The 55,928-nt window shown below is 67.8% G+C and carries 54 protein-coding genes (1 of these 54 running past the window's edge); 29 read left to right on the top strand and 25 right to left on the bottom strand.

The genetic code is table 11. From position 1 onward, the window contains the following. The 6 genes in view from pilB to H8R02_RS13855 are tightly spaced (at most 9 nt apart) and all read left to right on the top strand, a layout consistent with a single transcriptional unit that may run on beyond the window. Positions 1-850, top strand: partial view of a type IV-A pilus assembly ATPase PilB gene (gene pilB / locus H8R02_RS13880; RefSeq protein WP_187082012.1) — the end only. It extends 887 nt beyond the left edge of the window; only the last 850 of its 1,737 coding nucleotides appear in the window; its start codon lies off the left edge, out of view; the stop codon is at positions 848-850. Positions 851-859: 9 nt separating this feature from the next. Beyond that, positions 860-2,074, top strand: coding sequence for a type II secretion system F family protein (locus H8R02_RS13875; RefSeq protein WP_187082011.1), 1,215 nt, complete (start codon positions 860-862; stop codon positions 2,072-2,074). After that, positions 2,074-2,916, top strand: coding sequence for a prepilin peptidase (locus H8R02_RS13870; protein WP_187082010.1), 843 nt, complete (start codon positions 2,074-2,076; stop codon positions 2,914-2,916). Before H8R02_RS13875 ends, H8R02_RS13870 begins: the two co-directional genes overlap by 1 nt. A 5-nt stretch (positions 2,917-2,921) precedes the next feature. Further along, complete coding sequence (coaE, locus tag H8R02_RS13865; protein WP_187082009.1) at positions 2,922-3,539, top strand: dephospho-CoA kinase; 618 nt, start codon at positions 2,922-2,924, stop codon at positions 3,537-3,539. Then, complete coding sequence (gene zapD / locus H8R02_RS13860; RefSeq protein WP_187082008.1) at positions 3,536-4,288, top strand: cell division protein ZapD; 753 nt, start codon at positions 3,536-3,538, stop codon at positions 4,286-4,288. Before coaE ends, zapD begins: the two co-directional genes overlap by 4 nt. Then, a complete protein-coding gene (locus tag H8R02_RS13855; protein ID WP_187082007.1) occupies positions 4,285-4,482 on the top strand; it encodes a DNA gyrase inhibitor YacG in 198 nt (65 codons plus the stop codon). Before zapD ends, H8R02_RS13855 begins: the two co-directional genes overlap by 4 nt. Here H8R02_RS13855 and H8R02_RS13850 read toward each other — a convergent pair. The 5 genes from H8R02_RS13850 to H8R02_RS13830 all read right to left on the bottom strand — a co-directional run bounded on the left by H8R02_RS13850 (position 4,479) and on the right by H8R02_RS13830 (position 8,361). Then, positions 4,479-4,916 (bottom strand): NUDIX domain-containing protein, encoded by a 438-nt coding sequence (locus H8R02_RS13850; RefSeq protein ID WP_187082068.1) that lies wholly within the window; start codon positions 4,914-4,916, stop codon positions 4,479-4,481. The genes H8R02_RS13855 and H8R02_RS13850 overlap by 4 nt on opposite strands. A gap of 5 nt (positions 4,917-4,921) precedes the next feature. Beyond that, positions 4,922-5,791 carry an ATP-binding protein gene (locus H8R02_RS13845; RefSeq protein ID WP_187082006.1) on the bottom strand — a complete coding sequence of 290 codons (870 nt, stop codon included), beginning with the start codon at positions 5,789-5,791 and terminating at the stop codon, positions 4,922-4,924. Between the two features lie 4 nt (positions 5,792-5,795). Further along, entirely contained in the window at positions 5,796-7,022 is a 1,227-nt protein-coding gene (gene argJ / locus H8R02_RS13840) for a bifunctional glutamate N-acetyltransferase/amino-acid acetyltransferase ArgJ (protein ID WP_187082005.1), read from the bottom strand. Positions 7,023-7,031: 9 nt separating this feature from the next. Beyond that, positions 7,032-7,472: a rhodanese-like domain-containing protein gene (locus H8R02_RS13835; protein WP_187082004.1), complete on the bottom strand. Its 441-nt coding sequence runs from the start codon at positions 7,470-7,472 to the stop codon at positions 7,032-7,034. A gap of 103 nt (positions 7,473-7,575) precedes the next feature. Continuing rightward, entirely contained in the window at positions 7,576-8,361 is a 786-nt protein-coding gene (locus H8R02_RS13830) for a fumarylacetoacetate hydrolase family protein (protein WP_354004919.1), read from the bottom strand. 120 nt (positions 8,362-8,481) lie between these two features. Between H8R02_RS13830 and H8R02_RS13825 the strand changes: the two genes are divergently transcribed. From H8R02_RS13825 to H8R02_RS13785, 9 genes are all read left to right on the top strand, one after another. Next, on the top strand, positions 8,482-9,609 hold the full coding sequence (locus tag H8R02_RS13825; RefSeq protein ID WP_187082003.1) for a TRAP transporter substrate-binding protein: 1,128 nt from the start codon (positions 8,482-8,484) through the stop codon (positions 9,607-9,609). An 80-nt stretch (positions 9,610-9,689) separates the two neighbouring features. Further along, entirely contained in the window at positions 9,690-10,343 is a 654-nt protein-coding gene (locus tag H8R02_RS13820; RefSeq protein ID WP_187082002.1) for a TRAP transporter small permease subunit, read from the top strand. Between the two features lie 17 nt (positions 10,344-10,360). After that, positions 10,361-12,304 carry a TRAP transporter large permease subunit gene (locus tag H8R02_RS13815; RefSeq protein ID WP_187082001.1) on the top strand — a complete coding sequence of 648 codons (1,944 nt, stop codon included), beginning with the start codon at positions 10,361-10,363 and terminating at the stop codon, positions 12,302-12,304. Positions 12,305-12,359: 55 nt separating this feature from the next. Further along, positions 12,360-15,653, top strand: coding sequence for a fused isobutyryl-CoA mutase/GTPase IcmF (gene icmF / locus H8R02_RS13810; RefSeq protein WP_187082000.1), 3,294 nt, complete (start codon positions 12,360-12,362; stop codon positions 15,651-15,653). Positions 15,654-15,768: 115 nt separating this feature from the next. Then, on the top strand, positions 15,769-16,542 hold the full coding sequence (locus H8R02_RS13805; RefSeq protein WP_187081999.1) for an ABC transporter ATP-binding protein: 774 nt from the start codon (positions 15,769-15,771) through the stop codon (positions 16,540-16,542). After that, entirely contained in the window at positions 16,543-17,250 is a 708-nt protein-coding gene (locus H8R02_RS13800) for an ABC transporter ATP-binding protein (RefSeq protein ID WP_187081998.1), read from the top strand. Positions 17,251-17,281: 31 nt separating this feature from the next. Then, on the top strand, positions 17,282-18,493 hold the full coding sequence (locus H8R02_RS13795; RefSeq protein WP_187081997.1) for an ABC transporter substrate-binding protein: 1,212 nt from the start codon (positions 17,282-17,284) through the stop codon (positions 18,491-18,493). A 23-nt stretch (positions 18,494-18,516) separates the two neighbouring features. Beyond that, a complete protein-coding gene (locus H8R02_RS13790; RefSeq protein WP_187081996.1) occupies positions 18,517-19,404 on the top strand; it encodes a branched-chain amino acid ABC transporter permease in 888 nt (295 codons plus the stop codon). A gap of 56 nt (positions 19,405-19,460) precedes the next feature. After that, a complete protein-coding gene (locus H8R02_RS13785; RefSeq protein WP_222622487.1) occupies positions 19,461-20,387 on the top strand; it encodes a branched-chain amino acid ABC transporter permease in 927 nt (308 codons plus the stop codon). A 3-nt stretch (positions 20,388-20,390) separates the two neighbouring features. Here H8R02_RS13785 and H8R02_RS13780 read toward each other — a convergent pair whose 3' ends face one another. Beyond that, positions 20,391-22,064, bottom strand: a complete 1,674-nt coding sequence (locus H8R02_RS13780) for a hypothetical protein (RefSeq protein ID WP_255429327.1) — start codon at positions 22,062-22,064, stop codon at positions 20,391-20,393. A 10-nt stretch (positions 22,065-22,074) separates the two neighbouring features. After that, complete coding sequence (locus tag H8R02_RS13775; RefSeq protein WP_187081994.1) at positions 22,075-23,532, bottom strand: MBL fold metallo-hydrolase; 1,458 nt, start codon at positions 23,530-23,532, stop codon at positions 22,075-22,077. Between the two features lie 123 nt (positions 23,533-23,655). On the opposite strand from H8R02_RS13775, the gene H8R02_RS13770 reads away from it, so the two are divergent. Beyond that, a complete protein-coding gene (locus H8R02_RS13770; protein ID WP_187081993.1) occupies positions 23,656-24,429 on the top strand; it encodes an SDR family NAD(P)-dependent oxidoreductase in 774 nt (257 codons plus the stop codon). Here the strand turns inward: H8R02_RS13770 and H8R02_RS13765 are convergent. The 7 genes from H8R02_RS13765 to H8R02_RS13735 form a co-directional block, all read right to left on the bottom strand. After that, on the bottom strand, positions 24,426-25,307 hold the full coding sequence (locus tag H8R02_RS13765; protein WP_187081992.1) for a carbohydrate kinase family protein: 882 nt from the start codon (positions 25,305-25,307) through the stop codon (positions 24,426-24,428). The two genes, H8R02_RS13770 and H8R02_RS13765, sit on opposite strands and share 4 nt — an antisense overlap. Before the next feature lie 18 nt (positions 25,308-25,325). Continuing rightward, positions 25,326-26,294 (bottom strand): DUF3426 domain-containing protein, encoded by a 969-nt coding sequence (locus H8R02_RS13760; protein WP_187081991.1) that lies wholly within the window; start codon positions 26,292-26,294, stop codon positions 25,326-25,328. Continuing rightward, complete coding sequence (gene prmA / locus H8R02_RS13755) at positions 26,291-27,175, bottom strand: 50S ribosomal protein L11 methyltransferase (protein WP_187081990.1); 885 nt, start codon at positions 27,173-27,175, stop codon at positions 26,291-26,293. Before prmA ends, H8R02_RS13760 begins: the two co-directional genes overlap by 4 nt. An 88-nt stretch (positions 27,176-27,263) precedes the next feature. After that, positions 27,264-28,613 (bottom strand): acetyl-CoA carboxylase biotin carboxylase subunit, encoded by a 1,350-nt coding sequence (gene accC / locus H8R02_RS13750; protein ID WP_187081989.1) that lies wholly within the window; start codon positions 28,611-28,613, stop codon positions 27,264-27,266. 7 nt (positions 28,614-28,620) lie between these two features. Further along, positions 28,621-29,085, bottom strand: a complete 465-nt coding sequence (gene accB, locus H8R02_RS13745; RefSeq protein WP_187081988.1) for an acetyl-CoA carboxylase biotin carboxyl carrier protein — start codon at positions 29,083-29,085, stop codon at positions 28,621-28,623. Between the two features lie 77 nt (positions 29,086-29,162). Continuing rightward, positions 29,163-29,711, bottom strand: coding sequence for a TlpA family protein disulfide reductase (locus tag H8R02_RS13740; RefSeq protein ID WP_187081987.1), 549 nt, complete (start codon positions 29,709-29,711; stop codon positions 29,163-29,165). After that, a complete protein-coding gene (locus H8R02_RS13735) occupies positions 29,708-30,301 on the bottom strand; it encodes a hypothetical protein (protein WP_187081986.1) in 594 nt (197 codons plus the stop codon). Before H8R02_RS13735 ends, H8R02_RS13740 begins: the two co-directional genes overlap by 4 nt. A 54-nt stretch (positions 30,302-30,355) precedes the next feature. Between H8R02_RS13735 and H8R02_RS13730 the strand changes: the two genes are divergently transcribed. Beyond that, positions 30,356-31,984, top strand: coding sequence for a long-chain fatty acid--CoA ligase (locus tag H8R02_RS13730; RefSeq protein WP_187081985.1), 1,629 nt, complete (start codon positions 30,356-30,358; stop codon positions 31,982-31,984). A 32-nt stretch (positions 31,985-32,016) separates the two neighbouring features. After that, entirely contained in the window at positions 32,017-33,417 is a 1,401-nt protein-coding gene (gene mpl / locus H8R02_RS13725; protein WP_187081984.1) for a UDP-N-acetylmuramate:L-alanyl-gamma-D-glutamyl-meso-diaminopimelate ligase, read from the top strand. Here the strand turns inward: mpl and H8R02_RS13720 are convergent. The 7 genes from H8R02_RS13720 to rodA form a co-directional block, all read right to left on the bottom strand. Then, positions 33,389-34,387 carry a hypothetical protein gene (locus tag H8R02_RS13720; RefSeq protein ID WP_187081983.1) on the bottom strand — a complete coding sequence of 333 codons (999 nt, stop codon included), beginning with the start codon at positions 34,385-34,387 and terminating at the stop codon, positions 33,389-33,391. The genes mpl and H8R02_RS13720 overlap by 29 nt on opposite strands. 91 nt (positions 34,388-34,478) lie before the next feature. Continuing rightward, positions 34,479-35,600 (bottom strand): 3-deoxy-7-phosphoheptulonate synthase, encoded by a 1,122-nt coding sequence (locus H8R02_RS13715; RefSeq protein ID WP_187081982.1) that lies wholly within the window; start codon positions 35,598-35,600, stop codon positions 34,479-34,481. A gap of 177 nt (positions 35,601-35,777) precedes the next feature. Next, the gene (locus tag H8R02_RS13710; RefSeq protein ID WP_187081981.1) at positions 35,778-36,356 is read right to left on the bottom strand and encodes a hypothetical protein; all 579 of its coding nucleotides are present in this window, start codon (positions 36,354-36,356) and stop codon (positions 35,778-35,780) included. A 6-nt stretch (positions 36,357-36,362) separates the two neighbouring features. Continuing rightward, a complete protein-coding gene (gene tldD, locus H8R02_RS13705) occupies positions 36,363-37,823 on the bottom strand; it encodes a metalloprotease TldD (protein WP_187081980.1) in 1,461 nt (486 codons plus the stop codon). Between the two features lie 37 nt (positions 37,824-37,860). Next, on the bottom strand, positions 37,861-39,948 hold the full coding sequence (locus tag H8R02_RS13700) for a protein kinase domain-containing protein (protein ID WP_187081979.1): 2,088 nt from the start codon (positions 39,946-39,948) through the stop codon (positions 37,861-37,863). Between the two features lie 6 nt (positions 39,949-39,954). Continuing rightward, positions 39,955-40,833 carry an NAD(P)-dependent oxidoreductase gene (locus tag H8R02_RS30790; protein ID WP_354004918.1) on the bottom strand — a complete coding sequence of 293 codons (879 nt, stop codon included), beginning with the start codon at positions 40,831-40,833 and terminating at the stop codon, positions 39,955-39,957. Further along, a complete protein-coding gene (gene rodA / locus H8R02_RS13690; RefSeq protein WP_187081978.1) occupies positions 40,830-41,984 on the bottom strand; it encodes a rod shape-determining protein RodA in 1,155 nt (384 codons plus the stop codon). Before rodA ends, H8R02_RS30790 begins: the two co-directional genes overlap by 4 nt. A 31-nt stretch (positions 41,985-42,015) precedes the next feature. On the opposite strand from rodA, the gene H8R02_RS13685 reads away from it, so the two are divergent. From H8R02_RS13685 to H8R02_RS13650, 8 genes are read left to right on the top strand one after another with little or no spacing between them, the layout of a single operon-like run. Further along, positions 42,016-42,600, top strand: coding sequence for a YqiA/YcfP family alpha/beta fold hydrolase (locus tag H8R02_RS13685; protein ID WP_187081977.1), 585 nt, complete (start codon positions 42,016-42,018; stop codon positions 42,598-42,600). A gap of 23 nt (positions 42,601-42,623) precedes the next feature. Next, complete coding sequence (locus H8R02_RS13680) at positions 42,624-44,681, top strand: ribonuclease catalytic domain-containing protein (RefSeq protein ID WP_187081976.1); 2,058 nt, start codon at positions 42,624-42,626, stop codon at positions 44,679-44,681. Positions 44,682-44,683: 2 nt separating this feature from the next. Continuing rightward, a complete protein-coding gene (locus tag H8R02_RS13675) occupies positions 44,684-45,532 on the top strand; it encodes an energy transducer TonB (RefSeq protein WP_187082064.1) in 849 nt (282 codons plus the stop codon). Positions 45,533-45,544: 12 nt separating this feature from the next. Further along, positions 45,545-46,372: a shikimate dehydrogenase gene (gene aroE, locus H8R02_RS13670; protein ID WP_187081975.1), complete on the top strand. Its 828-nt coding sequence runs from the start codon at positions 45,545-45,547 to the stop codon at positions 46,370-46,372. An 8-nt stretch (positions 46,373-46,380) separates the two neighbouring features. Continuing rightward, a complete protein-coding gene (gene mtgA / locus H8R02_RS13665; RefSeq protein WP_187081974.1) occupies positions 46,381-47,115 on the top strand; it encodes a monofunctional biosynthetic peptidoglycan transglycosylase in 735 nt (244 codons plus the stop codon). A 10-nt stretch (positions 47,116-47,125) separates the two neighbouring features. Further along, positions 47,126-47,737 (top strand): lysophospholipid acyltransferase family protein, encoded by a 612-nt coding sequence (locus tag H8R02_RS13660; protein ID WP_187081973.1) that lies wholly within the window; start codon positions 47,126-47,128, stop codon positions 47,735-47,737. Between the two features lie 2 nt (positions 47,738-47,739). Continuing rightward, positions 47,740-48,735: a phosphatidate cytidylyltransferase gene (locus tag H8R02_RS13655; RefSeq protein WP_187082063.1), complete on the top strand. Its 996-nt coding sequence runs from the start codon at positions 47,740-47,742 to the stop codon at positions 48,733-48,735. Position 48,736: 1 nt separating this feature from the next. Beyond that, positions 48,737-49,705, top strand: a complete 969-nt coding sequence (locus tag H8R02_RS13650; RefSeq protein WP_187081972.1) for an MBL fold metallo-hydrolase — start codon at positions 48,737-48,739, stop codon at positions 49,703-49,705. Here the strand turns inward: H8R02_RS13650 and H8R02_RS13645 are convergent. The 3 genes from H8R02_RS13645 to H8R02_RS13635 all read right to left on the bottom strand — a co-directional run bounded on the left by H8R02_RS13645 (position 49,702) and on the right by H8R02_RS13635 (position 53,442). Further along, the gene (locus H8R02_RS13645; protein ID WP_187081971.1) at positions 49,702-50,304 is read right to left on the bottom strand and encodes a hypothetical protein; all 603 of its coding nucleotides are present in this window, start codon (positions 50,302-50,304) and stop codon (positions 49,702-49,704) included. The two genes, H8R02_RS13650 and H8R02_RS13645, sit on opposite strands and share 4 nt — an antisense overlap. After that, positions 50,301-50,735, bottom strand: a complete 435-nt coding sequence (locus H8R02_RS13640; protein ID WP_187081970.1) for a type III secretion system chaperone — start codon at positions 50,733-50,735, stop codon at positions 50,301-50,303. The genes H8R02_RS13645 and H8R02_RS13640 overlap by 4 nt, the downstream gene beginning before the upstream one ends. A gap of 88 nt (positions 50,736-50,823) precedes the next feature. After that, positions 50,824-53,442, bottom strand: coding sequence for a M1 family metallopeptidase (locus tag H8R02_RS13635; protein ID WP_187081969.1), 2,619 nt, complete (start codon positions 53,440-53,442; stop codon positions 50,824-50,826). Positions 53,443-53,515: 73 nt separating this feature from the next. On the opposite strand from H8R02_RS13635, the gene ruvC reads away from it, so the two are divergent. After that, positions 53,516-54,067 (top strand): crossover junction endodeoxyribonuclease RuvC, encoded by a 552-nt coding sequence (gene ruvC, locus H8R02_RS13630; RefSeq protein ID WP_187081968.1) that lies wholly within the window; start codon positions 53,516-53,518, stop codon positions 54,065-54,067. 8 nt (positions 54,068-54,075) lie between these two features. On the opposite strand, the gene lpxC is transcribed toward ruvC, so the two are convergent. Continuing rightward, positions 54,076-54,999, bottom strand: coding sequence for a UDP-3-O-acyl-N-acetylglucosamine deacetylase (gene lpxC / locus H8R02_RS13625; protein ID WP_187081967.1), 924 nt, complete (start codon positions 54,997-54,999; stop codon positions 54,076-54,078). Between the two features lie 142 nt (positions 55,000-55,141). Between lpxC and H8R02_RS13620 the strand changes: the two genes are divergently transcribed. Both H8R02_RS13620 and H8R02_RS13615 read left to right on the top strand, forming a co-directional pair. Beyond that, entirely contained in the window at positions 55,142-55,447 is a 306-nt protein-coding gene (locus H8R02_RS13620) for a FitA-like ribbon-helix-helix domain-containing protein (RefSeq protein ID WP_222622461.1), read from the top strand. Then, a complete protein-coding gene (locus tag H8R02_RS13615) occupies positions 55,444-55,839 on the top strand; it encodes a type II toxin-antitoxin system VapC family toxin (protein WP_187081966.1) in 396 nt (131 codons plus the stop codon). Before H8R02_RS13620 ends, H8R02_RS13615 begins: the two co-directional genes overlap by 4 nt. Positions 55,840-55,928 lie beyond the last annotated feature (89 nt).

Below are 55,928 nucleotides of genomic sequence, written 5' to 3'. Positions count from 1 at the left end.
GATCCGTATCCTGGACCCGTCCTCCGCCAAGCTGGGCATCGAGGCGCTGGGCTACGAGCCGGAGGAGAAGAAGCGCCTGCTCGCCGCCATCGAGCGGCCCTACGGCATGATCCTGGTGACCGGCCCCACGGGCTCGGGCAAGACGGTGTCGCTCTACACCTGCCTGAACCTGCTGAACAAGCCCGGCGTGAACATCTCCACCGCCGAAGACCCGTCGGAAATCAACCTGCCCGGCGTGAACCAGGTCAACGTGAACGAGAAGGCGGGCCTCACGTTCGCGGCGGCGCTCAAGTCCTTCCTGCGGCAGGACCCGGACGTGATCATGGTCGGCGAGATCCGCGACCTCGAGACCGCCGACATCGCGATCAAGGCCGCGCAGACCGGCCACCTGGTGCTGTCCACGCTGCACACCAACGACGCGCCCACCACGCTCACGCGGATGCGCAACATGGGCATCGCGCCCTTCAACATCGCCTCGTCGGTGATCCTCATCACCGCGCAGCGCCTCGCGCGGCGCCTGTGCGCCCAGTGCAAGCAGCCGATGGACATCCCGTACGAGACGCTGCTGGAGGCCGGCTACAAGGAAGAGGAGCTGGACGGCACCTGGACGCCGTACAAGCCCGTCGGCTGCTCGGCGTGCAACAACGGCTACAAGGGCCGCGTCGGCATCTACCAGGTGATGCCGATCTCGGAGGACATGCAGCGCCTCATCCTGGCGGACGGCAGCGCGATGGACATCGCCAAGCAGGCGGAGGTGGAGGGGGTGCGGTCGCTGCGCACCTCGGGCCTGCACAAGGTGAAGATCGGCGTCACTTCGCTCGAGGAAGTGCTGGCCTGCACCAACCTATAAGGACAAGCTATGGCAACGGCAGCAGCAGCAACCAAGGAAGTGGTCTTCGAGTGGGAAGGCCGGGACCGCAACGGCAAGACGGTGCGCGGCGAGACGCGCGCGGCGGGCGAGAACCAGGTGATGGCCGCCCTGCGCCGCCAGGGCGTCACGCCGAGCAAGATCAAGAAGCGCCGCATGCGCTCGGGCAAGAAGATCGCGCCCAAGGACATCGCCATCTTCACGCGCCAGCTGGCGACGATGATGAAGGCCGGCGTGCCGCTGCTGCAGGCTTTCGACATCGTGGGCCGCGGCAACGCCAACGCCAGCGTCACCAAGCTGCTCAACGACATCCGCACCGACGTGGAGACCGGCACGTCGCTGTCCGCCGCGTTCCGCAAGTACCCGTTGTACTTCGACAACCTGTACTGCAACCTGGTGGAAGCCGGTGAAGCCGCCGGTATCCTGGAAAACCTGCTGGACCGCCTGGCCACCTACATGGAGAAGACCGAGGCTATCAAGTCCAAGATCAAGTCGGCGCTGATGTACCCCATCTCGGTGGTGATCGTGGCCTTCATCGTCACCTCGGTGATCATGATCTTCGTGATCCCGGCGTTCAAGGAGGTGTTCACCTCGTTCGGCGCCGACCTGCCCGCGCCCACGCTGTTCGTGATGGGCGTGAGCGCCTATTTCGTGAAGTACTGGTACATCATCTTCGGCGGCGTCGGCGGCGGCCTCTACTTCTTCATGCAGGCCTGGAAGCGCAACGAGAAGGTGCAGCAGTTCATGGACCGCGTCATGCTGAAGATGCCCGTCTTCGGCGACCTGGTCTACAAGTCCGTCATCGCGCGCTGGACGCGCACGCTCGCGACGATGTTCGCGGCCGGCGTGCCGCTGGTGGAAGCGCTCGACTCGGTGGGCGGCGCCTCGGGCAACTCGGTGTACGTCAAGGCCACCGAGAAGATCCAGCAGGAAGTGTCCACCGGCACCAGCCTGACGGCGGCCATGACGAACGCCAACGTGTTCCCGTCGATGGTGCTGCAGATGTGCGCGATCGGCGAGGAGTCCGGCTCCATCGACCACATGCTGGGCAAGGCGGCGGACTTCTACGAAGCCGAAGTGGACGACATGGTGGCGGGCCTCTCGAGCCTGATGGAGCCGATCATCATCGTGTTCCTGGGCGGCCTCATCGGCGGCATCGTGGTGTCGATGTACCTGCCGATCTTCAAGCTGGGCGCCGTCGTCTGATGCTGGTGTCCCCCGTGATCGACGCCGGCCTGGCCGGCGTTTTCGGCCTGCTCGTCGGCAGCTTTCTCAACGTCGTCATCTACCGCATGCCGAAGATGCTGGAGGCGCAGTGGGCGGCCGAGTGCGCCGACCTGCAGGGCCAGCCGGTGAAGGAAACCGAGACCTTCAACCTCGTGAAGCCGCGTTCGCGCTGCCGCCAGTGCGGGCATGCGATCCGCTGGTACGAGAACATCCCGATCTTCAGCTACCTGGCGCTGCGGGGTAAGTGCTCGTCGTGCGCCACGCCGATCGGGCTGCGCTACCCCGTCGTGGAGCTCGTCACCGGCCTGATGTTCGCGTGGTGCGTGTGGAAGTTCGGCGTGACGCCGGCCGCCGGCGCGTGGGCGCTGTTCTGCGCCGCCTTGCTCGCGCTCGCGCTGATCGACTGGGACACGACGCTGCTGCCCGACGACATCACGCTGCCGCTCGTGTGGGCGGGGCTCATCGCCGCGGCGCTCGGCTGGTCGGGCCTGAAGCTGCCGCAGGCGCTGTGGGGCGCGATCGCGGGCTACATGTCGCTGTGGCTCGTCTACCAGGGCTTCAAGCTGCTCACCGGCAAGGAGGGCATGGGCTTCGGCGACTTCAAGCTGTTCGCGGCGCTCGGTGCGTGGTTCGGCTGGCAGGCGCTGGTGCCGATCATCCTCATGGCCTCGATCACGGGTGCCGTCGTCGGCATCGCGATGAAGATGGCCGCGGGCCTGCGCGAGGGCAAGTACGTGCCCTTCGGGCCCTTCCTCGCGGCGGGCGGCTTCTGCGCCTTGTTCTTCGGCTCGGACTCGATCCTGCGAGTCGTGGGTTTGTAAGGCCGATGCTGCGCATCGGGCTCACCGGCGGCATCGGCAGCGGCAAGAGCACCGTGCTGCACGAGCTGGTGGTGCTGGGCGCGACCGGCATCGACGCCGACGCCATCTCGCGCGCCACGACGGCGCCGGGCGGCGCGGCCATCCCCCTCATCGCGCAGCGCTTCGGGCCCGAGTTCATCGGCCCGGACGGCGCGCTGGACCGCGCGCGCATGCGCGAGCGCGTGTACACGGATCCCGGCGCGCGGCGCCAGCTGGAGGAGATCATCCACCCGCTCGTGGGGCAGGAAAGCGAGCGGCAGGTGGCCGAGGCTGCCGCGAAAGGCGTGCGCTGCGTGGTGTTCGACATCCCGCTGCTCGTGGAGTCGGGCCGCTGGCGCCAGCGCGTGGACCGTGTGCTCGTGGTGGATTGCTCCGAGGAGACGCAGGTCGCACGCGTCGTCGCTCGCAGCGGCCTGAAGCCCGAGGAAGTGCGCGGCATCATCGCGGCGCAGGCGCCTCGCGCGCTGCGCCTGGCCGCCGCCGACCTTGTCATTTGCAACGAAGCATTAACGCTGGGGGATTTGGCGGGGGAAACCGCGCAGGCCGCGCGCACCTTCGGGCTATCATCCTCCCCCAGCGCATGATCCTCTACGAATACCCGTTCAACGAACGCATCCGCACCTACCTGCGACTGGAGCATCTGTTCCAGCGCCTCGGCGAGCTGGTCCCGCGCACGCACCCCATCGACCACCACTACGCGCTCGCGACGATCTTCGAGGTGATGGACGTCGCCGCCCGCGCCGACCTGAAGTCCGACCTCATGAAGGACCTGGACCGGCAGAAGCAGGTGCTCAACGGCTATCGCGGCAACCCCGCCATCTCGGAGGCGGTGCTCGACGACGTCGTGGGCCAGGTGGAGGGCTGCTTCAACGCGCTGAACAAGCAGCCGGGCAAGGCCGGCAATGCGCTCACCGACAACGAGTGGCTGATGAGCATCCGCAGCCGCGTGGGCATCCCCGGCGGCACCTGCGAGTTCGACCTGCCTTCCTATTACGCCTGGCAGCACCGCGACGCGCACTCGCGCCAGCAGGACCTGCAGCGCTGGGCCTCGACGCTCGGCGCGTCGGCCGAGGCCATCCACCTGCTGCTCAAGCTGCTGCGCGACTCCGGCTCGCCGCAGAAGGTCATCGCCAACAGCGGCCAGTACCAGCAGAACCTGCCGCAGGGCCGCTCGTTCCAGCTGCTGCGCATGCGCATCGACCCCACGCTGGGCATCGTGCCGGAGATCAGCGGCAACCGGCTGATGGTCTCGGTGCGGTTGATGCGGCAGGAGGGCGAGCGCCAGGTCGCGAGCACCGAGAACACGGCTTTCGAGCTCACCCTCTGTTCATGAGCACGGCGCAGCGCATCGTGCGCTGCCCTACGTGCGGTGGGGACAGCGTCTACGCACCTTCGAACCCGTGGCGGCCGTTCTGCAGCGAGCGCTGCAAGCAGATCGACCTGGGCGCGTGGGGCAACGAGGACTTCAAGGTTCCGGACGAAACGCCGCCGGACGAGCTGCCTTTCGGCGACCCGAAAGAGAACTAGGCGCGTTCTTCCTCGAACCAGCCGATCACAGGGATCGTGCCGGGCAGCAAGGGCTTCACTTCCACCGGCAACTGCTGCCACGCGAACGCCTGGCCTTCGTGCATGTGCAGCTTGCCGGTCCACTCGTAGACCTTGCAGAAGTTCAGGCGCACGAGCGCATGCGGGTAGTCCACGAGCTGGATGCGCCAGGGGTGCGTGGCGCCGATGGTGACGCCGATCTCCTCCTGCAGTTCACGGCGCAGTGCCTGCTCCACCGTTTCCCCGGCCTCGACCTTGCCGCCCGGGAATTCCCAATAGCCTTCGTAGACCTTGCCCGGTGGACGCGACGTCAACAGGAAAGCGCCGTCGCCGCGAATCAATACACCGACCGCAACCTCGACCTGCTTGCGGTCCGGCCCGCCCTCGCGCGGCCGCTCGCCATGAGCGACCAGCACCTCGCTCACTCGTGCCGCCCCGCGTAGTCGCGCGCGAACTGGTAAGCCACACGCCCGCTGCGCGAGCCGCGCTCCAGCGCCCACACCAGCGCCTCGGGCCGCGCCGCCGTGATCGCATCCGTGGGCACCTTGAAGTGCGACAGCCATTGCGCGCAGATCGCGAGGTACTCGTCCTGGCTGAAGGGATAGAAGCTCACCCACAGCCCGAAGCGCTCGGACAGCGAGATCTTCTCCTCCACCACTTCGCCCGGGTGCACCTCGCCGTCCTCCGTGTGCGTGTAAGTGAGGTTCTCCTTCATGTACTCGGGCAGGAGGTGCCGGCGGTTGCTCGTGGCGTAGATCAGCACGTTGGGCGTGGCCGCGGCCACGGAGCCGTCCAGGATGGACTTCAGCGCCTTGTAGCCGGCCTCGCCCTCCTCGAAGCTCAGGTCGTCGCAGAACACGATGAACTTCTCGGCGCGCGGCGCGCACACGTCCACGATGTCGGGCAGGTCCACGAGATCGGCCTTGTCGACCTCGATCAAGCGCAGGCCCTGCGGCGCGTACTCGTTCAGGCACGCCTTGATCAGCGACGACTTGCCCGTGCCGCGCGCGCCGGTCAGCAGCACGTTGTTGGCCGGGTGGCCCTCGACGAACTGCCGCGTGTTGCGCTGGATCTTCTCCTTCTGCGGCTCGATTTCCTTGAGGTCGTCCAGGCGAATGACGGCGACGTGCTTCACCGGCTCCAGCGAGCCGTGGCCGCTGGACCGCTTGCGGTAGCGCCAGGCGATGGACGCGTTCCAGTCGGGCGCGCCGAGCGGCTGCGGCAGGATCGCCTCGATGCGGTCGACGAGTTGTGCCGCGCGCGCGATCAGGTGTTCGAACTTCTCGTTCATCGATTCAGGAGCGGTAGTCCGCGTTGATGCTCACGTAGTCGTGGCTGAAGTCGCAGGTCCACACCTGGTCGGCGGCTTTGCCGCGGCCGAGGCAGACGCGCACCGTGATCTCGCTTTGCTTCATCACGCGCTGGCCGTCTTCCTCGCGGTAGGTCGGGTTGCGCCCGCCGCCGGTTGCGACGTGCACGTCGTCGAGGTACAGGTCGATGCGAGTCTGGTCGAGGTCGTCGATGCCGGCGTAGCCGACTGCGGCGAGGATGCGCCCGAGGTTGGGGTCGCTCGCGAAGAACGCGGTCTTCACCAGCGGCGAATGCGCGATCGCATACGCGACCTTCAGGCATTCGTCCTGCGTGCGGCCGCCTTCGACGCGCACCGCGATGAACTTGGTGGCGCCCTCGCCGTCGCGCACGATCGCATGTGCGAGGTCGCGCGCCACGGCGAGCATGGCGTCTTTCAACGCCTGCCCCGCCGCGCTGTTCCACGACGTCACCTGCGCGTGCTGCGCCTTGTTCGTGGCGATGACCACGAACGAGTCGTTGGTGGATGTGTCGCCGTCGACCGTGACGCGGTTGAACGAGCCCTCGGCGAGGTCGAACGCGAGCTGGGACAACAGCGCCGGCGCGATGTTCGCGTCCGTCGCCATGAACCCGAGCATCGTCGCCATGTTCGGCCGGATCATGCCCGCGCCCTTGCTGATGCCGGTGATCGTGACCGTCGCGCCGTCCAGCTGCACCTGCCGGCTGAAGGCCTTCGGCACCGTGTCGGTGGTCATGATGCCCTCGGCGGCCTTGAGCCAGTGCCCGGGCTGCGCGTCGGCGATGGCGGCGGGCAGGCCCTTCTCGATGCGGTCCACCGGCAGCTGTTCCATGATCACGCCGGTGGAGAACGGCAGCACCTGTTCGGGCGCGATCTTCAGCTCGCGTGCGACGGCCGCACAGGTCGAACGCGCGCGGGCGAGCCCGTCTTCACCCGTGCCCGCGTTCGCGTTGCCGGTGTTGATGACGATGGCGCGGATGCCGCCCGTGACGAGGTGTTCGCGGCATACCTGAACCGGCGCCGCGCAGAAACGGTTCTTCGTGAAGACGCCGCCGACGGCCGTGCCCTCGTCGAGCAGCATCACGGTGAGGTCCTTGCGGTTGGCCTTGCGCACGCCGGCTTCGGTGACGCCGATGCGCACGCCGGCGACGGGGTGCAGTTGCGCCGCGTCGGGCGCGCTCAGATTTACCGGCATTTCCTTGTCCTAGTTTTGTTTCCACGGCAGGCCGCGGAAGCGCCACCCGCCATTGACGCCGCGGTGGCCGTCGGCGTCCTTGTCGCCCTCGAAGCCCTCGAGGATGTTGTACGCCTCCATGCCGAGCTCGGTCGCGCGGCGCGAGGACGCGATGGAGCGCGCGCCGCTACGGCAGAGCATCACCACCTTCTTGCCCTCGGGGACGGCGGCCTTCAGCTGCGCGTCGTAGTCCGGGTTGGGCACCATGCCGGGCCACTGTTTCCAGACGACGTGGACGGCCCCGGGTACGCGGCCGACCCATTCCAGCTCGGCGGTGCTGCGGATGTCGACCAGCACGGCCTCGCCCGACTGCACCCATTGCCAGGCGAGTTCGGGCGTGACGTCGCCCGCATAGCCCTCGGCGGGGCGCGGCTGCAGGCGGTCGGGGGAAAGTGTCGGGGGCGCGCTCATGCCCCCGATTTTGCCGGAACGAAATGAGCCCCCACGCTCCCCGCTTCGCGAGGTTCGCTGCCCCCCGAGGGGGCTTTCGCGCCTTGGGGCGGCCCGGCGGCGCTCAGACGATCCTGACGCTCAGGTTGGGCAGCTTGTCGATGTGGATCTCGATCACGTCGCCCCGCACCATCGGCCCCACGTTCTCGGGCGTGCCGGAATAGATGATGTCGCCGGGGAAGAGCTCGTTGGCCTCGGACAGCTTGGCGATCTGCTCGGCCACGGACCAGATCATCTGCTTCAGGTCGGCGTTCTGCTTCGTCTGCCCGTTGACCTTCAGCCAGATGGCGCCCGAGTTGAAGTGCCCCACCTGCGCCACCTTGTGCATCGGGCCGATCACGGCGGAGTGGTCGAAGCTCTTGCCGATCTCCCAGGGCTTCTTCTCCTCGCCCATCGCGCGCTGCAGGTCGCGGCGCGTCATGTCCAGGCCGAGCGTGTAGCCCCACACGTGGTCCAGCGCCTGCGCCACCGGGATGTTCTTGCCGCCCTTGCCCAGCGCGGCGACGAGTTCCACCTCGTAGTGGTAGTTCTTGGTGAGCGTGGGGTACGGGTGGTCCGCCACGGTGCCCGGCCGGACATTCTGGATGGCGTCGGTGGGCTTCTGGAAAAAGAACGGCGGCTCGCGGTCCGGGTTGCTGCCCATCTCGATGGCGTGCGCGCGGTAGTTGCGGCCGATGCAGTAGATGCGCCGCACCGGGTACATCTCGTCGCTGCCCACGACGGGGATCATGGCCTGCGGCACGGCGAAAGGCGTGCGCGCCGCACCCGCGCCCATACCGCTCGTCGCGCAGCCGGCGAGGCCGGTGGCGGCGGCTGCCGCGGTTCCCTGGAAGAAATGTCTCCGGTCCACTTTATTGACTCCTGTGGTTGCTGGTGGCACTAAGTATTGGGTGTAAACCCTCTGACGGCAACATGAAATGTTTTTCAAAGATAGCTTGCTAACACGATGTACGCAATCAAGGAGACACCTATGGCAGAAAGCAAGAATCCCCGTCGCCGCGGCCTGCTCAAAGGCGCCGCCGCAGCCGCCGCAGCCGCCACCGGGCCGGTGGTCTACGCGCAGGCCCCCGCGACCGCTTCGTTCCGTTTCCAGAGCACCTGGCCCGCGAAGGACATCTTCCACGAGTACGCGAACGATTTCGCGAAGAAGGTGAACGACATGGCGGGCGGCCGCCTGAAGATCGAGGTGCTGCCGGCGGGCGCCGTCGTTCCCGCGTTCCAGCTGCTCGAAGCCGTCAACAAGGGCACGCTCGACGGCGGCCACGGCGTGGTGGCGTACCACTACGGCAAGCAGGCGGCTCTCGCGCTGTGGGGTTCGGGCCCCGCCTTCGGCATGGACCCGAACATGGTCCTGTCGTGGCACTACTACGGCGGCGGCAAGGCGCTGCTGGAGGAGATCTACAAGTCCATCAACATGGACGTCGTCTCGTACCTGTACGGCCCGCAGTTCTGCCAGCCGCTCGGCTGGTTCAAGAAGCCGATCTCCAACGTCGCGCAGTTCAAGGGCCTGAAGTACCGCACCGTGGGCCTCTCGGTCGACATCTTCACGGAGCTGGGCGCCGCGGTGAACCCGCTGCCCGGTGGCGAGATCGTCGCCGCGCTGGACCGCGGGCTGATCGACGCGGCCGAATTCAACAATGCGACCTCCGACAAGATCCTGGGCTTCCCCGACGTCTCCAAGGTGTGCATGCTGCAAAGCTTCCACCAGAGCGGCGAGCAGTTCGAGATCCTGTTCAACAAGACCAAGTACAACACGCTGGCCCAGGAGCTCAAGTCGATCATCGACTACGCGGTGCAGGCGTCCAGCGCCGACATGAGCTGGAAGGCGATCGACCGCAATTCGCAGGACTACATCGAGCTCAAGACGAAGCACAAGGTGAGCTTCTACAAGACGCCCGACTCGATCCTGCAGGCGCAGCTGGAAGCGTGGGACAAGATCGTCGCCAAGAAGACGGCGGAGAACCCGCTGTTCAAGAAGGTGCTGGACTCGCAGCGCGCCTACGCGGAGCGCACCACCGCGTGGCAGAACGACTACCTCGTCGACTACAAGATGGCTTCCAACCGCTACTTCCGCAAGGCCGCGGCGAAGAAGACCTGACGCGTCGGCACATGGGCCGGCCAGTCGCGCGGCTTTGCCGCCCGGCTGGCCTTTTTTTGCATGGATGAGGATCCGGAAGAATGACCATCGAAAAGATGCTGCACGCAGTCGAGTCCCTGAGCACGTGGATCGGCAAGGCGTTCGCCTGGCTGATCGTCGCGCTCATGCTCGTCGTGTGCGCCGAAGTCGCCAAGCGCTACATCTTCAACATGCCCACGGCATGGATCTACGACGTCAACAACATGATGTACGGCACGCTGTTCATGATGTGCGGGGCCTACGCGCTCGCGCACGATGCGCACGTGCGTGGCGACTTCCTGTACGGCAGCATGCCCCCGCGGCGGCAGGCCGCGCTGGACCTGGTGCTCTACATCGTCTTCTTCATGCCGGGCATCCTGGCCCTCACGTGGGCCGGCTGGGTGTACTTCGGCGATTCGCTGGCGATCCACGAAACCACGTTCAACGCCACGCCGCTGCCGATCTACCCCTTCAAGTTCTTCATTCCCTTCGCGGGCGCCACCGTGCTGCTGCAGGGCATCTCCGAGATCGTGCGCTGCATCGTGTGCCTCAAGACGGGCCGGTGGACCGAGCGGCTGGACGACGCCGAGGAAATCGACGTCGTCGAACAGCAGCTGTCCAGCAGCACCTACGTCGACGACGCGTCGCGGCGCGAGGCCATCGCCAAGACCAAGAGCATCGACGAGGCGGCGCGCCAGCGCCTGGGGCAGGAATGAACGCCTTCATCCCATTCATGAGCAACGCCGCCCTCGGGCTGACGATGCTGATCCTCATCGTCGTCGTCATCATGCTCGGCTTCCCCACGGCTTTCACGCTGATGGGGCTGGGCATCATGTTCGGCTGGGTCGCGTTCTACGACCCGAACGTCCACTTCTGGAACAACCGGATCTTCGACCTGATGGTGCAGCGCGCCTTCGGCGCGATGAACAACGAGACGCTGCTGTCGATCCCGCTGTTCGTGCTGATGGGCTACGTGATGGAGCGCGGCGCGCTGGTGGACAAGATGTTCCACAGCGTGCAGCTCGCCTTCCGGCGGCTTCCCGGTTCGCTCGCGGTCACGACCCTGATCATCTGCACCTTCTGGGGCATCGCGTCGGGGCTGGTCGGTGCGGTTGTGGTCCTGATGGGCGTGATCGCCATGCGGCCCATGCTCAACGCCGGCTACGACGTGAAGCTCGCATCCGGGGTGATCACGGCCGGGGGCACGCTGGGCATCCTGATCCCGCCCTCGGTGATGATCATCGTGTACGCGGCGGTGGCCGGGCAGTCGGTCGTGAAACTCTATGCGGCCGCGATGTTCCCGGGTTTCTTCCTGGCGCTGCTCTACCTCGTGTACATCATCGGGTGGGTTCTCATCAACCCGAAGATCGCGCCCAGGCTGCCCCCGGAGCAGATGCAGGTGCCGATCCCGGCCTGGGTGCAGCACCTGTCGCAGGCCTATTCGCGCCGCATGCTGCCCGCGCTCGTCGCGGCCAGCCTGTCGCCCGCGCGCGCCATGGCGGCGCCGCCGGCCGAAGGCGGCGAACGCGTGACGCGCGGGATGCTCCTGCGCAACCTCGTCACCGCGCTCGTGCCGGTCATCCTCGTGGCGGTGACGCTCGCCACCGCATGGTGGTACGTCGTCATCTATTCGCAGAAGGTCGACGCGCCCGCGCCCCTGCAGGTGGAGTCGGTGCAGAAAACCGCCAGCCCCGGCGCGTCCGCCGGCGGCGGCCTGCAGGAGCCGCCGGCCGCGTCCGGCGGCCTGAGCGAGCCGCCCGCGTCGGGCGGTGTGCAGGAGCCGCCGGCAGCCGGCGGCTTGCAGGAGCCGCCGTCCGCAGGTGGGGTGCAGGAGCCACCCGGTGCCGAGAAGTCCGAAAGCGCCGGGCCCAGGGAGCTGGGGGAACCCGCCGCGCCGGACGGGCCGGTCGGCGTGCCCGATGAGTTCTACATCGGCTTCGCCATCACGGCCGCGCTGTCGCTCGTCTTCCTCATCTGGTACTACCTGCGCTTCGACGCCGAACAGTTCGAGATCCTGCGCCTGCTCACGATCTCGGTGATGCCGCTGGGGATCCTCACCTTCGTCGTGCTGGCGGTGATCCTGTTCGGCATCACCACGGCGACCGAGTCGGCGGGCGTCGGCGCGCTGGGCGCGTTCCTGATGGCCTGGCAGGCGAAGACGCTCACCTGGGAGAAGATCAAGCAGGCCGTGTTCCTCACAGCCAAGACGACGTCGATGGTGTGCTGGCTGTTCATCGGCTCGGCCATCTTCTCCGCCGTGTTCGCCATCCTCGGCGGGCAGGCGCTGGTCGAACGCTGGGTGCTGAGCATGAACCTGTCGCCCGTGCAGTTCCTGCTGGTGTCGCAGGCGATCATCTTCGTCCTGGGCTGGCCGCTGGAGTGGACCGAGATCATCGTGATCTTCGTGCCCATCTTCCTGCCGCTGCTGCAGCACTTCCAGATCGACCCCATCCTCTGGGGCGTGCTGGTGTTCGTCAACCTGCAGGCCGCCTTCCTGTCGCCGCCGGTGGCGATGTCGGCCTTCTACCTGAAGGGCGTCTCGCCCCCCCACGTGACGATCAACCAGATCTTCGCGGGGATGATGCCGTACATGCTCATCGTCATCCTGTGCATGGTCCTCATGTACATCTGGCCGGGCCTGACGCTGTGGCTGCCGAAGTTCCTGTACGGCGGCTGAGTCGTTGACGTTTACGTAAACGTCAAGTATGGTACGGGGGTTCGCTGGAGCCCCCATGACCGACCTGTCCGCCGAATTCAAGGCGCTCGCCAACTACCGCCCCACGCACAAGGTGCGCTTCGTCACGGCCGCGAGCCTGTTCGACGGGCACGACGCGGCCATCAACATCATGCGGCGCATCCTGCAGGGCATGGGCGCGGAGGTCATCCACCTCGGCCACAACCGCAGCGTCGACGAGGTGGTGACGGCCGCGCTGCAGGAGGACGTGCAGGGCATCGCCATCAGCTCCTACCAGGGCGGCCACGTCGAGTACTTCAAGTACATGGTCGACCTGCTGCGCCAGCGCGGCGGCGAGCACGTGCAGGTGTTCGGCGGCGGCGGCGGCGTGATCGTGCCCTCGGAGATCAAGGAGCTGCAGGACTACGGCGTCACCCGCATCTACAGCCCGGAGGACGGGCAGAAGATGGGCCTGCAGGGGATGATCGGCGAGATGGTGATGCGCTGCGACCGCGACATCGCCTCGTATGCGCCGACGCAACTCGCCGCGATCCAGGGGCATGACGAGAAGAACTGGCGCGCGTTGGCGCAACTGATCACCGCGCTGGAAGCCGGCACGGCCGACGCCCAGCTGGTGAACGCCATCCGCATGGAATCCGACAAGCGCCACGTGCCGGTGGTGGGCATCACCGGCACCGGCGGCGCGGGCAAGTCCTCGCTCACGGACGAGCTGGTGCGCCGGCTGCGCCTGGACCAGGACGATTCGCTGCGCGTCGCCATCATCTCCATCGACCCCTCGCGCCGCAAGAGCGGCGGCGCGCTGCTCGGCGACCGCATCCGCATGAACGCCATCTCGCCTTGGCGCGAAGGCCCGCGCGTGTACATGCGCTCGCTCGCGACGCGTGACTTCGGCAGCGAGATTTCCGCCGCCCTGCCCGACGTGGTTGCCGCGTGCAAGGCCGCCGGCTTCGACCTGGTGGTCGTCGAAACCTCCGGCATCGGCCAGGGCGACGCGGCCATCGTGCCGCACGTGGACGTCCCGGTGTACGTGATGACGCCGGAGTTCGGCGCCGCCAGCCAGCTCGAGAAGATCGACATGCTCGACTTCGCCGAGTTCGTGGCCATCAACAAGTTCGACCGCAAGGGCGCTGCCGACGCGCTGCGCGACGTGGCCAAGCAGGTCCAGCGCAACAAGGAAGCGTTCAGGCAGCGGCCCGACGAGATGCCGGTGTTCGGCACGATGGCGGCGCGCTTCAACGACGACGGCGTGACGGCGCTCTACCAGGCGATGAAGCCGCGCCTCGAGGAACTGGGCCTTGGGCTCAAGGATGGCCGGCTGCCCGCGGTCGACGTGCGCCACAGCACCAACCAGACGCCCGTGGTGCCGCCGCAGCGCTCGCGCTACCTCGCCGAGATTTCCGAGACGGTGCGCGGCTACAAGAAGCGCGCGGTGGAGCAGTCGCGCATCGCCCGCGAGATCCAGCAGCTGAAGGAAGCCGCGCGCATGCTGCAGGTCGACAAGCCCGACCGCGCACCGGCCGCCGAGGCCACGCTCGACCTCGCCGGCAAGCGCCTTGCGCGCATGGACCGCGACGCGCTGCACCTGCTCAAGCAGTGGCCGGACATGCAGAAGGCGTATTCGGGCGACGAGTACGTGGTCAAGATCCGCGACAAGGAGATCCGCACGCGCCTCACCTCGAAGTCGCTCTCCGGCACCACCATCCGCAAGGTCGCGCTGCCGCAATACGAGGACCACGGCGAGATCCTCAAGTGGCTGATGCTGGAGAACGTGCCCGGTTCGTTCCCGTACACGGCCGGCGTGTTCGCGTTCAAGCGCGAGGGCGAGGACCCCACCCGCATGTTCGCGGGCGAAGGCGACCCCTTCCGCACCAACAAGCGGTTCAAGCTGCTGTCGCAGGGCATGCCCGCGAAGCGTTTGTCCACGGCGTTCGACTCCGTCACGCTGTACGGCAACGAGCCCGACCTGCGCCCGGACATCTACGGCAAGGTGGGCAACTCCGGCGTGTCGATCGCCACGCTCGACGACATGAAGGTGCTGTACTCGGGCTTCGACCTGTGCGACCCGGCCACCTCCGTGTCGATGACGATCAACGGCCCGGCGCCCTCGATCCTTGCGATGTTCATGAACACCGCCATCGACCAGAACATCGAGAAGTTCAAGACCGACAACGGCCGCGAGCCGACGCCGACCGAGGCCGCGAAGATCAAGGAATGGGTGCTCGCCAACGTGCGCGGCACCGTGCAGGCGGACATCCTGAAGGAAGACCAGGGCCAGAACACCTGCATCTTCTCCACCGAGTTCTCGCTGAAGGTGATGGGCGACATCCAGGAGTACTTCGTCCACCACAACGTCCGGAATTTCTATTCGGTCTCCATCTCGGGCTACCACATCGCCGAGGCCGGCGCCAACCCGATCTCGCAGCTGGCCTTCACGCTGTCGAACGGCTTCACGTTCGTCGAGGCCTACCTCGCGCGGGGCATGCACATCGACGACTTCGCGCCCAACCTGTCGTTCTTCTTCAGCAACGGCATGGACCCGGAGTACACCGTCATGGGCCGCGTCGCTCGCCGCATCTGGGCGGTGGCGATGAAGGAGAAGTACGGGGCCAACGAGCGCAGCCAGAAGCTCAAGTACCACATCCAGACATCCGGCCGCTCGCTGCACGCGCAGGAGATCGCGTTCAACGACATCCGTACCACGCTGCAGGCGCTGATCGCGATCTACGACAACTGCAACTCGCTGCACACCAACGCGTACGACGAGGCCATCACCACGCCCACCGAGGAATCGGTGCGCCGCGCGATGGCCATCCAGCTGATCATCAACCGCGAGTGGGGGCTGGCGAAGAACGAGAACCCGAACCAGGGCGCCTTCATCATCGACGAGCTGACGGACCTGGTGGAAGAAGCGGTGCTGGCCGAATTCGAGCGCATCAGCGAGCGCGGCGGCGTGCTCGGCGCGATGGAGACCGGCTACCAGCGCGGCCGCATCCAGGACGAGAGCATGCACTACGAGATGCTCAAGCACACCGGCGAGCTGCCGATCATCGGCGTCAACACCTTCCGCAACCCGCACGGCGATGCCGTGCTGGACAAGCTGGAGCTGGCCCGCTCCACCGAGGAGGAAAAGCAAAGCCAGCTCAGGCGCCTGCAGGACTTCCATGCACGCAACGCTGGCGAGTCGCCCGCCATGCTCAAGCGCCTGCAGCAGGCCGTGATCGAGAACCGCAACGTGTTCGAGGTGCTGATGGACGCCGTGCGGGTGTGCTCGCTCGGCCAGATCACCAGCGCCCTGTTCGAGGTGGGCGGGCAGTACCGGCGCAACATGTGATGGCCGGCGGCCCGCCGGCCGCCGCCCCCGTGCAAGCAAAACTACTTAGGGGGTAGCCCCTTAGTGCGGCGCAGCACGAATTCGCTACAGTCGGCCTCTTCGAGCAGGAGGCAACTTGTCGGATGAGTACATCCTCGAAACCCGGGGACTGACGAAGGAATTCAAGGGTTTCGTCGCCGTGAACAACGTAGACCTGAAGGTCCGCCGCGGCGACATCCATGCCCTGATCGGCCCCAACGGCGCCGGCAAGACGACCTTCTTCAACCTCCTGACCAAGTTCCTGCCGCCCACCCGCGGCACGATCTCCTACCGCGGCGTCGACATCACGAAGGAAAAGCCGGCGCAGACGGCGCGCCGCGGCATCGTGCGCTCGTTCCAGATCTCCGCGGTGTTCCCCCACATGACGGTGCTGGAGAACGTGCGCACCGCGCTGCAGCGCAACCTGGGCACGTCCTTCCACTTCTGGAAGCCCCAGAGTTCGCTGCACTCCCTGCACGAGCGCGCCCGCCAGCTGCTGGCCGAAGTCGGCCTGCGGGAGTTCGAGGACGAGCTCACCGTCAACCTGCCGTACGGCCGCAAGCGGGCGCTGGAGCTGGCCACCACGCTGGCGCTCGAGCCCGAGCTGCTGCTGCTGGACGAGCCCACCCAGGGCATGGGCCACGAGGACGTGAGCCGCGTGACGCAGCTCATCAAGAAGGTGTCCGAGGGCCGCACGGTGCTGATGGTGGAACACAACATGAACGTCGTTTCATCCATCGCCGACCGCATCACGGTGCTGCAGCGCGGCGGCGTGATCGCCGACGGCCCGTACGCCGAGGTCTCGCGCAACCCGCTGGTGATCGAGGCCTACATGGGCACCGAGGCCGGCGAACTGCAAGGCGCGCACTGAATGAGTGCCACCGAACTCCTGCGCATCGAGAACCTGCACGCCTGGTACGGCGAGTCGCACGTGCTGCATGGCGTGGACATGACCGTCAACGAGGGCGAGGTCGTCTCGCTCCTCGGCCGCAACGGCGCCGGCCGCACGACCACCCTGCGCGCCATCCTCGGCCTGACCGGCAAGCGCACCGGCACCATCCGCATCAACGGCGTGGACGCCGTGGCGCTGCCGCCGCACCGCATCGCCCAGCTGGGCATCGGCTACTGCCCGGAGGAGCGCGGCATCTTCGCCAGCCTCTCGGCGGAGGAGAACCTGCTGCTGCCGCCGGTCATCGGCAGCGGCGGCCTCGGCCTGGCCGAGATCTACGAGATGTTCCCCAACCTGAAGGAGCGCGCCGGCAGCCCCGGCGGGCGCCTCTCCGGCGGCGAGCAGCAGATGCTGGCCGTCGCCCGCATCCTTCGCACCGGCGCGCGCCTGCTGCTGCTGGACGAGATTTCGGAAGGCCTCGCGCCGGTCATCGTGCAGAAACTCGCCGAGACCATCCGCACGCTCAAGGCCAAGGGCTACACGATCGTGCTCGTCGAGCAGAACTTCCGCTTCGCGGCGCCGCTGGCGGACCGGTTCTACGTGATGGAACACGGGCGCATCGTCGAGAAGTTCGACGCTTCCGAGCTGCCCTCCAAGACGGCGATGCTCAACGAATTCCTCGGGGTGTGACTTCCCTCTTGCTTCAACCAAAGGAGACGACATGAAACGCAAGCTCATTTCAACGCTGGTCGCTGCCACGCTCGCGGGCGCGGCCGGCCTGGCCCAGGCCCAGATCTCCGACGGGGTGATCAAGATCGGCATCATGAACGACATGTCCGGCCTGTACGCCGACATCGCCGGGCCGGGCTCGGTGACCGCCGCCCGCATGGCCGTGGAGGACTTCGGCGCCGCGCGCAAGAACATGAAGGTGGAGATCGTCAGCGCCGACCACCAGAACAAGCCCGACGTCGGCTCCACCATCGCCCGCACCTGGTACGACGTGGACAAGGTCGATGCCATCTTCGACGTGCCGACCAGCTCCGTGGCGCTGGCGGTCAACCAGATCACGAAGGAGAAGGGCAAGGCGTTCATCAACAGCGGCGCCGCCACCTCCGACCTCACGGGCAAGGCCTGCAGCCCGAACACGGTCCACTGGACCTACGACACTTGGATGCTGGCCAACGGCACCGGCAGCGCGATCGTGAAGACCGGCGGCGACTCCTGGTTCTTCCTGACCGCCGACTACGCCTTCGGCCATGCGCTTGAGCGCGACACCGAGGCGGTGGTCACCAAGTCCGGCGGCAAGGTGCTGGGCAAGGTGCGGCATCCGTTCCCCGGCCAGGACTTCAGCTCGTTCCTGCTGCAGGCGCAGTCGTCCAAGGCCAAGATCATCGGCCTGGCCAACGCCGGCGGCGACACCATCAACTCGATCAAGCAGGCGGCCGAGTTCGGCATCACCAAGGGCGGCCAGAACCTGGCGGGCCTGCTGGTGTTCATCACCGACGTGCACTCGTTAGGCCTGAACACGGCGCAGGGCCTGATCTTCACCGAGACCTTCTACTGGGACCTCAACGAGCAGACCCGCGCGTGGAGCCGCCGCTTCGCCGCGGCCAACAACGGCAAGTACCCCACGATGGTGCAGGCCGGCGTCTACTCCTCGGTCCTCCACTACCTGAAGGCCGTGGAAGCCGCCAAGACCGACGACGGCCCCAAGGTGATCGCGCAGATGAAGGCCATGCCCACGGACGACCCGCTGTTCGGCAAGGGCTCGATCCGCGCCGACGGCCGCAAGATCCACCCCGCCTACCTGGTGGAAGTGAAGAAGCCGGCCGAGTCCAAGGGCCCGTACGACTACTACAAGATCCGCGCGACGATCCCGGCCGACCAGGCCTTCCGTCCGCTCAACCAGGGCGAGTGCCCGCTCGTGAAGTAACCTGAAGCCGGCAGGCCGACAAGATGACCGAGATATTTGGCGTCCCCACCCAGGCCCTCTTCGGGCAGTTGCTGATCGGGCTGATCAACGGCTCGTTCTACGCGCTGCTCTCGCTGGGCCTGGCGGTCATCTTCGGCCTGCTGAACATCATCAACTTCACCCACGGCGCCCAGTACATGCTGGGCGCCTTCACGGCTTACCTGCTGCTGAACAAGGCGGGCATCGGCTACTGGTGGGCGCTGCTCATCGCGCCCGTCGTGGTGGGCGCCACCGGTGTCGTCATCGAGCGGCTGATGCTCTCCAAGCTGTACAAGCTGGACCACCTGTACGGCCTGCTGCTCACCTTCGGGCTGGCACTGATCATCCAGGGCCTGTTCCGCAACGAGTACGGCTCCTCGGGGCAGCCCTATGCCATCCCGCCGCAGCTGGTGGGCGGGCAGAACCTGGGCTTCATGTTCCTGCCGAACTACCGCGCCTGGATCATCGTGGCCTCGGCCCTGGTGTGCCTGGGCACCTGGTTCGTGATCGAACGCACGCGGCTGGGCGCGTACCTGCGCGCGGCCACCGAGAACCCGCAGCTCGTGCAGGCGTTCGGCATCAACGTGCCGCGCATGATCACGCTCACCTACGGCTTCGGCGCGGCCCTGGCCGCCCTGGCCGGCGTGATGGCCGCGCCGGTCTACCAGGTCAGCCCGCAGATGGGCGCAGACCTGATCATCGTCGTCTTCGCGGTCGTGGTGATCGGCGGGATGGGCTCCATCCTCGGCGCGATCGTCACGGGCTTCGGCCTGGGCATCATCGAGGGGCTGACCAAGGTGTTCTACCCCGAGGCGTCCAGCACGGTCATCTTCATCATCATGGCCATCGTCCTGCTGATCAAGCCGGCCGGCCTGTTCGGGACGCAGAAATGAACCACGCCGCTGCTTCCACGGCCGCCACGACCGCCACGCCCGCTGCCGGCGGCACCATGAACGCGCAGCGCACCGCCTTCGCGGTGATGGCGGTCGTCTTCGCGCTCGCGCCGCTGGTGGTCTACCCCGTCTTCATGATGAAGGTGATGTGCTTCGCGCTGTTCGCGTGCGCCTTCAACCTGCTCATCGGCCAGGGCGGCCTGCTGTCGTTCGGGCACGCGATGTTCCTCGGCAGCGCGGGCTACATTTCGGCCCACTCGGCCAAGGTCTGGGGCCTCACGCCCGAGCTGGCGATCCTGGCCGGTACGGCCACGGCCGGCGTGCTGGGCGTGTTCGCCGGGCTGCTGGCCATCCGCCGCCAGGGCATCTACTTCGCGATGATCACGCTGGCGCTGGCGCAGATGGTGTTCTTCTTCTGCCTGCAGGCGAAGTTCACCGGTGGCGAGGACGGCATCCAGTCCGTGCCGCGCGGGCGCCTGTTCGGGCTGGTGGACCTGTCGAGCCCCTGGGCGATGTACGCGGTGGTGTATGTCGTGTTCATCGCGGGCTTCCTGCTGATCTGGCGCACCGTCGAATCGCCGTTCGGCCAGGTCCTCAAGGCGATCCGCGAGAACGAGCCGCGCGCCATTTCGCTGGGTTACGACACCGATCGGTACAAGCTACTTGCATTCGTGCTGTCGGCCACGCTGGCGGGCTTGGCCGGCGCGACGAAGGCTCTGGTGTTCCAGCTCGCTTCGCTGACCGACGTGCACTGGTCGATGTCGGGCGAGGTCGTGCTCATGACGCTGCTGGGTGGCCTCGGCACGTTGTTCGGGCCCGTGGTGGGCGCGGCCGTGATCGTCACCATGCAGAACTACCTGGCGCAGCTCGGTGCCTGGGTGACCGTCGTGCAGGGCGCCATCTTCGTCGTCTGCGTGCTGGCGTTCCGCAAGGGCATCGTCGGCGAGCTGATTGCCTGGCGCGATCGCCGCAAGGCGAAGTAGGCCTCAGCGCTCGTCGGGCGCAGTCCGCCACACGGCGACGAGCGCCCCGAACTTCTGCTTCATCGTCAGGCGCTCGTCGGAGATCGCATCGAGGAAGTCCGAGAGCCGCTTGGACTTGGCGATCGTGTAGAACGTGAGCGCGATGGTCGGTACGAAGACCAGCATGAAGTAGACCAGCTTCATCGTGCGCGAGGCCTCGGCTTCGGCAATGAGGTTCATGCCGAGGAAGCCGGTGCTCACCGTGCCGATCAGCCCGAAGATCGTCACCACCGTCAGCCGCACGACGGTGTTCGCCTGCCGGCGCAGCGCATCGGCGTCGAGGTAGCTGTTCATGTCCGTGACGCGCTCCTTCACCTCCGCGTAGAGCGGGTCCAGCCCGAGGTGCTGCGAACACATGTGCCACAGCGCCCGCACGTGCGCCTGCTCCGAGATCTCGTGGAACCAGTAGCGGTGCGTGAAGCGCAGGAAGGACTCGAACGTGTTGCGGATGGCGCGCTTGAAGCGGCGCACGCTCGAAGGGCTGCCCACGTCCAGGTTCTGCAGCGCGTGCGCGAGCTTGTCCGAGAACATCAGCAGCGACGCCTTCTGGAAGTGCGCGATGAGGAACAGCATGAAGTGCTGGTGGCGGAACTGCGCGAGCACCCCGCGGTCGCGGCACATGTAGAAGCTGGCCTGCGCCTGCCCGATCACGATGAGCGAATGCCCGCTGCACAGGTAGCGCGTGTTCGGCGCCTCGCCGCCTTCGGCCCAGAAGCGGTCGTAGCAGAAGCGCTGCTCGAAGTCGCCGAGCGACTGCTCCGAGTACGGCATCACTTCGCCACCGCCCGCGGGGGCGACCAGCCCGAGCCGCGCGAAGTCCGCGCGCGTGAGCGAGCGCGGGTCGTCCAGCGCCAGCCATGCCATGAGCGGCATGCGGTAGTACTCGATCTGCCGGAAGCGAAGCTGCCCCGGCTCGCTCGAGTGGTCGCTCACCAGCGGCTGCAGCACGAAGGCCCAGTGGCCCGAGACGCGCGGTGCGCGGTGCTCGGCGACATGCGCGAGGAAGCGGTCGCCGTCCTGCGCATCGGAATGCGAGAGCACGTTGCCGGCCGCGTCGAGCCACTCGACACTGGCCATGCAGTGCATCGCGTGGCCCTGCTCGTCCCAGCCCGGCGGGTAGCCGCGGCCGAAGCGGTAGAGCTGCTCCTCGGCCTGGGTGAGCGACAGCTCCGTGGTGGCACTGACCTCCACATTGAGCAGCACGAGGTCGACGTCGAAGAAGAAGTAGAGGTCGACGTGCACGACGTCGAGCTCCAGCGGCGCATCGCCGGGCCGCGCGACCGTGCGCACCCTGGCGATGTCGAAGCGGCGGAACACCCGCATGGGCGCGCCGCCGCCCGGCTGGCTGCGCCCGGCGCGGCCCTCGCCGTAGAGGAAGCGCTGCACGTACGGCAGGAAGGCGACGAACTCGCGGTAGTGCCGTTCGTGGAAGTTGCCGGCGTCCCCCGTGTACTCGTCCACCACTTCGCGCCACGGGGACGCGTCGCCGAGGTCGCGCAGCACCTGCCACGGCGGGCCCTGCCCGGCCGTCGGCATCAGCCGCAGCGGCCAGAGCAGCACCTGCCGCAGCTGGCGCACCATGCCGGGCCCACCCGCTGCATCGGCGCGGTTGGCAGCGAGTGGCTCGGCGAGGTCCATGCGGCGCCCTTCAGCGCATCCCGATGGTCGTGCGCAGCTCGGCGAGCGGCACCACGCGGCCGTGCAGCGGCAGGATGCGGTCCACGTCCAGCTTCAGGCGCTGGATGTTCTCGTACAGGTTGACGTTGTTCGCGTTGGGCGTGGCGGGCGGCGCCGCGCCGGGCGCGAGCGGCGTGTAGGCGTCCGCTTCGATGAGCAGCCGCTCCTTGGGCAGCCACACCATGTTGAAGCCCTGCGCGTGCACGCTGTTCTCGATGTAGTAGACCTGCACCGGGCGCGCGGCATTGCCGATGTCGCGCATCGACGCCACGCCCATCACGTTGGCCCTGCGGCCGGACTTCTGCAGCGCATCGGGGTTGATGCTGTTCGGGACGGCAAACGTGCGGTCGTAGAAAGGCTTGGCCATTTCGCTGCTGACGATGGTGATGCCCTCGGCCGCCGCGGCGCGCAGGCCGCCTGCATGGTCGTAGTGGTGGTGGGAGTTGACGACGTAGCGGATCGGCTTGTTGGGCGCGATGCGCTTCGCCTCGGCCAGCACGGCCTGTGCGCGGCCGTCGTAAAGCGGGCTTTCCACCAGGATCGAGTGGTCCGCCATCTCGATGAGCACGCTGTTGTGCGAGCCGCCGGCGAGGAACCAGACGCCGTCCGCCACTTTCTCGGACGTGGCGCGCTCGGCGAACGAGCTCACGAGCGCCGGTACCTCGATGCCCGTGGGCGCGTTCGGCTGCACCTCGCTCACGTTGAGGTCGTAGATCATCGAGCCGCCCCACGTCTGCACGATGCGCGTCGGGAACTTCACGCCTGCGTAGTCGCGATAACCCGAGTAGGTGGTGACCACCTCCGTGTCGCCGCTCACCGGGTGCGGGTGGATCGAATCGACGCGCTCCACCATCCCGTCGGCGCCGATCCACGCAGTGGCCTTGAAGCGGCCCGGCTGCGTGAAGCTCACCGCCGTCTTGCCGCCTTCGCTGCGCGCCGTGGGGTTGTTCTTCATCGCCGCCTTGATCACGCCGTGCGGCGTGGTCCACAGGTCGTGGATGCGCTGGTCGAGCTGCACAGGGGCCGCCTGCGGTGCGGGGCCGACCATGTTCCATGCGTACTCACCCCGCACGTGGGCGGAGATGCGCTGCTCGCCCTGCCCCATCAGCGGCACTGCGCCGCCGCCCGTGGGCTCGGAGCGCGAACGCGCCGAGTCTTCCTTCATCGCGCCGGTCTCGTAGTCGAGCACCCGCGAGAACTGGGTGATGTTCAGTTTCGGCCAGCCCTGCCCCGGCACGAAGGCCTGGCCGAACGTGCCGCCGGTGCCGGTGGCCGCATAGCGCAGGCTCTTGAGGTTGGTGCCGCCCATGGCGGCGTCGGCGCGCTTGAGCTCGGCCTGCGGGTCCGGCCCGTAGCTCGCGCAAGACGCCAGCACGAGGGCCGCGAGCGCCGTGGACAACTGTCTGGATGCACCTGTGAACGCCTTCATCCGTGGTCTCCTTGGGGTTGTTGTCCGGCGGATGGTAGCCCTCCATGGCCGCGCTGTCATGCAGGTGATTGGCCGCCCGGCCCCGCCCCGCTAACCTCGGTTTTCCAACTCAGGTAAACCCCAATGAACGACCTCTTTTCGCTGCAGGGCCGCGTGGCCCTCGTCACGGGCGGCTCCCGCGGCATCGGCCGCATGATCGCCGCCGGCTACCTGCGGCAGGGCGCGGCCCGCGTCTACATCACCGCGCGCAAGGCGGAGCAATGCGCGGCGACGGCGCAGGAGCTGTCGAAGCCGGGGGGCGAATGCATCCCGCTGCCTTGCGACATCTCGACGATGGAGGGCACGAAAGCGCTCGCGGCCGAGATCGGCAAGCGCGAGAAGTCGCTCGACATCCTCGTGAACAACGCGGGCGCGGCGTGGGGCGAGCCCTTCGACACCTTTCCCGAGAAGGGCTGGGACAAGGTGGTGGACCTGAACATGAAGACGCCGTTCTTCCTGACGCAGGCTTTGCATGGCCTGCTCAAGGCCGCGGCGAAGGATCGGCCGGCGAAGGTGATCAACGTGGCGTCGATCGACGGCATCTCGGTCAACCCGTGGGAGACGTATTCCTATACGGCGAGCAAGGCGGGGCTGATCCACCTGACGAAGCGGATGGCGCTGCGGCTTGCGCAGGACAACATCATCGTCAGCGGCATCGCGCCCGGGCCGTTCCCGTCCGAGATGAACAAGGAAGCGCGGGACCACGGCGACGAAGTCGCGGGGCACGTACCGGCCGGCCGCATCGGGCGCGACGACGACATGGCGGGTGTGGCGATCTATCTCGCCTCGCGCGCGGGTGATTACGTGCTGGGCGAGACGATCGCCGTCGACGGCGGCGTGACGATCGCGCGCGGTTAGAGCGACCAGTTCTGCGGCCCGCGGCTCGCGATCTTGATCGCGCCGACCTTGTTGCCGAGCTCGGCGCATTTCGCGAGCGACCAGCCCTGCTCCAGGCCGTGCAGCAGCGCGCCGCGCCAGGCGTCGCCGCAGCCGGTGGGGTCGACGACTTCCTTTGCCTGCACGGGCGGCACGTGGGTTTTCTCCCCATCGACCCACACCTCGCAGCCCTCGTGGCCCAAGGTGACGACGAGGCCCTTGGTGCGGCGCGAAATCTCCGCGCTCGTGAGGCCCGTGCGCTCGTTGAGCATCTTGCCTTCGTAGTCGTTCACCGTCACCCAGGTCGCCTTGTCGATGAAGGCGGTGAGCTCATTGCCGTCGAACATCGGCAGCCCTTGCCCCGGGTCGAACACGAACGGGATGCCCGCGGCCTTGAACTGCTCCGCGTGCTGCAGCATCGCGTCGCGGCCATCCGGCGAAATGATGCCCAGCTTGATGTCGGACCGCGCCTCGATGCGAGTGACGTGCGCCTGCATCATTGCGCCGGGGTGGAACGCGGTGATCTGGTTGTTGTCCCGGTCCGTCATGATCATCGCCTGCGCCGTGTAGGTGCCTTCGACCTGCTTGACGAATTCGGTCGAGATGCCGAGCGTGCGCAGGCGTTGCAGGTAGTCCGCGCCGTCCGTACCGACGGTGGCCATCGGCAGCGGCGCGCCGCCCAGCGCCTTGAGCGAGTAGGCGATGTTGCCCGCGCAGCCGCCGAAGTCGCGCCGCAGCCCCGGCACGAGGAACGACACGTTCAGGATGTGCAGCTGGTCCGGCAGGATCTGGTCCGCGAAGCGGCCCTCGAAATTCATGATGGTGTCGAACGCGAAGGAACCGCAGATCAGGGCTGCCATGGAAGTCGGGTCTTTCTTTCAGGGGTAGAAGGCAAGCAAACGATAGCCGGAGATGCGGCCGTTGCCCGCCGTGGGCGCGACGGACAGCGTCACCGACGCCGCCCATTCTCCACTCGCCGGCAACACGGGCGCCGCGCCGAGGTCGGCGGGCGTGAGCACGCGCCGCACCACGGCCTGCTCCTGCGTGTCGGTGAGCGTGAGCTCCATCGCCGGAACGGCAATCGGCATGGCTGCCGCGTTCTTGAGCGTGAAGCTGAGTCGGTAGGTGTCGGGGCGAAGCTTGCTGAACGACGAGCTGTCGATCGCGACCGATTCGATCTGGCGCGCGGGGCCGACGCTGCACTGCAGGTACGCACACAGTTGCGTGAGCAGCGGCTTGAGCGCCGGCTCGGAAGCGGCGAGGCGATCGCGCTCCTGCACGGCCACCTGCACGGCAAGCACACCCGCCAGGGCGAGCAGCACCAGCACGAGGACGAAGCGCACCAGCGGCCGCGTCCAGAAGGCGCGTCGGCGCGCGTCGCGGATGAACGAGACTTCCTGCACCGGCTCGTCGGCCTGCGCAGTCTCGACCTGCGCGCGCCGCAATTCTTCCGGGCCGAAGACGGGGATCTCCTCGACTTCGATGCCGGCGGCCACTGGCACCTCGTCAGGCGCGGCTTCCGTGACGAAGGGTCGCGACGGCGGCGGTTCGAGGTCGGTGTCCGCGGCAACCGGTGCAGCCGGTTCGGCAACGCGCGAAGTCGGCGGCAGCGGTGCAGGCCGCGCAGGAACTGGCGAAACAGTCGGTGCCGCAACCCGCGCAGCTGCCGGCGGCGGCGAGGACGTTGCGGCCGGCGCTGCCACCGGCTCACCGCCCACCATGTGCGCCGGGGCATCGAACACCTGCGCGCAATGCCCGCAGCGCACCCAGCCGTCGGAGATCTTCAGCTGGTCCGCGACCACCTTGAACATCGTCCCGCAGGCGGGGCAGCAGGTGATCAGACTCATGGCTTGCGCGCGGTCATGAGGATCCAGCCGTCCTCGGTGTCGCTCACTTCGAGCTTGCAATGCGGCGCGTAGGCCGCCTTCAATTCGTCGGCCTGCCGCTCGAGGATGCCCGCCAGCACGAGGTGGCCGCCGGGTGCGACGTGCGACACGAGCAGCGGCGCGAGAACCTTCAAAGGCGTCGCGAGGATGTTCGCGAGCACCACGCCGTACTCGCCGCTCGCCTTGTCGGGCAGGCCCGCGTTCAGCGTGACACCGTTCGCCGCCGCATTGTCGTTCGTCGAGCGCACCGCGGCTTCGTCGATGTCCACCGCGTCGATTTCCGTTGCGCCGAACTTCGCCGCGCCGATGGCCAGGATGCCCGAGCCGCAACCGTAGTCCAGCACGCGCTGCCCGGCGAGCGCATGGCGCGCGATCCAGCGCAGGCACATGCGCGTGGTCGGGTGGGTGCCGGTGCCGAACGCGAGGCCGGGATCGAGGCGGATCACCTGCTTCGCCCCCTCCGGCGGCTCATGCCACGTCGGCACGATCCAGAATTCGGGCGTGATCTCCACGGGCGCGAACTGCGACTGCGTCAGGCGCACCCAGTCCTGCTCGGGCACCTCGGCGATCGCGAGCAGCTTGCAACCCGCGAAGAAATCCTGCGGCGCGAGCAAGCGCGCAGCTTCCTCGGCCTGTTCCTTGTCGGGGAAGAGGGCCAGCACCAGCGAGCGCTGCCAGCCCTCCTTGGGCGGCGGCATGCCCGGCTCGCCGAACAGCGCCTGTTCCGCCGGCGTCTGCGCGTCGGCATCCTCGACCGACACGCTCAACGCATCCAGCGCGTCCAGCGCCTCGCTGACCGGCTCGACGCGGTCTTCGGGGCACAGCAGGCGCAGCTCGTACATCAGCCGCCGCCGGGCCGCCCCAAGGCGGCTGAAGCCCCCTCGGGGGGCAGCGAACCTCGCGAAGCGGGGAGCGTGGGGGCCAACATTTCTAGCGTTTATGGTGCGACAGCCACTCTTCCAGGTAGTGGATGTTGGTGCCCCCGGCCATGAACTTGGCGTCCACCATCAGTTCGCGGTGCAGCGGGATGTTGGTCTTGATGCCTTCCACCACCGTCTCGGCCAGCGCGGTGCGCATGCGCGCCAGCGCCTGCTCGCGCGTGTCGCCGTGCACGATGATCTTGCCGATCATCGAGTCGTAGTTCGGCGGCACGAAGTAGTTGGTGTACACGTGCGAGTCCACGCGCACGCCCGGCCCGCCCGGCGGGTGCCACATCGTGATGCGGCCGGGGGACGGCACGAAGTTGTACGGGTCCTCGGCGTTCACGCGGCATTCGATGGCGTGGCCACGGATCTGGATGTCGCCCTGCTTGAAGGGTAGCTTCTCGCCGGCGGCCACCATGATCTGCGTCTTGACGATGTCCACGCCCGTGATCAGCTCGGTCACCGGGTGCTCCACCTGCACGCGCGTGTTCATCTCGATGAAATAGAACTCGCCGTTCTCGTACAGGAACTCGAACGTGCCTGCACCGCGGTAGCCGATCTTCTTGCACGCGTCGGCGCAGCGGGTGCCGATCCGCTCGATCAGCTTGCGCGGGATGCCCGGCGCCGGCGCTTCCTCGATCACCTTCTGGTGGCGCCGCTGCATGGAGCAGTCGCGCTCGCCCAGGTACACGGCGTTCTTGTGCTTGTCCGCCAGCACCTGGATCTCCACGTGCCGCGGGTTCTGCAGGAACTTCTCCATGTACACGGCCGGGTTGCTGAACGCCGCCTGCGCCTCCGCCTTGGTCATCTGCACCGCATTGACCAGCGCCGCCTCGGTGTGCACGACACGCATGCCGCGCCCGCCGCCGCCGCCCGCGGCCTTGATGATCACCGGGTAGCCGACGCTCTTGGCGATGCGGCGGATTTCGGTGGGGTTGTCCGGCAACTCGCCCTCGGAGCCGGGCACGCAGGGCACGCCCGCCTTGATCATGGCCTGCTTGGCCGAGACTTTGTCGCCCATGATGCGGATCGACTCGGGCGTGGGGCCGATGAACTGGAAGCCGCTTTTCTCCACCCGCTCGGCGAAGCCGGCGTTCTCGGACAGGAAGCCGTAGCCCGGGTGGATGGCCTCGGCGTCGGTCACTTCGGCCGCCGAGATGATGGCCGGCATGTTGAGGTACGACAGCGGCGAGGGCGCGGGCCCGATGCACACGGCCTCTTCGGCAAGCTTGACGTACTTGGCTTCGCGGTCGGCTTCGGAATAGACCATGACCGCCTTGACGCCCAGCTCGCTGCACGCCCGCTGGATGCGCAGGGCGATTTCGCCGCGATTGGCTACGAGGATCTTCTTGAACATGGGCCGCTTATTCGATGATGAAGAGCGGCTGCCCGTATTCCACTGCCTGGCCGTTCTCGCACAGGATCTTGGTGATCGTGCCCGACTTGTCCGCCTCGATCTCGTTGAGGATCTTCATGGCCTCGATGATGCAGATCGTCTCGCCTTCCTTGATGGCCTGGCCCACTTCGACGAACGGTTTCGCGCCGGGTGCGGAAGAGCGGTAAAAGGTGCCCACCATCGGCGACTTCACCGTGTGGCCGGCCGGCACCTCGGGAGCGGGTGCGGCCTGGGGGGCGGCCGCCGCGGGCTGCGGTGCGCCAACGGGCATCGCCGGCGGGGCGTGCATCGCCGCCGGGGCGGCCATCGGCTGTACCATCGCGCCGCCGCCCTTGACGATGCGTACCTTGCCTTCGGCCTCCGTGATCTCGAGCTCCGAGACATTGGACTCCGAGACCAGGTCGATCAGGGTCTTGAGCTTGCGCAGGTCCATGCCATCTCCGATGTTGTTCTGGAAAGGATGGCGAATTTACAGCAAAAAACTGTAAGTTCCGGCTTTTCGCACGATTATTATTTTATTTGCGCCCACGCCTTCAGGTCGTCGGGCGAGACGCGGCCCATTCTACGATGGCGGGCGCTCCCATCGGCGCCGAAGACCACGGTGAAGGGAAGGCCCCCCGCCATGTTACCCAAGCCGCGCGAGAGGTCGGTACCTTCCAGCCCCGCGAGGCCGATCGGGAAGGTGACCGGCTGCTTGCCCAGGAACGACCGGACCGCGCTCGGCTGGTCGATCGCCAAACCGAGCACTTGCCAGCCGTTGGGCTGGTTTTGTTTGTAGAAGGCGTCGAGAAGCGGGAACTCCTCGATGCAGGGCGGGCACCAGGTTGCCCAGAAATTGAGCAGCAGCGGCTTGCCCTTGAAGGCCGACATCGGCAGCGCCTGCCCTTGCGGCGACTGGAAATTCATCGCCCAGAATGCGGCGACCTCCGGGCTTTCGGCGTCGCCACGCGCGCGCCACAGGCCAAGGGCCAGCCCGCCGAGCGCGCCGACCACGCCCGCTCCGATGGCGAGCTTGCGGCGTGAGATTCCGGCCGATGGGGCGGCAGCGGCTTCGCTCATTCGTCGCCCTCGGCCAGCAAAGCGCGCACGGCCGCCACATCGCCGCGCGGCGTGCGGCCGCGCGAGTCGGGCTTGAGCGCGCCGCGCACGTCGTCGTGGTCGTAGATCAAGAGGTGGACTCCGATGGTTTCGCCCAGCTCGCGGCTCATGCTGGAAAAGCTCAGGGCCTCGACCGGCTGGCCGTTGAAGCCGGTCACGGTGCGGGCTTCGTAATCGACCTTATTTTCGATCAACGCGATCTCGGCCGACTTGGGGTCGTCGCAAAAGAGTTGCAGGTAGATGTCCGACAGGCGCGTCGCCGTGCCGTGCCACACCGCGCCACCGAGGTAGGGGCGGAATTCCGCGAGCCGCTCCATCCAGGTGATGGCCAGGCGCCGCAGGGCCTGCAGCTCGCGCGGCTGCGTGTCGGCGCAGAACACGGAGATGTATTCCTTGACCGCGTCTTCGACCGCGTCGTTGTCCGGCAGCGCGGCGCGGGCGTTCAGCCCCAGTTGCCTGACCGCGCGCTTCTTTGCGGGCCCGTATTCGAGCCCTTCTTCCACGACGAGCCGCGCCGCCGTGGCGGCGATCTCCGATTGGGTGTTATCCATGTGGCCCCATTGTCCCTCGCGCCGGTAGAGTCTTCAGGCAAAGGAGCCCTTGCCATGAAGAGCACGATGATGGAGGTCCCGCTGTCGCTCAACCATTTGCTGGAGCGCGCGGGCCAGGTCTTCCACGGCAACGAGATCGTCTCGCGCCTGCCCGACAAGAGCCTGAAGCGCCACACGTACGGCGAGTTCTACCGGCGCACGCGCTCGCTCGCGTCGGCATTGCAGAAGCTGGGGCTGAAGAAGGGCGATCGCGTCGCCACGCTGTGCTGGAACCACCATGCGCACCTGGAGTGCTACTTCGGCATCCCGGCCGCGGGTGGCGTGATGCACACGCTCAACCTGCGCCTCTCCGCCGACGAGATCGGCTGGATCGCGGGCGACGCCGACGACCGATTCCTCGTGGTGGACGACGTGCTGCTGCCGCTGTACCGCCAGTTCGCGGGCGCGCATCGCTTCGAGAAGGTCATCGTGTTCCCCTTCTCCGGCGCGGCCGTACCGGGTGAGTTCGCCAACTACGAGTCCCTGCTTGCCGAAGCAGACCCCGACGGCTTCGAGTACGCCGGGCACGACGAGAACGACCCCGTGGCCATGTGCTACACGTCCGGCACGACCGGCCGGCCCAAGGGCGTCGCCTACTCGCATCGCAGCACCGTGCTGCACACGCTGGTGGCCAGCCTCGGCGACTTCTGGGGGCTGCGCGGCACGGACGTCGTCATGCCCGTCACGCCGATGTTCCACGCCAACTCCTGGGGGATGCCGTACGGCGCCGTGATGATGGGCGTGAAGCTCGTCTTCCCCGGCCCGCACCTGCACCCCGACGACCTGCTCGACCTGATGCAGGTGGAGCCGCCCACGCTGTCGCTCGGCGTGCCGACGATCTGGATGTCGCTGATCCAGACCTACGACGCGGCGCAGAAGGAAGACTCGCCCAACCGCGGCCGCTGGAAGCTGCCCAAGGGCATGCGCTCGCTGGTCGGCGGCGCAGCGGTGCCGGAGGCGCTGATCCGCGCGTTCGACAGGCACGGCATCTGGATCCTGCAGGGCTGGGGCATGACGGAGACCTCGCCCGTCTGCACCATCTCCTACCCCCGCCGCGAGCTCGGCGACGCGAGCGCGGACGAGAAGTACCGCCGCGCGGCGATGGCGGGCGTGCCCGTCCCGCTGGTGGACCTGCGCGTGTGGGGCGACGGCGGCGAGCAGCCGTGGGACGGCAAGAGCGTGGGCGAGATCCAGGTTCGCGGGCCCTTCATCACCGGCAGTTACCACGAGGTACCGGTCACGGAAGAGAAGTTCACCCGCGACGGCTGGCTGCGCACGGGCGACGTCGCGTCGGTGGACGACCTCGGCTTCGTGCGAATCACGGACCGCACCAAGGACCTCATCAAGAGCGGCGGCGAATGGATCAGCTCGGTGGACCTGGAGAACGCGCTCATGGCGCACCCGGCCGTTGCCGAGGCGGCCGTCATCGCCATCCCCGACGAGAAGTGGAGCGAACGGCCTCTCGCGTGCGTCGTGCTCAAGCCGGGCGCAGTCGTCGAAACCCGTGAATTCGACACGCACCTGCTCAATCGCAGCTTCGCCAAGTGGCAGCTGCCCGAGCGGTACGAATTCATCGAGGCGGTGCCGCGCACCTCGACCGGCAAGTTCTGGAAACTGAAACTTCGCGAACGCTTCCCGAAATAATCCGGTCGGCAGGGCCGGGATAATCCCGGCCCATGCACATCCACATCCTCGGCATCTGCGGCACCTTCATGGGCGGCCTGGCGGCCCTCGCGCGCGAGGCCGGCCACAAGGTCACGGGCTGCGACGCGGGCGTCTACCCGCCCATGAGCGACCAGCTGCGCGCGCTGGGCATCGACCTGGTCGAAGGCTACGGCGCGGAACAGCTCGCGTTGCAACCCGATATGTGGGTGGTCGGCAATGTGGTCTCACGCGCGCGCCAGCCCGATGGCACGCCGCGCTATCCGCTGATGGAGGCGATCCTCGACCAGGGCCTGCCGTACACCAGCGGCCCCCAGTGGCTGGCCGAGCACGTCCTGCAGGGCCGCCACGTGCTCGCTGTCGCGGGCACGCACGGCAAGACGACGACGACGTCGATGCTCGCGTGGATCCTCGAGGCAGCAGGTCTCGAGCCGGGTTTCCTCGTCGGCGGCGTGCCGATGAATTTCGACATCTCCGCCCGCCTCGGCAAGGGCAACACCTTCGTGATCGAGGCCGACGAATACGACAGCGCCTTCTTCGACAAGCGCAGCAAGTTCGTGCACTACCGCCCGCGCACGGCCATCCTGAACAACCTCGAGTTCGACCACGCGGACATCTTCGACGACCTCAAGGCCATCGAACGCCAGTTCCACCACCTCGTGCGCACCGTGCCCTCAACGGGGCGTGTCGTGGTCAACGGGCTGGAAGAAAGCCTGCAGCGCGTGTTGAACATGGGCTGCTGGAGCGAGCAGCGCAGCTTCGGTGCGGCGGTGAGCGACTTCACCGCCGAAGGGGAGCCGCACGCATTCACTGTGCTCGAGCGTGGCCGCGAGTGCGGCCGTGTCGAGTGGGATGTCACCGGCGTGCACAACCAGCTGAACGCGCTGGCCGCGATCGCCGCCGCGCAGCACGTCGGCGTGGAACCGGCGAAAGCGGCCGCCGCGCTGGGCAGCTTCCGCAACGTCAAGCGCCGCATGGAAGTGCGCGGCACCGAAGCGGGCGTGACCGTCTACGACGACTTCGCGCACCACCCCACCGCGATCCGCCTCACGCTCGACGGCTTGCGCCGCAAGGTCGGCGCCGCGCGCATCCTCGCGGTGTTCGAGCCGCGCAGCAACACGATGAAGCTGGGCACGATGAAGGCGCAGCTGCCCGACAGCCTCGCGCTCGCGGACCTCTCCTTCTGCCACGCCGGCGGGCTGGGTTGGGACCCGCGTGAAGCGCTCGCGCCGATGGGCGACCGCGCGCAAGTCGCGGACACGATCGACCAACTCGTGGAACAGGTGGTCAGTGCCGCGCGTGCGGGCGACCACATCGTGTGCATGAGCAACGGCGGCTTCGGCGGCGTGCACGCGAAGCTGCTTGCCGCGCTGCGGGCAAGCGCGATCAGCGCATCAGCGGCGCCGGCGCGGTAAGGTCGTTGCGGACCGGAAAGGGCCGTTGCGGCTCCAGGTGCGAGTTCGGCCCGGAGTGCTGCGAGGAGTCCCCCATGCCCTGCCTTTGCAACGAGGCGGGTGACGCCCGCTTCGGGTTCGACGTGATCGACCCCACGTAGTAGAGCGCGGCCAGGGGCCGCGCCAGCTGCACCCCAACGAGTCCCGTGCGCTGTTCGAGTTCCTGGAAGGTGCCGGGCCCCATGGCGAGCTCGCGCAGCAGCAGCAGGTGGGCGTCCTTCAGGGCCTGCTGCGGCAGCCGCGGCGGCCGGCGGAAATAAAGCGGTTCCGAGCGGTAGTGCAGCGGCAGCAGGTCGCGGCGCGTGCGCAGCGCGTACTGCCACATCACGTGCGACACGGTCGCCTTCACGAACGCCTCGGGCATCGCCGAGCGGTCCTCGCGGCGGCGCCACATGGCGTCGGCGAAGTCGGCGGCGCCCACGGTGGGCAGCACGCCCACGCTGCCACGCATGTCCACCACGGCGATGAGCGAGCCTTCGAGCACCACGTCGAAAACGCCCGGGCCAAGCGCACTGTAGTGGTCCACCAGGCATGCGGCGAGCCCGTACTGCGCCACCAGGGGCTGGTGCCAGGCGGTGAATTTCTCGACGACGCCGCGGACTTCCTCGAGGTCGTCCAGGTCGAACTGGTAGGCGCGGTCGAACTGGGGCGACGGGACGGGCTTGGCGAAAGCCAGCGGCCGGTCCACTTCGGCCAGGTTGACCTGCAGCGAGCGAGCGGTCGGCTCACCCGGCGCCACCCGCATCACGCTGGGCGTGACCAGCGAGCAGCGCGAACCGTGCGCCCACCACGCGTCGGCGTCGCCGAACGAGGCAACCGTCCAGCCCACCTGGGGCGGGCTCACCTGCTGCAGGGCACGAACGGCGCGCTCCTGCTGCTCGAGGGTGAACCCCGCAAGACCCAGTCGAAGGGTGGGCAGGTCGATGGACATGTCGGTTGGCCGGTACTGCTAGCTCAGATGGCAACAAATATAGTCCAACAGTTACGACCTGTAAATACAAGCTGACAGCCGACGTGTCCTTTCAGCGACTCCGGCGGGCCTCGACCGCCTCCGACAGCACGTCCAGCACCTGGAGCGAGTCACCCCAGCCGATGCAGGCGTCCGTGATGCTGCGGCCGTATTCGAGCGAGTCCGCCTTGTCCTTGCCGGGCGTGAACTTCTGGGCGCCCGGCAGCAGGTGGCTTTCGACCATCACGCCGAACACCCGGCGCGAGCCGCCCGCGACCTGCGACGCGATTTCGCGCGCCACGTCCACCTGCTTCTCGTGCTGCTTGCTGCTGTTGGCATGGCTGCAGTCCACCATCAGCACCGGCGGCAGCTTGGACGCTTCCAGCTCCTTGCAGGCCGCGGCGACGCTCGGCGCGTCGTAGTTGGGCGCCTTGCCGCCGCGCAGGATGACGTGGCAGTCCTTGTTGCCGTTGGTCTGCACGATGGCGACCTGGCCGTTCTTGTGGACCGAGAGGAAGTGGTGGCCGCGCGCCGCGGCCTGGATTGCATCCGTGGCGATCTTGATGTTGCCGTCGGTGCCGTTCTTGAAGCCGATGGGCGCCGACAGGCCGCTGGCCAGCTCGCGGTGCACCTGGCTCTCGGTGGTGCGCGCGCCGATCGCGCCCCAGGAGATCAGGTCGCCGATGTACTGGGGCGAGATCACGTCGAGGAACTCGCTGCCAGCCGGCAGCCCGAGGCGGTTGATCTCGATGAGCAGCTGCCGCGCGATGCGCAGGCCCTCGTCGATGCGGAAGCTCTCGTCGAGGTACGGGTCGTTGATCAGCCCCTTCCAGCCCACGGTCGTGCGCGGCTTCTCGAAGTACACGCGCATCACCACTTCCAGCGTGTCCTTGTACTTCTCGCGCGCCTCCTTCAGCCGCCGCGCGTAGTCCAGCGCCGCCGCCGGGTCGTGGATCGAGCACGGGCCCATCACCACCACCAGCCGGTCGTCCTTGCCCGCCATGATGTTGTGGATGGCGCGGCGCGTGTCCGTGATGAGCACCTCCACCGCGGTGCCGCGGATCGGGAAGAAGCGGATCAGGTGTTCGGGCGGTGGCAACACGGTGATGTCCTTGATGCGTTGGTCGTCGGTCTGGCTCGTCTTGTCGACGGGGTGCGAATACCAGGCATCGGTGGCGGTGGACTTGGTGCTCATGGGCGGTTTCTTCCGTGGAGGTCAAAAAAAAACCGCCGGGGGTTCCGGCGGTTCGTTTCGTGGGTCCTTGCGTCTACTTCTTGCGCGTACGACTGGGACTCTCGACCGCCGGGGGCGTGGAGAACCAAAAGTAGCCAAAAAAGAAATGGGACGCGGGACGCATTGGAGCCGAATGTATCACAGCCGCAGTTTCTTCCACCACTGGATCGCCCGCTGCACCTGCGGCTCCGACAGCTGCCCCAGGGCGCTTTGCTGCGGCTGGGTGGACTCGAAGTCGTCCGGTTCGCGCGAGATCCAGTCCTCGTACATGTCCACCAGCAGCATGCCCTCGCCCAGCGTGCGCCAGGCGATCAGCTCGAAGTCCTCCGCGGTCAGCGCCAGCTGCGTGCTGCGCGGGCCGCCATCGAGCAGCCACTGCCCGATCAGCACTCGGAAGTTGTTCAGGGCCTGCAGGTAGGACGCGTATTCGTAGAGGCCCCGCCATGGCAGGCCGAGGTTGACGACGAGGTGGCGATGGGCCCGCAGCACAGTGAGCATGTCCACCAGCATCGGCGCGACGACCACGCGCTGCTGCGACAGGCGCAAGCTCGCCACGATCGACTCGATGCGGGTCGCCAGCTGGCCCATGCTCTCGGAGAAATTGCGGCTGTCCTCGTCGGCAACCGCGCCGCGCAGGAAGTTGCTGAGCTGGCCGAACGTGTTGATGTCCGGCAGGTTCGTCGACGGGTCGACGGACAGGCGCGAGTTGCGCGGCATGGTGCCTTACGCGGTGCCGCCCACGGTCAAGGCGTCGATGCGCAGCGTGGGCTGCCCCACGCCCACCGGCACGCTCTGCCCCTCCTTGCCGCAGGTGCCCACGCCGGTGTCCAGCTTCATGTCGTTGCCGATCATCGACACGCGCGTGAGCGCGTCCGGGCCGTTGCCGACGATGGTGGCGCCCTTCACGGGGTAGAGCACCTTGCCGTTCTCCACCCAGTACGCCTCGCTCGCCGAGAACACGAACTTGCCGGAGGTGATGTCCACCTGCCCGCCGCCGAAGTTGGTGGCGTAGAGCCCCTTCTTGATGCTGGCGACGATCTCGTCGGGCGTGTGCTCGCCGCCCAGCATGTAGGTGTTGGTCATGCGCGGCATGGGGATGTGCGCATAGCTCTCGCGCCGGCCGTTTCCGGTGGGCGCGACGCCCATCAGGCGCGCGTTGAGCGAATCCTGGATGTAACCGCGCAGGATGCCGTCTTCGATCAGCACGTTGCGCTGGCTCGCGTGGCCCTCGTCATCCACGTTGAGCGAGCCGCGGCGGTCGGCAATGGTGCCGTCGTCCAGCACCGTCACGCCCTTGGCGGCGACGCGCTGGCCCACGCGGCCCGAGAACGCGCTGGAGCCCTTGCGGTTGAAGTCGCCTTCGAGGCCGTGGCCCACCGCCTCGTGCAGCAGGATGCCGGGCCAGCCGGGGCCGAGCACCACGGTCATCTCGCCCGCGGGCGCGGGACGCGACTCGAGGTTGGTCAGCGCCGCCTTCACCGCGTCCTGCACGTAAGCCTGGATGCGCCCTTCGTCGAAGTACGCAAGGCCGAAGCGGCCGCCGCCGCCACCGGAGCCCATCTCCCGGCGGCCGTTCTGTTCGGCGATCACCGTCACCGACAGGCGCACGAGCGGGCGCACGTCGGCGGCCAGCGTGCCATCCGCCCGAGCAACCATCACCACGTCGTATTCGCTGGCAAGCCCCGCCATCACCTGCACGATGCGCGGGTCCTTCGAGCGGGCGAGGCGCTCCACCCTCTCGAGCAGCTGGACCTTGGCCGTGCTGTCGAGGGAACCGATCGGATCGAGCCCCTGGTACAGCGTGCGGCTGTGCGCCACCTTCTGCGCGGCCACCTTGCGGCGCGCGCTCTTCGCCGCGGCGGAGATGGAACGCACCGTGCGCGCCGCATCGAGCAGCGACGCCTCGGAGATGTCGTCCGAGTACGCAAACGCCGTCTTCTCGCCGCTGACCGCGCGCACGCCCACGCCCTGGTCGATGCTGAAGCTGCCGGTCTTGACGATGCCTTCCTCGAGGCTCCAGCCTTCGCTGCGCGTGTACTGGAAATACAGGTCGGCGTCGTCGACGGCATGCGCCTGGATCTCGCCCAGCGCGCGGGACAGGTGGGTTTCGTCGAGGCCGAAGGGCTCCAGCAGCAGGCGGCGGGCAACGGCAAGCCGTTCGACGGTGGGTTCGCGGGAAATCATCAGTCCATTCTAGGCGCGGCCAAAAAGCCCGCCTGTGTCAATGTTTGCCGCCCGCCACCGTCCTCAGCAGTGCGCGGTCCTCCAGGTCCTGCAGCAGGGCGCGTGCGGACTTGTAGCGGTCCTCGGGCTTCTTGGCCATCAGCAGCTCCAGCACGGGCTGCAGCGCCGCATGCGAGTCCGGCAGCTGCGGCGTGGGCGCGGACAGGTGACGCGCCAGCAGCAGGTCCAGCGACTCGGCGCGGTAGGGCCGCTCGCCCGTGAGCATCTCGAACATCATGATGCCCAGGCTGTAGAGGTCGGTGGCCGGCGTGATGCGCTGCCCCGAAGCCTGTTCCGGGCTCAGGTAGTAAGGCGTGCCCACCACGTCGCCGTGGCGCGTTTCGGTCAGCGCGAAGTTCTCCGGCTGCAGCATCGACTTGGCCACGCCGAAGTCCGCCAGCGCCACCGAGCCATCGGGGCGCAGCATGATGTTCTCCGGCTTGAGGTCGCGGTGGATGATGCCGCGGGCATGGATGGCGTCGAGCGCGCGCGTCACCTGCACCATCACCTCCAGCACGCGCGGCTGCGTCATGCCCTGGTTGAGCTCGGAGCGCAGGTCGCCGCGTTCGAAGTACTCCATGGCGATGTACGCGTGGTCGTCGGTGAAGCCCTGGTCGTAGATCCTGATCACGTGGGGGTCCTCGATCCTCGACAGCAGCGTGTATTCCTGGATGAAGCGCGACAGGTGTTCGCTCATGCCCTTGCCGGCGGCATCCAGCACCTTCAACACCACGGGCAGGCCGTCGGTCTCGCGCACCGCGAGGTAGACCTCGGTCATCCCGCCCGCGCCGATCTTGCGGGTGAGGCGGTAGCCCTTCAGGCGCAGCGGCTCCTGCCCGGGCTGGAACTGGTGCTCCTTCAGCGCGGACAGCTTGGACTTGAGCGCGCCCTTCACCGCGCGTGCGGTGATCTCGGAGTTGACCTGCACCGCGGCGCGGATCTCGTTGGCGCGCTCGGTGAGCGTGGCCATGCCGTGGCGCTTGTCCTGGAGATTCGTGACGAGCCCCGTGATCTCGGCCACGTCCACGAAGCCGATGCGCCCGCGCACGTCCAGCGACGTCATGCCGCCGGTCTGCACGCCCTCGCCCGCCTGCCGCAGCACCGCGTCGCTCGCCACCACCGTCCAGCCCAGCTCCTTGCTGGACGCCTCCAGCCGCGCCGCGGTGTTCACCGTGTCGCCGATGGCGGTTGTCTCCTTGTTCTGGATCGTGCCCAGGCGGCAGATCGTCACTTCGCCCGCATGCAGGCCCACGCCGATCGCGAAGGGCGGCAGGCCCCGCTGCGCGAAGCGCTTGTCGAGCCAGCTGCGGAATTCGTGGGCCGCGAGCGCCATCGCCAGCGCCGCCGACACCGCGCGGCGCGCTGCCGGCAGCGGGGACGTGCCCGACATCGTGTCCGAGAACACGGCCATCAGGCCGTCGCCGATGAACTTGAGGTGGCGGCCGCCGTTGGTCAGCACCGGCTCGCACGTGCGCTCGAAGTAGTAGGTGAGCAGCTCCGCGACTTCGGCCGAGTTCAGCTTCTCGGCCAGCGAGGTGAAGTTGCGGATGTCCGAGAACAGCACCGTCGCGTTGATCACCTGGTCGGTCACGGCGCCGGCCGGCGGCTCGAGGCCGAACTTGTCGGGCACGTGGTTGCCGCCCAGGCTCGCGGTGAAGGCGCGCCGCAGGTGCTCCTCGCGCGCCTGCACCGCCGTCTGGATCGTCTCCTCGACGCGCGTGCGCTTCTTGAACAGGCCCTCCAGCGCTTCGAGCAGCTCGACGCGCGTGAATGGCTTGGCGAGGTAGTCGTCCGCGCCGGAAGTCATGCCGCGGCGCATGCTCGCGCGGTCGTCGAGTGCGGTGAGCATCATCACGGACGTCGCCGAAAGCGCGCGCTCGGCGCGGATCGCTTCCAGCAGCTCGAAGCCGTCCATCTCCGGCATGCTGACGTCGGTGATCACCACATCCGGCTTGAGCTCGCGCGCCAGCTCCAGCCCCTCGCGCCCGTTGACGGCCGCGACGATGTCGTAGCCCTCGAGCCGCAGCAGCCGGCCGATGTTGTTGCGGATGGCGTCGTCGTCCTCGACGATCAGGATGGTCGTCATCGACCGCTAGTCTACGTCGCGACTGAAGAGCTTGAACAGGGCGGCGTCGTCGAGGTCGGCCAGCCCTTCCTGGAGGGCCTTTGCGAAGGTGTCTCTTGCCACGGTTCCAAGCGACCCTTCGAAGCCTGCGTCGCGCGCCGCTTCCATCGCCAGCCGCGTGTCCTTCGCCAGCAGGGTGACGTGCGCCCGCGGCGCATAGTCGCCCGCGATCGCACGCCGCATGCGATCGCTGCCGATCCAGCTCTGGCCGCTGGAGCGCTCGATCACGTCCAGCGTGCGGCCCAGGTTCAGCCCCATGCGCTGCGCCAGCGCCATCACCTCCGCGGCACCCGCGAGGTTGATGCCGGCCAGCAGGTTGTTCACCAGCTTGGTCCGCGCCCCGTCGCCCGGCCGCGTGCCGACGCGGAAGGTGTTGCGGCTTAGCGCCTCCAGCAGCGCGCGCTGGCGCTCGTACGCCGTATCGTCACACGCAACCATGAGGCTCATCGACCCGTCGCGCGCGCGGGCCGGGCCGCCCGACATGGGCGCGTCGAGCGTGGAAACCCCCGAGCGCAGCAGCTCGTCGGCGATGGATTCCACGTCACCGGGTGAGATGGTCGGGCACAGCAGCACGTCCTGGCCCAGCTTCAACTCGCCGGCCGCGCCGCGCTCGCCGAAGAGCACCTCGCGCGACTGCTGCGCATCGACCACGCACACGATCACCGCGCTGCAGCCTTGCACCGCTTCGCTCGCCGACGCGCAGGCCACGGCACCCTGCCTCGCGAGCGCCGCCATCTTCGCCGCATCGATGTCGCGCACCCGCACCGCCCAGCCCTGCTCCAGCAGGTGCGCCGCCATCGCGCCGCCCATGTTGCCGACGCCGACGACCGCGACCGTGCCGCTCACGTCTGCACCAGCCGCTTGGACTTCGCGATCGACATCAATATGCCCAGCCCCAGCCCCAGCGTTGCCATGGCCGTGCCGCCGTAGCTGATGAAGGGCAACGGCACGCCCACCACGGGCAGGATGCCGCTGACCATGCCCATGTTCACGAACGCGTAGGTGAAGAAGATCATGGTCACCGCGCCCGCGAGCAGGCGCGAGAACAGCGTCGGCGCCTCCAGCGCGATCGCCAGCCCGCGCAGGATGAGGAACAGGAAGGCCACGATCAGGAACGCCGTGCCCATGAGCCCGAACTCCTCCGCATAGGCCGCGAAGATGAAGTCCGTGGTGCGCTCGGGGATGAACTCCAGGTGCGTCTGCGTGCCCTGCATGAAGCCCTTGCCCAGCAGCCCACCGGAGCCGATGGCGATCATGCCCTGGATGATGTGGAAGCCCTTGCCCAGCGGGTCCTTGCTGGGGTCGAGCAGCGTGCAGATGCGCTGCTGCTGGTAGTCGTGCAGGATGGGCCAGCGCACGCCCTCCGCGCAGATCTGCGACTCGAACATGACGATGAGCACCAGCGCCACGAGCCCCAGCACCACCGGTGGCACCACCAGCTTCCACGGCAGGCCGGCGAAGAAGATCACCGACACCCCTGCGGACAGCACGAGCAGCGACGTGCCCAGGTCGGGCTGCTTCATGATGAGCCCCACCGGCAGCGCCAGCAGCACGGCCGCCACCGCGAAGTCCAGCCAGCGCAGCTGGCCCTCGCGCTTCTGGAACCACCAGGCCAGCATCAGCGGCATGCCGATCTTCATGATCTCGCTGGGCTGGATGACGATGCCCACGTTGATCCAGCGCCTGGCGCCCTTCTTGGTGATGCCGAACACGGCCACGGCGATCAACAGCGCGACCCCCACGGTGTAGAGCGGGATCGCGAAGCTCATCAGCCGCTGCGGCGGCACCTGCGCCACGATGAACATGATCATCCCGGCCAGGAACATGTTGCGCGCGTGGTCTGCGAAGCGGTTGCCGAAGTCGAAGCCCACCGAATACATGGTGAGCAGGCCCCCCATGGCCAGCAGGAAGATGGCAAAGGCAAGCGGGCCGTCGAAGCCCTGCAGGAACGGCACCACGCGCTGGCGCAGGGACGGTTTTTCGAATACGGCCGACATCCCCGGATTATCGGTCCCTATGATCCTGCGGATGCGCACCACCCACCTGCTCTACCTGCACGGCTTCCGCTCCTCGCCGCAATCCACCAAGGCCCGGCAGGTGCAGGCGCGGGTGGCTGAGCGGCACCCCGATGTGACGTGGTGGTGCCCCCAGCTGCCGCCATCGCCGCGCGAAGCGATGGCGATGGTCATGGAAGGCATCGCGCGCTGGCCGGTGGGGCAGATGGCCGTGGTCGGCTCGTCGCTCGGTGGTTTCTATGCCACGTACGTGGCCGAGCAGACCGGCTGCAAGGCCGTGCTGCTGAACCCGGCTGCGAACGCCGCGCGCGACCTGTCCAAATACATCGGCGAGCAGGTCTCGTGGCACGACCCGGCCGAGCGCTTCTACTTCGAGCCGCGCTACGTCGACGAGCTGCGCGCGCTGGAGTGCGGGCCGGTCAAGCAACCCGCGCATTACTTCGCGGTAATCGCGAAAGGCGACGAGGTGCTGGACTGGCGCGAGATGACGGGCCGCTACCCCGGTGCGGCCATCAAGCTGCTCGAAGGCAGCGACCACGCGCTCACCGATTTCGACGACCACATCGACGAGGTGTTCGCCTTCCTCGATCTCGCGTAAGGCCCGCGTGGGAAAATCCCTCGATGTTCGTTCTGTTTGAAGAAGCGGGGAAGTTCCTCGCCGGCCGCGTGCTGTCCGAAGCCGAAACCTCGATGCAGGTGGAGCTGGACAGCGGCAAGCGCGTGAAGGTCAAGGGCGCCAATGCCCTGCTGAAATTCGAGAAGCCCAGCCCCGCCGAATTGCTGAAGGAAGCGCAGCAGGTCGCGCAGAGCATCGAGCTGGACCTCGCCTGGGAATTCGCACCGGAGGAAGAGTTCGGCTTCGCCGACCTCGCGCGCGACTACTTCAGCGACAAGGCCACGCTGGCGCAGCAGGCGGGTGCGCTGCTGCGTTTGTTCGAGGCGCCGCATTACTTCCGCCGCGCGGGCAAGGGGCGCTTCCGCAAGGCGCCGGCGGAGATCCTGCAGCAGGCGCTCGCCGCCATCGAGAAGAAGGCGCAGGTGCAGGCGCAGATCCAGGCCTGGGCCGCGGAGCTCGCCGCGGGCCAGTGCCCGCCCTCGATCCGCGAGCAGCTGTACAAGATCCTGTTCAAGCCGGACAAGAACGCGCCCGAATACAAGGCCGTCGTCGAAGCGTCGCGCAGCACGCACCTGGCGCCGCTCGCGCTGCTGCAGAAGGCCGGCGCGATCGACTCGCCCTACCAGTTCCACTGGCGGCGCTTCCTGCTGGAGTACTTCCCCAAGGGCACCGGCTTCGGCCCGCTCGCCGCGCCGGCGATCAAGGAAGAACTGCCCGTAGCCTCGACGCCCGCGTTCTCGATCGACGACTCCAGCACCACCGAGATCGACGATGCGCTGTCCGTGAGCGGCCTCGGGAGCGGCGAAGTGACCGTCGGCGTGCACATCGCCGCGCCGGGGCTGGCCATCGCGCCGGGCACGCCGCTGGACCAGATAGCCCGCCAGCGCCTGTCCACCGTGTACATGCCGGGCTACAAGATCACGATGCTGCCGGACGACGTGGTGCAGGCGTACACGCTGCTCGAAGGCCGCGACTGCCCCGCGGTCTCGTTGTACGCCACGTTCGACGAGGCCAGCCTGCTGCTCAAGTCCACCGAGACGAAGCTGGAGCGCGTGCCGATCACTGCCAACCTGCGCCACGACCAGCTGGACGAACACCTCACCGAGGCGTGGCTGGAAGACGCGGCGGCCCCCGGCAACGTACCCGGCCCGGCCGCGGGCCTGCGCCCGCAACTGTCGTTCCTGTACCGGCTCGCGAAGCACCTGAAGTCGCTGCGCGAGGTGGTGCGCGGCAAGCCCGAGAACTTCAACCGCCCGGATTACAACTTCCGCCTGCTGGGCCACGACGGCAGCGAGCCGAAGGGCGAGGAACAAGTGGAGATCACGGTGCGCCGCCGCGGCGCCCCGCTGGACCTGATCGTGGCCGAGGCGATGATCCTCGCCAACAGCAGCTGGGGCCAGTGGCTCGGGGAGCTGGGCGTGCCCGCCATCTACCGCAGCCAGGCCAGCCTGGCGCCCGGCGTGAAGGTGCGCATGGGCACCAAGGCGCTGCCGCACGCGGGCATCGGCGTGAAGAGCTATGCGTGGAGCACCTCGCCGCTGCGCCGCTACACCGACCTCGTGAACCAGTGGCAGATCATCGCCGGCGCGCGCCACGGGCGCACCGCGGCGCTGGCCGCGCCCTTCAAGCCGAAGGACGCGGAGCTGTTCTCGATCATCAGCGCCTTCGACGCCGCCTACAGCGCCTACAACGGCCACCAGGCGACGATGGAGCGCTTCTGGACGCTCAAGTACCTGGAGCAGCAGGGCGTGGGCGAGCTGGTGGCGGCCGTCTTCAAGGAGAACCTGGCGCGGGCCGAGAGCCTGCCGCTGGTGCTGCCGGTGCTGGGTGGCGGCGACCTGCCGCGCGGCAGCCGGGTGCGGGTGAAGCTGGGCGAGGTGGACGAGATCAGCCTGGACGTGCGCGGCACGGTCGTCGAGCGGCTCGACACGGCGCCGGCCGCCGCGCCGTCGGAAGAAGACGACAGCGAAGAGGAATCCGTGGCGGGCCCGATTGCGATCGCGGTGGATGTGGACGAAACTGAGGAGGCTCCCGCAACCCCCGGCGATAATCCCGCTTCGTGAACCTGAAGTCCCTCAGCACCCTGCAGATCGCGTTGGGCATCTCCCTCGCCGTCCACGCAGCCCTGCTGACGGTGCGCTTCGTCGACCCAGAGGGTTTCAACCGCGTCTTCCACGACACGCCGCTCGAGGTGGTGCTGGTCAACGCGCGCAGCGAGGAAAAGCCGGAGAAGGCCCAGGCCATCGCGCAGGCCACGCTGGCCGGCGGCGGCGACGCCGCCAAGGGCCGCGCCACCTCGCCGCTGCCACCCTCCGCGCTCATGGAGCTGGGCGACGCCGCCGAAGAGGCGCAGCGCAAGATCGAGGCGATGCAGGACCAGCAGATGCTGATGCTGGCGCAGCTCAAGAACGCGCTGGCCGCGATGCCGCCGCCGGACCCGAAGCAGCCGAACCCGACGCCCGAGGCGCAGGCCCGCGAGGAGAAGCGCAGGCAGTTGATCAAGCTGCTGGCGGAGATCGAGAAGCGCATCAACGAGGAGAACGCGCGGCCCAAGAAGCGCTACATCAGCCCCGCCACGCGCGAGGAGGTGTACGCCGTCTATTACGACACGCTGCGCCGCCGCATCGAGGACCGCGGCACCACGAATTTCCCCGAGCTGGCCGGGCGCAAGCTGTACGGCGAGCTCACGATGATCGTCACGGTCAATCACGACGGCAAGGTGCTGGACACCGAGGTGGTGGAGAGCTCCGGCAACCGCACGCTGGACCGACGCGCGCAGGCCATCGCCAAAGCCTCCGGGCCCTTCGGCCGCTTCAGCGACGCGATGCGGCGCCGCGCCGACCAGATCGTCGTGGTGTCGCGCTTCAAGTTCACTCGCGACGAGACCCTCGAAACGCAGCTCACGGCCCGCTAGGGCCTTCATTCAATGGATACCTACTGCGTCCTGGGCAACCCGGTCGAACACAGCAAGTCGCCGTGGATCCACGCGCGCTTTGCGCAGCTCACGAACCAGCAGCTCGAATACGGGCGGCGGCTGGTGCCGCTCGATGGTTTTGCGGACGCGGTGCGGCAATTGCGCGCCGACGGCGGGCGCGGCTGCAACGTGACGGTGCCGTTCAAGTTCGAGGCCTTCGATCTCGCGCATGAGCGCAGCGCGCGCGCCGAACTCGCGGGAGCCTGCAACACACTGAAGTTCGACGGCGAGCGCATCTACGGCGACAACACCGACGGCTTCGGGCTGGTCAGCGACATCGAAGGCAATGCGGGCATTGCGTTGAGGGGCCGTGACGTGTTGCTGGTCGGCGCAGGCGGTGCCGCGGCAGGCGTTCTTGGCCCCGTGCTCGAAGCGCGGCCCGCGCGGCTGGTGATCGCGAACCGCACCGTGGACAAGGCTGTCGCGGTCGTGGAGCGCCATCGCGAACTCGCCGCGCGCGTGGGCGTGGACTTGCGCGCTTCGTCGCTGGATGCGATCGAAGGACGCTTCTTCGTCGTCGTCAATGCGACCGCCACGAGCATGACCGGCGCGGGCGTTCCGATCGCGCCCGGCGTGCTGGCCGAAGGTGCGCTCGCGTACGACATGATGTACGGCCCCGCCGCGCAGGGCTTCCTGGATTGGGCACGTGCCCACGGCGCGCAAGCGCGCGACGGCCTCGGCATGCTGGTGGAACAGGCCGCCGAGTCGTTCCAGCTCTGGCGAGGCGTGCGGCCGCCTTCGGCGCAAGTGCTCGCCGAACTGCGGGCCTCGCTCGCCTGACGAACGCGATGCGCGCGGTGCTGCGTTGGCTGCTGCTGGTGGTGATCGCGGGCCTCGCCCTGCAGGTCACCTTCCTGCTGCGCATCGCGGCCGCCGCGTACATCGACCCGCAGTCCACCAGTTTCCAGCGCTCCGAGGCGTATCGCGTCCTCGCCGAGAAAGGCCGTTTGCCGTGGCGGCAGGAGTGGGTGCCTTATGCGCGCATCTCCGACAGCCTCAAGCGCGCCGTGATCGCGTCCGAGGACGACAGCTTCGTCAACCACGACGGCGTGGATTGGGAGGCGATGGAGAAGGCGTGGGAGCGCAACGCAAAGGCCGAGGCGCAGGCGTCGCGGCGCACGCAGTCGCGCCCCAACGCGCCGCAGCGCGCGCCGAAGATCGTGGGCGGCTCCACCATCACGCAGCAGCTGGCCAAGAACCTCCTGCTCTCCGGCGAACGCACCTTGCTGCGCAAGGGCCAGGAGATCATCCTCACCTTCGCGCTGGAGCGCATGCTGTCCAAGCAGCGCATCCTCGAGATCTATCTCAACAGCGTCGAGTGGGGCGAAGGCATCTTCGGCGCCGAGGCCGCCGCGCGGCACTACTACCGCAAGGGCGCCAACCAGCTCACCGCTTACGAGGCCGCGCGCCTGGCCGTGATGCTGCCGCGGCCGAAGTACTTCGAGAAGCTGCCCAACTCCGGCTACCTCGCGAGCCGCGCCGGGACCATCGCGGCGCGGATGCCGCACGCCGAACTGCCTTAGCATCCGGTCCATGCTCGCGAAGCTCATGGGCTGGCTGCTCCTCGCCATCGTGCGCGTGCTCACCGGCGCGCAGGCGCGCTGGTACGGCTGCCCGCCCAAGGCCGAACAGCGCATCTACTTCGCCAACCACCAGAGCCACGCGGACCTCGTGATGATCTGGGCGGCACTGCCCGAGGAGCTGCGCAGTATCACGCGGCCCATCGCGGCCAAGGACTACTGGACGAAGACGCCGTTTCGCCAGTGGATCACCACCGCCGTCTTCAACGCGGTGTACGTGGACCGCGAACGCAAGGACGACCAGGACCCGCTGCAACCCCTGATCGATGCATTGCGCTCGGGCGACTCGATCATCATCTTCCCCGAGGGCACGCGCGGCAGCGGCGAGGAGCCGCAGAAGTTCAAGTCGGGGCTGTACCAGCTGGCCACCATGTTCCCGAACGTGGTGCTGGTGCCCGCGTGGATCGACAACATCCAGCGCGTGATGCCCAAGGGCGAAGTCGTGCCGGTGCCCATCCTGTGTTCCGTCACTTTCGGTGCGCCGATCCAGGTGGAGCCCGGCGAGGAGCGCCGCCCCTTCCTCGACCGCGCGCGTGAAGCGGTCATCGCGCTGAGGGACGTATGAGCATCAACTCGTTCCTGCGCAGCCTCGAGCCGTCGCAGCAGGTGGCGCTGCTGTTCCTCGTGATCTTCGGCATCCTCACCGTCGTGAGCGTCATCGCCTTCCTGCTCACGTTCCGCAGCCGCGGCCGCGCGCAGGACGAGAGCTACCAGGCCGAACTGAAGGACTTCCGCAGGCTGCTGGGCGTGTCGTGGTTCATGGTGACCGTGTTCTGGGTCGCGTGGGCACTCGGCGAGATGTTCGCCACCTTCCTCTTCGCGCTGATCGCGTTCTTCGCGCTGCGCGAGTTCATCACGCTCTCGCCCACGCGGCGCGGCGACCACCGCAGCCTCGTGCTGGCCTTCTTCGTCGTGCTGCCGGTGCAGTTCATCCTGGTCGCATCGCGGCGCTTCGACCTGTTCACCGTGTTCATCCCGGTGTACGTGTTCCTCGCGATCCCGGTGGCCAGTGCGCTGGGGGGCGACACGCAGCGCTTCCTGGAGCGCAACGCCAAGCTGCAGTGGGGCATCATGGTCTGCGTGTACGGCATGAGCCACGTGCCGGCCCTGATGCTGCTGGACTTCGAGACGCGCAACTGGCCGCAGGACAAGTCGGCGTTCCTGGTGTTCTTCCTCGTCTTCGTGGTGCAGGCCTGCATGCTGCTGCAGCACATCCTCACGCAGCGCCTCAAGCGGCCCGCGAGCATCCCCGAGGTCAGCGCCAGCTTCAACTGGCAAAGCTGGGCGCTGGGCATGCTGGCCGGCAGCGTGCTGGGCGGGCTGCTGTCCTTCATCACGCCGTTCAAGCCGGCGCAGGCGATCGCGCTGGCGTTCATCGCCTGCGTGGCCGGCTCGCTCGGGCATCTTGTCATGAAGGCGCTCAAGCGGGATCGCGGCGTCGTTTCCTGGGGCCGGCGCGGCGTGGCGGTCACGGGCGCGAACGGGCTGCTCGATCGCGTGGACGCGCTGTGCTTCGCGGCGCCGATCTTCTTCCATTCGGTACGGTGGTACTTCGGGGTCTGAGATGAAGCTGGTGTACTCGTTGCTGCTGGCCGCCTGCACGGTGGCGCATGCCCAGACCGCGCCGCCCGCGACGCAGCTCGCACCGGGCGTGTGGCTGCTGCGCGGCACTTTTCCGGAGGGCCGGCTGCCGGACGGCAACACGCTGCTCTTCGAGGGCACGAAGGGTTTCGTCGTCATGGACACCGGCCGGCACGCGTGGCACAGCGACGCGATCCTCGCATTCGCGCAAGGCCGCAACCGGCCCGTCACGGGTATCGTGAACACGCACTGGCACCTGGACCACACCAGCGGCAACATCCCGATCAAGCGCGCGCACCCGGCTGCGAAGGTCTACACGAGCCGCGCGGTCGAGCGGATGATCGCGGACGTATGGCCGCGTGGCATCGCGCGATCGGAAGCCTTTCTCGCCAACAACAACCCGCCGCCGGGGCTGGCGCAGGACGTGCGCGGCGACATCGACACGCGGCGCGACCCGCAGGCGCTGCGGCCCGACGTCGCGATCTCGGTTTCGGGCGAGCACGACGTAGACGGCGTGAAGCTGCAACTGCGCCACGCACCCGACGCGACGACCGACGGTGACGTATGGGTCTACCACCCCGCGTCGCGCATCGCCGCGGTAGGCGACCTCGTCACGCTGCCCGTTCCCTTCCTCGACACCGCGTGCGTCAAGGGCTGGCGCACCGCGCTGCAGCAAGTGGCCGCGTCACCCTTCGAGACCGTGGTGCCGGGGCATGGCGCGCCCATGACGCGCGCCCAGTTCGCCACGTACTGGGGCGCCTTCGAGAGTTTCACGGATTGCGCGGCATCGGCCCGCGACAAGAACGCCTGCGCCGCCGACTGGGCACGTGCCACGGCGGCGCTGCGTGCGCCCGAGGCGGCCGACGACCCGCGCACGCTGGAAATGGCGGGCGAGTACGTCGACATGCTGCGTGTCAACGGCGGCAATGCGCCGCTTTGCAAGGCGCCTTAGCCCTGCCGCGGGTTCGCCTTGAGCTCGTCGTCGCGTGCCGGGCCCTTGCCAGTCGCGGCGCTTGCATCCCCGACCTTGGCATCGTCATCGTTACCGGCACGCCGGGCCGCTTCGCGTTTGGCGCCGGAAAGCTTCACGTCGAGCGGATCGTCCTGCTGCCTGGACTTGAGCTCCTCTTCCCGGCGCCTTGCCTCGGGGGTCTTGTGGGGACGTGCCGCGGCGGCGGGCGCGACACCAACCGGCGGGTAAACCAGCGGATCCATCGCCGGTGCGGCAAGGGCGTTGAACCCGCGCCGCCTCTGGCGCATGCGCGTGGGCCGAGGCGGCACCTGCCGCTTCGCGCTGCGCTCCTTCGGCCGCGCTTCACGCATCTTCTTCCTGTCGAGCACTTGCGCCAGCACGGGGGCAAGGTCGCCGAGATGCACGGCGAGCTCGTCCAGCGTGGCCGGCCGGTGTTCGTCGACGCCGGCAGGCAGCGGATCCTGCGATGCCGTGCCCCACACCAGGCGTGCGTTCGCAAGCGGCGCGGAAGCGGGCCCGTTCGGCTCCGCCGACGCCGCCTCGAGCCGGACAGTGTGAATGAGCGGGGTGACGTTCATGCGGTTTCTCCAGCGGTTGTCGAGGCCACCTGGGTGAAGACCAGGTCCCATTCGTGGGCGATGTTGTCCAGCTCCGCGATGTGGGCCTGGAGGTCGGCAAGGGTGATCGCCTCCAGCGGCACGTCGCGCATCAGGTACACCGTGTCATCAGCGGCGAGGGCCATGCGGGCGCCGCCCGTGTCCGCGGAGAGGAAGTTGAACATCATGGCGGCGCGCAGGGCGAACTCGGCGTCATGCTGGGCGAGCAGCCCGACTTCGGCCGCCAGCTCCAGCCTCGGCGCGTCGTCGCGGACCGCGAGGTGGACCGCACCGCCGTCGTCGAACCGCACGAGCCACACGCCGTCACCGTTGCGGGTGACGCATGCCACACCGGGTGTGGCAGGGCCGAGATCCTCCAGCAGGAGGGCCAGGTGTTGCAAGGCATTGGGCATCGAGGCTCCACGCGGCAGCCGTCCGGCCGCCCGAAGCCGGACCATACGCGGCGAGGCCTCGCTGCCGCAATGAGACGCAAGTCGGGGCTCAGCCCGGCGCGTTCAGCGCCCGCGCCTTCACGCAGATGTCGATCGTCTCCAGCGCCTGCGCGAGGTTGCGCTGCAGGCCGGGCACGGCCGCGCGTGGCCCCGTGTAGAACTGCGCGACGGAGTCGCGTTCGGGCGCGCTGCACAGGTGCATGTGACGGCGCGGCAGGCGGCCGCGTGCCTCCTCCGGCATGCGCGCGGCCAGCAGGTCCCAGCGCTCGCGGAAGTAGGCCAGCACCGCGGGTGCGTTGTCGGCATCGTCGCCGGCGGTCTCGTAGATCTCCATCGCCTCGCGCACATCGGCCTTGTCGGACAGCGCGTAGTCGAAGGCGCGGCGCAGCAGCGCTGCGTCCTTGATACCGCCCATCACCTTGTAGATCTCGAAGCGAACCGTGCTCTCCGTCGACCGCTGCGCCGTGGCGACGAACGTGTCGAACAACGCCGCGTCCGCGTCCTGCGCCGCCGTGCGCAGCACCGCGCGGAAGCCGCCGGCCAGCGTGCGGCGGTCGCCGGCGAGCCAATCGATCGCCAGCTTGCGGGCCTGCGCGCGCAAAGCCGGGTCGCCGCCGATGCGCGCCACCAGCGGCACGATGGCACCGCGCATCTTGCGCACGGCATCCGTGTCGTTGTCGTTCGGCACCCACCCGAGTTGCGCGGCGCGGGCGCCGAAATTGGCACGCACCCAGGCGGCGATATCGCGCCGCGTTCCTTCGTTGAATGCGGCCGGGTTGAGCTCCCAGATCGCATTCGCAGCAGCTGTCGCCACTTCGGGGCGCGCGTCGCGCGCGAGCGGCGCGGCCACCTCCAGCAGGCGCTGCACCGGCTGCGCGGCCGACGTGACCAGGATGGATTGCTCGGCCAGCAGCGCGATGGCCTCCTGCTCCGAGAGCGGCACGGAGCCGAGCGCCTTCGCCAGCGGCGCATCGAGGCGCGAGAGGAAATAGCCGGTGCCTGCGGGATTGGGCAGCAGCCAGGCCGGGCAATGCTTCGCCTCCGGCAGGGCGACGCGCTGCTGGCGTTCGCGCAGCGTCGTGCAAACCGGCTTGTCGACACCTTCCACGCGCACGCAGGCGGGGATGGTCCACGATTGTTCCGAAGGCGCCTGCGAAGCCGGCAGGAAGCGCGCTTGCCGCAGCACCACGGCCGGCTGCGGGCCGGTGCAATCGAGGTGGAAGTCCACCATCGGCAGCCCCGGCTGCACGATGAAGCTCGTGAACGCCGGCACCAGCGCCGGGTCCGCCTCGCCCAATGCCTTGAAGAAGTCCTCCGCCGTGGCATTGCCCCATTCGTGGCGCTTCAGGTAGCGCCGCACGCCGTCGCGGAAAGCGGTTTCGCCCAGGCGCGCCTCGAACATGTTGAGCACCGCCCCGCCCTTCTCGTAGGTGATGCGGTCGAAGGCATTGGCAAGGTCGTCGCGCGTGTGCACCGGTTGGCGGATCTGCCGCGAGCTGGAAAGCCTGTCGGTGTTGAAGGCCGACATGCGCTGGCGCTCGCGCCACTGGAACGGCTCCCACGCGGGGTTGAACTGCTGCGCGATCTTGCTCGCCATCCAGGTGGCGAAGGACTCGTTGAGCCAGATGTCGTCCCACCACGCGGGCGTGACGAGGTCGCCGAACCACTGGTGCGCGATCTCGTGCGCCGCGACACCCGCATAGGCCTGCTGGTAACGCTCGTCGCGCAGGCCTTCCTTCGAGACGAGCAGGCCCATGCGGTAGGTGATGAGGCCGGGGTTCTCCATCGCGCCGAAGGACACGGTGACCGGGATCGCGAGGCTGTCCAGCTTGTCATAGGGATACGGGCCCCCGAAGTAGGCCTCCAGCAACTCGAGCAAGCGCGGCGTGGACTGCACCGGGTACTTCACGTCCGCGCCCCGGCCCTTGGGCACGATGTAGCGCAGCGGCGTCTTCTTCGTGCCGGCCACGCCGCCATCGACGACGTCGAACGGGCCGACGCCGAAAGCCACCAGGTAGGTCGGCAGCGGCTGGGTGGTGGCAAAGCGCACCTGCTTCATGCCGCCTTCGACTTCGCGCTCGGAAAGCATCGGCGCGTTGGCCACCGCCACGTGCTCGCGGCGCACGGTGAGCGTGACGGCCCACGGCGTCTTCCAGTGCGGCTCGTCGAAGCAGGGGAACACGCGGCGTGCGTTGGTCGATTCGAACTGCGTGAAGGCGTACCACTCGCCCTGGTCCTGCTGCTTGAAGACGCCGCGGGTTTCGTTGGTGGAGAAGCGGCCGGCGAATTCGATCGCGAGCTTCGCGCGGCCGGCAGGCACCGCGCGGGCGAACTGCATCCCCGCGAACTGGTCGCCGGGCGCGAGCGTCGCTTTCGCGTCGTAGCGCTGCCCACCGGCGGTGAGCACGGCGCTGCGCACGTCCACACGGTTGGCGTTCATCCAGAAGAAGTCGGTGGCCTGGCGGACATCGACGTCGATCTCGACGCGGCCGCTGAAGCCAGCATGCGCGGGGTCGACGGTGAGGGCGAGGTCGTAGGCCAGTGGCTTGACCGCGTCACCCAGGCGCATGACGGGCGGCGTGCGAGGCGCCTGGGCCTGAGCGGGGAAAACGGCGGCAAAAGCGAGGAGCAGCAGCGCGCCGCGGGCGAGGCGTTGGATGAAGGTCATTGGTGGGCCTGTATTTCTTCGTGTGGCGCCCTTGTGGGGCGCGGTGCGCTTTTTAACAGATAGACTTGAACTCGTGCGCATTCTCGGCATCGACCCCGGCCTGCAGACCACCGGTTTCGGCGTGGTCGACGTGGCGGGGCACGCGCTCAATTACGTCGCCAGCGGCACCATCACCACCGGCCACGTGGCGCGCGGCGACTTGCCGGCACGGCTGAAGGTGCTGTTCGACGGGGTGGCCGAAGTGCGGCAGCGGTACCAGCCGGACGTGGCCGCCGTGGAGATCGTCTTCGTCAACGTCAACCCGCAGTCCACGCTGCTTCTCGGGCAGGCCCGCGGGGCGCTCGTGACGGCGCTGGTGTCGTGCAACCTGTCGGTCGCCGAGTACACAGCGCTGCAGATGAAGCAGGCGGTTGCGGGTTACGGCAAGGCGGGCAAGGCGGAGGTGCAGGAGATGGTCAAGCGGCTGCTGAAGCTGCCGGGGCTACCCGGCAAGGACGCGGCCGATGCACTGGGGCTGGCCATCACGCATGCGCATGCGGGGCAGTCGATGGCGAGGATCGCGGAAGCTTCAGGGCGCAGCACGCGCAAGGCGACCGGCATGTACCGCGCCGGCCGCGCGTACTAGTTCCTGGCCTACCAGGCCCGCGCGGGCAACGCGAAGCCCGTCGGCGCCAGCTTCTCGTCCTCGAACGTCACCGTCTCGAAACAATCGGGGCGCGCCAGCAGCTCACGCAGCAGCTTGTTGTTCAACGCGTGGCCGGAGCGGAAGGCGCTGTAGGCTGCGAGCAGCGGCTTGCCCAGCAGGTACAGGTCGCCCATGGCGTCGAGGATCTTGTGCTTGACGAGCTCGTCGTCGTAGCGCAGGCCGTCGGCATTGAGGATGCGGTAGTCGTCCATCACCACCGCGTTGTCGAGGCCGCCGCCGAGGCTGAGGCCGTTGGCGCGCAGCATCTCGACGTCCTTGGTGAAGCCGAAGGTGCGGGCGCGTGCGATGTCGCGCGAGTAGTTGCCGCTGCCGAGGTCGAACTCCACGCGCTGGCCGGTGGAGTCCACCACGCGGTGCGCGAAGTCGATCTCGAAACTGAGCTTGTAGCCGTGGTAGGGGTCGAGCCGCGCCCACTTCAGGTTGTCGCCCTCGCCTTCGCGCACCTCGACGGGTTTCGTGATCTTGATGAACTTGCGCGCCGCGTTCTGCAGCTCGATGCCTGCGCTTTGCAGCAGGAAGACAAACGAGGCCGACGAGCCGTCGAGGATGGGCACCTCTTCGGCGGTGATGTCGATGTAGAGGTTGTCGATGCCCAGCCCCACGCAGGCCGACATCAGGTGCTCCACCGTGCGCACCTTCGCGCCGCCGTTGGAGATGGTCGAGGCCATGCGCGTGTCGGTCGCGGCGAGCGCCGAGACGGGGATGTCGACGGGGATCGGCAGGTCCACGCGGCGGAAGATGATGCCCGTGTCCGGCTGGGCGGGGCGCAGCGTCAGCTCGACGCGCTGGCCGCTGTGCAGGCCCACGCCCACCGCCTTGGTGATCGTCTTGAGCGTGCGTTGGCGGACCATGCCCGTGATTCTAGGCGTGGGGAGGATGCCGCGCCCTTGCTTGTCTGCATGACCTCGATAGTGCAAGCCCATCGGGGGAGAGTGATGGCTCGAGGTGTCGCAAGCGCATCGGGTCGGTGAATATCCGGTAAAACAGCCGCGCTTGACAGAACCTGCCCAGCGGAACCAAAATGGTTGCATTCCGGTTGGAGGTTTGCAGTCGATGCCGGTCAATCTCACCATCAAGAACATTCCAGACGTGGTCTACGAACGCCTGAGGGAGTCTGCCGAAATGAACCGACGCAGCATGAACAGCGAAGTGATCGTCTGCCTCGAAGCCGCGCTGATGCCCGCCCGGTTGACCGTCGCCGAGCGCATCGCTCGGGCGCGCGCGTTGCGCAGCGAGCTGCCGAAGGGCAAGTTCAAGGCCAAGGACATCGACGCCTTCAAGCGCGAGGGGCGTTCGTGATCGTCGTCGACACGAACGTCATCGCCTACTTCCACCTCCAGACAGAACACACGGCGCTGGCCGAAGGCCTGCTGGAGCAGGACCCGGAATGGGTCGCGCCGGTGCTATGGCGCAGCGAGTTCCGCAACATCCTGGCCGGTTACCTGCGGCGCGAGGATCTCGATTTCCAGCAGGCATGCCGCTTGCAGCGGGACGCCGAAAGCATGTTCGATGGTTCGGAGTACGACGTGGACTCCCGCTCCGTACTTGAACTGGTCCGGGACAGCAATTGCACGGCGTACGACTGCGAGTTCGTCGCGCTGGCGATGAAGCTGGGTACGAGGCTGGTCACGGTTGACAAGAAAGTGCTGCGGGCGTTTCCGCAGCAGACGGTGGCGCTGGCGGAGGCCTAGAAAGTCGTCACCACTTTCCGTGGGCGCGCAGCCAGGTGCCTTGCGATTTCTTCGTCGAGGGTGGCCATTTCGGGATTATTGAAAAAAAG

The organism is Ramlibacter albus, from assembly GCF_014297445.1.
Taxonomy (GTDB): domain Bacteria; phylum Pseudomonadota; class Gammaproteobacteria; order Burkholderiales; family Burkholderiaceae_C; genus Ramlibacter; species Ramlibacter albus.
Note: the sequence above shows the minus strand (reverse complement) of the source record. Positions and strands in the feature narration are given on the sequence as shown.

Excerpts from the sequence above, each read along its gene's own strand:
- H8R02_RS13875 (WP_187082011.1), top strand. The coding sequence starts at position 860 with ATGGCAACGGCAGCAGCAGCAACCAAGGAAGTGGTCTTCGAGTGGGAA.
- H8R02_RS13870 (WP_187082010.1), top strand. The coding sequence starts at position 2,074 with ATGCTGGTGTCCCCCGTGATCGACGCCGGCCTGGCCGGCGTTTTCGGC.
- coaE (WP_187082009.1), top strand. The coding sequence starts at position 2,922 with ATGCTGCGCATCGGGCTCACCGGCGGCATCGGCAGCGGCAAGAGCACC.
- zapD (WP_187082008.1), top strand. The coding sequence starts at position 3,536 with ATGATCCTCTACGAATACCCGTTCAACGAACGCATCCGCACCTACCTG.
- H8R02_RS13855 (WP_187082007.1), top strand. The coding sequence starts at position 4,285 with ATGAGCACGGCGCAGCGCATCGTGCGCTGCCCTACGTGCGGTGGGGAC.
- H8R02_RS13845 (WP_187082006.1), bottom strand. The coding sequence starts at position 5,791 with ATGAACGAGAAGTTCGAACACCTGATCGCGCGCGCGGCACAACTCGTC.
- argJ (WP_187082005.1), bottom strand. The coding sequence starts at position 7,022 with ATGCCGGTAAATCTGAGCGCGCCCGACGCGGCGCAACTGCACCCCGTC.
- H8R02_RS13835 (WP_187082004.1), bottom strand. The coding sequence starts at position 7,472 with ATGAGCGCGCCCCCGACACTTTCCCCCGACCGCCTGCAGCCGCGCCCC.
- H8R02_RS13825 (WP_187082003.1), top strand. The coding sequence starts at position 8,482 with ATGGCAGAAAGCAAGAATCCCCGTCGCCGCGGCCTGCTCAAAGGCGCC.
- H8R02_RS13820 (WP_187082002.1), top strand. The coding sequence starts at position 9,690 with ATGACCATCGAAAAGATGCTGCACGCAGTCGAGTCCCTGAGCACGTGG.
- H8R02_RS13815 (WP_187082001.1), top strand. The coding sequence starts at position 10,361 with ATGAGCAACGCCGCCCTCGGGCTGACGATGCTGATCCTCATCGTCGTC.
- icmF (WP_187082000.1), top strand. The coding sequence starts at position 12,360 with ATGACCGACCTGTCCGCCGAATTCAAGGCGCTCGCCAACTACCGCCCC.
- H8R02_RS13800 (WP_187081998.1), top strand. The coding sequence starts at position 16,543 with ATGAGTGCCACCGAACTCCTGCGCATCGAGAACCTGCACGCCTGGTAC.
- H8R02_RS13795 (WP_187081997.1), top strand. The coding sequence starts at position 17,282 with ATGAAACGCAAGCTCATTTCAACGCTGGTCGCTGCCACGCTCGCGGGC.
- H8R02_RS13790 (WP_187081996.1), top strand. The coding sequence starts at position 18,517 with ATGACCGAGATATTTGGCGTCCCCACCCAGGCCCTCTTCGGGCAGTTG.
- H8R02_RS13785 (WP_222622487.1), top strand. The coding sequence starts at position 19,461 with ATGAACGCGCAGCGCACCGCCTTCGCGGTGATGGCGGTCGTCTTCGCG.
- H8R02_RS13780 (WP_255429327.1), bottom strand. The coding sequence starts at position 22,064 with ATGGACCTCGCCGAGCCACTCGCTGCCAACCGCGCCGATGCAGCGGGT.
- H8R02_RS13775 (WP_187081994.1), bottom strand. The coding sequence starts at position 23,532 with ATGAAGGCGTTCACAGGTGCATCCAGACAGTTGTCCACGGCGCTCGCG.
- H8R02_RS13770 (WP_187081993.1), top strand. The coding sequence starts at position 23,656 with ATGAACGACCTCTTTTCGCTGCAGGGCCGCGTGGCCCTCGTCACGGGC.
- H8R02_RS13765 (WP_187081992.1), bottom strand. The coding sequence starts at position 25,307 with ATGGCAGCCCTGATCTGCGGTTCCTTCGCGTTCGACACCATCATGAAT.
- H8R02_RS13760 (WP_187081991.1), bottom strand. The coding sequence starts at position 26,294 with ATGAGTCTGATCACCTGCTGCCCCGCCTGCGGGACGATGTTCAAGGTG.
- prmA (WP_187081990.1), bottom strand. The coding sequence starts at position 27,175 with ATGTACGAGCTGCGCCTGCTGTGCCCCGAAGACCGCGTCGAGCCGGTC.
- accC (WP_187081989.1), bottom strand. The coding sequence starts at position 28,613 with ATGTTCAAGAAGATCCTCGTAGCCAATCGCGGCGAAATCGCCCTGCGC.
- accB (WP_187081988.1), bottom strand. The coding sequence starts at position 29,085 with ATGGACCTGCGCAAGCTCAAGACCCTGATCGACCTGGTCTCGGAGTCC.
- H8R02_RS13740 (WP_187081987.1), bottom strand. The coding sequence starts at position 29,711 with ATGAGCGAAGCCGCTGCCGCCCCATCGGCCGGAATCTCACGCCGCAAG.
- H8R02_RS13735 (WP_187081986.1), bottom strand. The coding sequence starts at position 30,301 with ATGGATAACACCCAATCGGAGATCGCCGCCACGGCGGCGCGGCTCGTC.
- H8R02_RS13730 (WP_187081985.1), top strand. The coding sequence starts at position 30,356 with ATGAAGAGCACGATGATGGAGGTCCCGCTGTCGCTCAACCATTTGCTG.
- mpl (WP_187081984.1), top strand. The coding sequence starts at position 32,017 with ATGCACATCCACATCCTCGGCATCTGCGGCACCTTCATGGGCGGCCTG.
- H8R02_RS13720 (WP_187081983.1), bottom strand. The coding sequence starts at position 34,387 with ATGTCCATCGACCTGCCCACCCTTCGACTGGGTCTTGCGGGGTTCACC.
- H8R02_RS13715 (WP_187081982.1), bottom strand. The coding sequence starts at position 35,600 with ATGAGCACCAAGTCCACCGCCACCGATGCCTGGTATTCGCACCCCGTC.
- H8R02_RS13710 (WP_187081981.1), bottom strand. The coding sequence starts at position 36,356 with ATGCCGCGCAACTCGCGCCTGTCCGTCGACCCGTCGACGAACCTGCCG.
- tldD (WP_187081980.1), bottom strand. The coding sequence starts at position 37,823 with ATGATTTCCCGCGAACCCACCGTCGAACGGCTTGCCGTTGCCCGCCGC.
- H8R02_RS13700 (WP_187081979.1), bottom strand. The coding sequence starts at position 39,948 with ATGACGACCATCCTGATCGTCGAGGACGACGACGCCATCCGCAACAAC.
- rodA (WP_187081978.1), bottom strand. The coding sequence starts at position 41,984 with ATGTCGGCCGTATTCGAAAAACCGTCCCTGCGCCAGCGCGTGGTGCCG.
- H8R02_RS13685 (WP_187081977.1), top strand. The coding sequence starts at position 42,016 with ATGCGCACCACCCACCTGCTCTACCTGCACGGCTTCCGCTCCTCGCCG.
- H8R02_RS13680 (WP_187081976.1), top strand. The coding sequence starts at position 42,624 with ATGTTCGTTCTGTTTGAAGAAGCGGGGAAGTTCCTCGCCGGCCGCGTG.
- aroE (WP_187081975.1), top strand. The coding sequence starts at position 45,545 with ATGGATACCTACTGCGTCCTGGGCAACCCGGTCGAACACAGCAAGTCG.
- mtgA (WP_187081974.1), top strand. The coding sequence starts at position 46,381 with ATGCGCGCGGTGCTGCGTTGGCTGCTGCTGGTGGTGATCGCGGGCCTC.
- H8R02_RS13660 (WP_187081973.1), top strand. The coding sequence starts at position 47,126 with ATGCTCGCGAAGCTCATGGGCTGGCTGCTCCTCGCCATCGTGCGCGTG.
- H8R02_RS13650 (WP_187081972.1), top strand. The coding sequence starts at position 48,737 with ATGAAGCTGGTGTACTCGTTGCTGCTGGCCGCCTGCACGGTGGCGCAT.
- H8R02_RS13645 (WP_187081971.1), bottom strand. The coding sequence starts at position 50,304 with ATGAACGTCACCCCGCTCATTCACACTGTCCGGCTCGAGGCGGCGTCG.
- H8R02_RS13640 (WP_187081970.1), bottom strand. The coding sequence starts at position 50,735 with ATGCCCAATGCCTTGCAACACCTGGCCCTCCTGCTGGAGGATCTCGGC.
- H8R02_RS13635 (WP_187081969.1), bottom strand. The coding sequence starts at position 53,442 with ATGACCTTCATCCAACGCCTCGCCCGCGGCGCGCTGCTGCTCCTCGCT.
- lpxC (WP_187081967.1), bottom strand. The coding sequence starts at position 54,999 with ATGGTCCGCCAACGCACGCTCAAGACGATCACCAAGGCGGTGGGCGTG.